The organism is Corynebacterium sp. (assembly GCF_043426755.1).
In the GTDB taxonomy this organism is placed as follows: Bacteria; Actinomycetota; Actinomycetes; order Mycobacteriales; family Mycobacteriaceae; genus Corynebacterium.
In genome coordinates, this window is the sequence record NZ_JBHWRP010000040.1 from 1 (window position 1) to 57671 (window position 57671).

Consider the following 57671-nt stretch of genomic DNA (forward strand, 5'->3'; position numbering starts at 1 on the left):
GTTGAACACGCCGATGCCGTCGTTGTAGAAGGTGTACTTCGCGCCACCCACGCCGGCTGCGGTGCCCTGGGAGCTGCCCAGCATTGGCTCGAGCGCGGCCCAAGATTTCGCAAGATCGTCGTTGCCGGTGAACTGCAAGACGGTGCCAATGTATGGGGTGATCTTGTCCAGCGTCAGGCCAGGCAGCAGTTCGATCTCACCGACCGTCGACACGCCACCGGGCAGCGCGCCGTTAGCCGCAGCTACGACGAGCACCGCGGACGCGATGGTGCCCACGGTGGCAGCGATCGCATTCGGGTCGCCGTTGAGCAAGTCGCTGATGGAGCTGGTGGCGACATTGGTGTTGTTGCCGCCGTTGTTGACGTTAGTGTTCGTGTTGCCCTCGGTTGTGGTGGAGTCGTTGCCGGAGTCAGGGGTGCTTGGCGTTGTTGGCGTAGTTGGCGTTGACGTGGCTGGGGTCTCCGCGGTGCCGTTCATGATGGAGTCATACTTCTGCTTCGCAATGTTGCGAATCGTGCCCATCTGGTTATACAGGTATCCGCCCGGGCATGTGTTGTGGTGGAAGTCTCGGTGCGCGTTAATGTTCGGGAACATTGCGCCCTGGCCATTGGAGTACTTCGAGCCGCGGAAGCTGCCGGACATGGTCAGCCACGAGCGACCAGTCGGGTCTTGGTTTTCCTGTGCTAAGCGCCAGCCCGCCATCTCACCAACGGCTTGAAGCGCGGCCTGCGAAGGGTACGCCGTTTCGTAGTTACCCAGGACGGAAATGCCCCAGGTGTTGTAGTTGAAGCCACCGACGTGAGCGCCCATCACGTCGCGGTCCAAGCCACCGTAGCGACCTTCGTAAATATTGCCGTACTTATCGACGAGGGCGTTGTAGCCTACATCGCCCCAGCCCAAGGTGGCACCGTGGTAATTCTGGATACCGCGCACAATGCCGGGAGCCTGGGCTTCGGAGTAGTTGTTTGAACCGGCGGTGTGGTGCACCGTGACGGTCTTGACCGGGGAGACGATGGTCGGGTTGCGCTGCAGGTCAGTGCGGGCACCCCAGCCTGCGCGGCTGACTACCTTTGGCATGCCGTCATAGCTGGCAGGAGCAATGTCCTGGTTCATGCCCGTGCCGCCATCGATCATGACAACCTCAAAATCATCAGCCTGGTTTGCGACACCAGCAGAATCAGCCACCGGCTGGATCTCGCCGTGGTTGGTGTTCAGGGTAGGTTCCTCGGCGGGTTCTTCAGAAGTCTCTTCTGTAGTCTCTTCGGTGCCGACGAGGTCCACGTTGGTCATGTTGACCTGGACGCGTTTGGTTGGCTCGATATAAATCAGCTCAGTGCCGTTTTTGGTTGAGCCCTCAACTTCGTACATGTGGTCCAAGTCGTACCACTCCGACCACTCGCCGTTTTCGCGCTCTGCACGGACGAAGGCGGCAGTATCGGTTTCGCCTTCCCAGGTCAGGGCAAACATGGAGAATGGGACGTCGCTGGTGAACTCCTTCACGGTGCGCTGAGTTTCAGGGTCTTCACCCTGGGTCGGCACTGCAGGATCATCGACGACGACGGATTCGCCCTCTGCGAGCGACTCCGTCATGTTCACAACTTCGGTGTCAGCGCCGCCAATGGATTGGGTTTTCATCACGTAATTACCGCCGAACACGGCAGTGATAGCCAGTGCGGCGGTAGTAAGGACGGCCAACACGGGGTTGGTCGCTGACGTGGACTTGGACAGTCTGCGTCGTTGAATCACGGTAAAGCTCCTGGAAAATTGTTACTGGTGTTATTGCAATAGACCAAAATGAATTGTAAGGCACGAAAGTGAATAATGATAGCCCTGTGGCAAAATTAGTGCTTTGTTGGCACCCTCGTGGCTGTGTTGGCCGGTGAAAGAGGCTTTGATTCGCTAGCCTTAAGGCATGACTTATGACCTTATTGTTGTTGGATCAGGTTTCTTTGGGCTCACAGTGGCTGAGCAGACTGCTAGCGAGTTGGGGAAGCGCGTGTTGGTCGTCGAAAAGCGATCGCACCTGGGCGGAAACGCATACTCTGAGGCGGAGCCGACCACCGGCATCGAGGTGCATAAGTATGGTGCGCACCTGTTCCACACCTCGAATGATCGCGTGTGGGAGTACGTGAACCGGTTTACCGATTTCACCGACTACCAGCACCGCGTGTTCGCCATGCACGATGGTTCCGCCTACCAGTTCCCGATGGGCTTGGGCCTGATCAACCAGTTCTTTGGTAAGTACTATTCGCCGGATGAGGCCCGTCAGCTGATCAAGGATCAGACCGAGGGGATGGACCCGGCCGATGCGAAGAACCTGGAGGAGCGCGGTATTGCCTTGATCGGTAAGCCGCTGTATGAGGCGTTCGTGAAGCACTACACGGCGAAGCAGTGGCAGACCGATCCGACGGAGCTGCCGGCGTCCATCATTTCGCGTTTGCCGGTGCGGTACACCTTCAATAACCGGTACTTCAACGACAAGTATGAGGGCCTGCCGGTGGATGGGTACACGGCGTGGCTGGAGAACATGGTCGCCAGCGACTTGATCGACGTGAAGCTTGATACCGACTGGTTTGAGGTGCGCGATGAGGTGCGTGCGGCGTCGCCTGACGCGCCGGTCGTGTACACGGGGCCGTTGGATCGCTACTTCGATTATGCGGAGGGGCACTTGGGGTGGCGCACGCTGGACTTTGAGATGGAGGTCTTGGAGGATACCGGCGATTTCCAGGGCACCCCGGTGATGAATTACAACGATGCCGATGTGCCGTACACCCGTATCCACGAGTTCCGCCATTTCCACCCGGAGCGCGATTACCCGACCGATAAGACGGTGATCGTGAAGGAGTACTCTCGCTTCGCCGAGGGCGACGATGAGGTGTACTACCCGATCAACACCCCGGAGGACCGGGAGAAGTTGCTCGCTTATCGACGATTGGCTGCGGCGGAGTCTGCTGAGAACAAGGTGTTGTTCGGTGGTCGTTTGGGCACGTACCAGTACTTGGATATGCACATGGCTATCGGTGCGGCGTTGAGCTTGTTTGATAATCATCTGCGTCCACACTTTGAGGGTGGCGAGCCGATCAACCAGGAGCGCGGCCACTAGAACGGTGGCATCTCCGGCCACGCAGTTGCTCTGGGCTTCCTTGTGGGGCCCGGCTTACTGCGTCGCCTTTGTGCTCTTTCGGCAAAGGTTCGTGTCCACTTCTTCGCTTTCGGGGAGAGGGGGCCTTCGGCCTCGTCGACGAGGTAGGTGCCGTCGTTGAACAGCCAGTAGACATCGCCGGTAAATGGGTCGAGGATATAGCGAATCTCCCCATCAGTCTTCCTGTTGTGGTGGTAGCGACAAAGGCAGATCATGTTTGCTGCCGTGGTCGGGCCACCATCGTCATAATTGACGCAATGGTCTTTGTCGGTGCGCGCCGCGGGCCTGTTGCATCCGGGCCAGCGGCAGGTGCCGTCTCTGCCTTCGAGGTAGGCCTTGATGCGGTTGGTGGCGGTGTAGGATTCCGTGGTTTCGGTTGCTGCCGGGTCGATGTCGCGCGTGGTGGCGGCCTCTTCTTTGGCGGTGCGGCTGTCGCGAGGGCCGAAGAAGCCGTGGGTGGAGGTCCAGACAGGGGCGTCCTCGATATCGCCCGCGGTGTACACGTTGAGCGTGACGGATACATCGGTGCCGTTGAGGAGGATGTCCGCGTGGGCGTCGGCAAGCGACAGATTGTGTTTCTTGGCGTGGGCGCGGATCACTGCATCAATCTTGCAGGTGGTGAAAGCATCCCAGGTGGTGGAGACGGTGTGGTTGCCGTCGTCGTGCTCGTCGATAGTAAAGCGTGGGTTGTGTGGGTCCTCTTCGGCGGTGTCGTCCTCGGTGCCGTCGGGGTCCTCGTCCAGGTCCTCGTTGATTTGGCGGAGGAAGTCTTTGAGCCGGTTGACCACCTGCCGGGTGCCGGGCATGGCTTGGTTGGGTTTGGTGGGTGTGAGGTAGTTCGTGAGGAAAGAATCGACGGCTGATTGCTTTTCCTCGTCGTCCCAAAATGTCTTGCACGAGAGTGTCTGACTGATGGCGCGCAGCATGTGGATGCTGACGTGGCCGAGCCGCTCAATGAGCGAGTTTAGCAGCGGTAGATGTCCGAGCGTTTCGATACCGTGCATGTTGTTGGTGATCATCTGCTCGGTGTATCCAAGTTCGGCCGTTAACTTTGCTGCGTAGACGGACCAGTCGCAGACCTGTATTTCTGGCAGGGCCTTGCTGTATATGTCCCGCCAGAAGTCCAGTTCTAGCTCACGCAAAGCTGCGGCTTGCTTGGCGGCTGGCGTGTCCGCGCAGGTTGAATAGAAGGCGGTCGGCGGAATTTTCGTTGTTTGCATTGACTGCTACACCCCCTGATGTAGTCCCCGATATGTATAGACTCCATCCTAGCGAATCGTACATACGTGCGAAATAGGATGTGAAAAACATCACACGGAGCGAGTTCTTCGTCGTTAAGCACTGCTTGCATACTAACTACCGCCAAAGGTAAAGTTAACGGCAGGTTAACAACCGGGAAACTTAAACTTTCCCGCCAACGAAAGGCAATGAATATGACTGCCACTGTCGCCGACCGCTTCCGCATCATTCGCGAGGACCTGCACCGCCGTTTCGGCGCCTCGGTGAGCGCGCGTGAGATTGATCGCGTGATCGATGAGGTGATCGACGAGCATAGTGCTCCCGCTGCGGTTGAAGATTTCGTGCCGCTGCTGGTCGAGCGCGAGGCCCGTTCCCGCCTGCTGAAGATGGGGACGAAGCGCCCTGAGGTCCTGTTTGCCTCGCGGAATAACTCGGCCCGCGCGCAGCTGGCCTACGCGTACCTGCGCCACCTGGCCGGGGATGACGTCTACGCGCGCAATGTCGGGATTGGTGGGCAGGAGCCTGTCGATCCGCTGGTCGTGCAGGTGCTGGAGGAGCGGGGAATCCCGTCTGACATGCTCTATGTCTGCGACGATATCGCACGGACTGCCCACCGCGCGGACGTTATCGTGCTGCTGGGTATCGACGACGTGCCAGGCCTGCCCGGGAAGCGTTACGAGCGCTGGTCTGTGACCCACCCGCGCACGATCGATGAAGCGCGCGTTGTTGCGGACCAGATCGAGGGCGAGGTACGCAGGCTTCTGGTGGAGCTGGAAGCTTAGCGACGAGCGCCTCAATGAACCTCAAGTTAACCCAAAAGTTAACGCAAGGTTAACCCAAAGATCACATTAAAGCGGCCCCCATCTCTACAGGTGGGGGCCATTTTTCGCTCTTTTTGCAGCGTTTCTGCAGGTCAATACTTGACATAGACCAACTAACTCGTTAAAGTTAACGGCAGGTTAACAAATGAACGGCCGGTAAACACGAAAGGAATTGAACTATGAGCATCAAATCGTTCGTCGAGCTCCTCACTGGAAGCACCGCCACCAAACACGCGGACAATGGCCTCACCGCCACAGAAATCCAGCAGGAGCAACAACGCGAGGCAGAGCGCCTCAACAACTGGGCAATGATGGCAGCCAGCCTGCACCGCAACTAGCGGAAGCCCACACACACCAGAAAAACAACACATGGCAACAAACACTCAATGAAAGGAGGATGCCATGACCGTTATTAACAATATCCGTAAAGACCTCTACGCCCGCTTCGCCTACTCGATCGACACCGAAGTCATCGACCAGGTGCTGGACGCGGCCTTGGAAGAGCACGCAGAACGCGCAATTGTGCAGGACTTCGTCCCAGTGCTCGCAGCTCGTGACGCATACGACGAGCTAACTCTCTATGCGGCCCCGGCCCTGCACATTGAGTTCGCCAACCGTTCGAACCGCACCGTCGCACAGGCGGCGGCAGCAATCGCACGCGAGATTACCGGTCGTCGTGTCACCGCAACCGTCGCACCCGCCCACCCAGAGAACTCCCTCGATGAAAAGGTCGAGTGGGTCATGGATGAGCGTGGCCTGAACCGCCCGGTCGACGAGCGCGAGCACCGCACCGTCCGCACCCCGGACCTGGTAATCTACCTCGGCGCTGATGAGGCGCATGACCGCGCTGGCCGCCAGGCAGACACCATCGCTGTTCCTGAGACCGACGGCATGACCGTCGACCAGGTGCGCGACATGATCGACACCCTGTCCGATCAGCTCGCCGCGATCCTGTGTGAGAGGAACATCGCGACCGACAGCGCAGCGCTGCCGGCATAACTCTCGAACTGCACTCAACCCTGGCTTTATGCCGGGGTTGTCTGCATTTCAGGGAGCTTTCCGACGAAACTCTTGGGCTTACGCGCGCCAACATGCCGCACGGGGTGGCTGAAGCACTACTCTTGAGGGATAGAGAGTGCCCCGACACCGAAAGTGAGAATCGTGAAAGCTGTGGATGTTCTCCAGCGTGTGCTGCTGCCCCGCAAGGGTGAGCCGCACGACGTGCGCATGCTCTACCTTGTCGAAGCCGAGCAAAACAAGGAACGCCTGAGCTGGTCTAACCGCCACCAGGTGAAGATCCCCGCCGGCGCCGAGGTTTCTTTCCAGGCATACTTCAACGCCTTCCCGGCTTCCTACTGGCGCCGCTGGTCCCAGCTGGACGAGGTCATCCTGGCAATGGATGTCACCGGCGCAGCCACGATCTCGGTCTACCGCTCCAAAGAGGACGGCACCCGCATCGCGGTGACCAACGTCAGCGCAGGCACCGAGAACGATGACAAGCGCATCGAAATCCCGCTGGCGTTGAAAAACTTCGAAGACGGCGGCTGGCTCTGGTTCGACATCACCGCAGAAGAAGACGACGTGATCGTCGACAATGCTGCGTGGTGCGCGGGCGTAGAGCCCCAGGCGCAGATCATGCCCGATGGCAGCACTGTCGGCCCCTTCGCCAAGGAAGTCGCCGTGGGCATCCCCACCTTCAACCGCCCGCGCGACGCCGTCAACGCCCTGCACGCCCTTGCGGAGGACGAAGAGGTGCTGGCAGCGATCACGCACGTGATCATGCCCGACCAGGGCGATCAGCACCCAGCAGATGAGCCCGACTTCGAAGAGGCCAAGGCTGCTCTGGGCGACCGCTTGACCATCCACTCTCAAGGCAACCTCGGCGGGTCCGGCGGCTACTCGCGCATCATGTATGAGGCAACGGCGACGGACTCGCCCTACATCCTGTACATGGACGACGACATCGCCATTGAGCCCGATTCCATTCTGCGCGCCGTCCAGGCAGCGCGCTACGCGAAGAGCCCGATCCTCGTCGGCGGGCAAATGCTGAACCTGCAGGACCGCTCCCAGCTGCGCACCACCGGTGAGGCCGTCAACGGCCACGACTTCATGTGGGGAGCCGCGCCGCACGCGGTCTACGACCACGACTTCGCGAAGTATCCGCTAGGGTACATCGGCACGGAAGAACAGCAGCGCGACCCCAAGTTCAAGGACTCCCGCGCCCTGCACCGCCGCGTTGATGTGGATTACAACGGCTGGTGGATGAACCTCTTCCCACGCGTCGTTGCAGAACACCTCGGCCTGCCACTTCCGCTATTCATCAAGTGGGATGACACCGAGTACGCCCTGCGCGCCAAGGCCGCCGGCTTTCCGACGGTCACCTGGCCCGGCGTCGCCATCTGGCATATGGCCTGGGCAGACAAGGACGATGCGATCGATTGGCAGGCCTATTTCCACCTGCGCAACCGCCTCATCGTGGCGGCGATGTACCACGAAGGCGACTTCACGGGCATCGAGCGCTCCATCCTGAAATCCTCCATGAAGCACCTGATGTGCATGGAGTACTCCACAATGGCCATCCAGATCGAAGCGCTGAAGGACGTGCTGGCAGGCCCGGACCAACTCTTCGACATCCTTGAATCCTCCCTGCCACGCATCCAGAAGGTGCGCCAGCAGTACGACGACGCCAAGATCATCGAGTCCGCAGCCGAACTTCCGGCACCGACGGGCGCGCCGGGCGTGCCGACGAGGAATATTGGCGGCCGCCTCGCTAAAATCAAGAAGATTCCGTGGCTGCTCAAGACCGTGAAGCACCTGACCACGGAGGAAAACCGCGACAACTGGGATGCCCCGCAGCTCAACCTCACCGCAGAGGAAGCGCGCTGGTTCACCCTCTCGCGCGTGGACTCGGCCACCGTCTCCACCGCTGGCGGCACCGGCGTTGCATTCCGCAAGCGCGATAAGGAGCTGGCGAATGATCTGCTGCGCCAGACCCGCGAACTTTTGTCCGAAATCAAGAACAACTGGGATGACCTGAAGCAGCAGTACCGTACCGCGAAGCCGGAACTGGTCGCCCGCGAGAACTGGATGAAGATTTTCGATGAGCAAGCGTGAAGCTGACGTACTTGTAGCCATTCAGAACGCGCTTTACGACGTCCCCGGTGTGAAGCCGTCGGCACGCGCGCTGTCACTGTTCGGCGAGCACAGCCTGGGGTGGATGGGCTTAAGCGCGGCAGGGGCCATCGTCGATAAGCGAAAAAGGCGTCAGTGGATTGCCCTGGGCGCTGGTGCTTTTTCCTCGCACGCGGCGTCGGTGGTGCTGAAGCGGATCGTGCGCCGGACCCGTCCGCATGACCCGCGGATCAAGATCGGTGTGTCTACACCATCGAAGTTGTCGTTCCCTTCGTCGCACTCGACGTCCACGACGGCCGTGATGGTGGGGCTGGCTGAGATCACTGGATCGAAGGTCCCCTATCTTGGAATTCCCATCATCATGATCTCCCGTATGGTCTTAGGCGTGCACTATCCGACGGATACTATCGCCGGTGCTGCGCTTGGCGCCGCGTGTGCGAAGGCCGCGATGGAGATAGAGAGGAAGACTGCGTGAGCGAATACCAGCCTGAACAGCCCGAACCTTTTCTGAAGCCCGAACCACACACCACGGGCGTGGATGTCAACGTCGAGCGCAAGGCACCGAAGAACCTGCCCGACGCCATGATTAAGGCGCTGCGCCCAAAGCAGTGGGTGAAAAACGTCCTCGTCGTCGCGGCCCCGCTGGCGGCCGGCCTCGAGGCATTCACCGCGCGCACCATCGGAGACGTGGCCATCGCGTTCATCGCGTTCTGCCTCGCAGCGTCGTCGATTTACTTGATCAATGATGCCCGCGATGTCGACAGCGACCGCGAGCACCCGACGAAGCGGTACCGTCCGATCGCCTCGGGCATGCTGCCGATCAACTTGGCCTACGTGATGGCGGTGGTGCTCATCCTGGCGGCTATCGGGGTGTCCCTGCTGGCTACCTCCGGGGTTGCGCTGGCCGTGGTCGTCGGCGTGTACATTGCGCTGCAGCTGGGCTACTGCTTCGGCTGGAAGCATATTCCAGTGATCGATATCGCGCTTGTTTCGTCTGGCTTCATGCTGCGCGCGATGGCCGGTGGTGTCGCTGCCGGCATCGAGCTATCGCAGTGGTTCCTGCTGGTTGCAGCTTTCGGCTCGCTGTTCATGGCCTCCGGTAAGCGCTACGCAGAGCTGTTGCTATCGGAGCGTACCGGTGCGAAGATCCGCAAGGCGCTGGAGGGCTACACACCGACCTACCTACGGTTTGTGTGGACCCTAGCCGCGACGGCCGTGGTGATGAGCTACTCCCTCTGGGCTTTCGAGCTCTCCAACGCGACCGAGGGCGGCGGCTCCATCTGGTACCAGATCTCCCTGGTTCCGTTCGTGATCGCGATCTTGCGTTACGCCGCTGACGTCGACCGCGGCCACGGTGGCGCACCGGATGAGATCGCGCTACAGGACCGCGTGCTCCAAATTCTTGCGATCGCATGGCTCGCCTGCATTGTCATGGCAGTGTATGTAATGCCAAATATTCTGTAGTGTAATATTTTCCGCATGACAAAATACGCCCGCATTTCCGTGATTGTGTCCGCAATCCTTGCGGGCGTTTTCGCGTTTTATGGTGGTTGGACGCGGCGCTGGATGGCCGATGACGGCCTCATCGTTTTACGCACAGTTCGCAATCTTTTGGCCGGTAATGGTCCCGTGTTTAACGTCGGGGAACGTGTCGAGGCGAACACGTCCACCTTGTGGCAGTACCTGATCACGGCCGTTGCGTGGGCGACGCCCGCACGGCTGGAAGACATCGCCATGTGGTTGGCACTTGGCTTAACGACGATCGCAGCTGTCGTTGCTGTGGTCGCCACGTCCCGATTTTGGGGTGGGGTAGTTGCCCCACTGGGTGTGCTGATTTACTTTGCGCTGCCACCCGCGCGTGACTTTGCCACCTCCGGTTTGGAGTGGGGGCTGTCGCTGGCATGGATTGCCACGTGGTGGGCCCTTCTGGTGCATTGGTCGAAACCCAATGCTCATCGATACATGCCTCCGGTGGGCTACTGGTTAGCATTCTGGTGTGGACTGAGCTGGCTGGTGCGCCCTGAGCTGGCGCTTTATGGCGGAGTGACGGGCATTGTGCTGCTGGTCGCTGCCAGAACGTGGAAGCAGCGCGCGGGAATCCTCGCCGCGGCCCTGCCGGTGCCGGCGGCCTACCAGATCTTCCGCATGGGCTACTACGGTCTGATCACCCCGCATACAGCGGTGGCGAAATCAGCGAGCGATTCGCACTGGAACGCTGGGCTGCACTACGCTTGGGACCTCCTGGCGCCCTATGCGCTGTACTTGCCGCTGATCGCAGTGATGGTGCTGTTGGTGTGGTTGGGTAAAAGGGTGCGCGACCGGCAACGCACCGTACTGCTGCTGGTGGCAGGTGTCGCTGCCGTGCACATCATTTATGTGCTGAAAGTGGGCGGTGACTTCATGCACGGGCGCATGTGGCTACTGCCTCTCTTCGCCCTGCTGCTGCCAGCGATGGTGGTGCCACTGAACAAGGTCACTGGCGCTGTCACCCTTGCCGTGGCGGTGTGGGCGACCGCGGTCGTCGTACGCGCTCAGCCTGAGGACTGGAATGTGTACGCATCGGGAGAGTTTGCGATTGTTGATGAACGCGATTTCTGGTCCGATACCACCCGTATTGAGCCTGGAACCGCGCCTCTCGATGCAGAAGATTTCTTGACGGTGTTGGGCCCAGGCTGGGAAGAGAAGCTGAGTGAAGCCGAGGAAGAGAATGCGGCGCAGCTGATTCAGGTCGTCGACGTGTACTCGTGGACGACGTTGCCGCGCACTGATGCGGAGACAGACCTCCAAGCTCATCCAACAACATTGTATTTGACAAATCTGGGCATGACCAGTATGAACACCGATCTGGATGTGCGCGTATTGGACACTGTGGGCTTAGCGACACCACTGGCAGCCCGCATGCCACGCGACCCGAACGGCCGGATCGGCCACGACAAACACCTACCTACCGAGTGGCAGGTGGCGGATACTGCGACCGACCTGGATGAGCTTCCGGACTGGATCGATGAGCAAGAGACGCGCCAGGCGCGTGCGGCGTTGCGCACCCCAGAGATTGCGGAGCTGTTAGCCTCCTCGCGCGAGCCCATGAGCTGGGAGCGGTTCTGGAAGAATGTGAAATATTCCGTGACCGGTGGCAGGACGTTGGAGCTTGATGACGATCCGGCGACGTACCTAGACGATGAAACACTTGAGAAAATTGAGAACGGCGAAGACCCCGGATTGGAGGGGCCTCAGATTTCCTGGTTGGACCACTAGGAATCGAATTGGTAACGTGCAGATAACGCTTTACTTTTAAGGCTTCCGTACGTACGAGGAGAGCAATGTCCACACTATCTATGGTTCGTCGTCGCATCGTCGCCCTGATCACGGCGATTGCTACTGCAGCAGCCCTGCTGGTTGTTGGAACCGGCACCGCCCAAGCTGCGCCACGCGATTGGCTGCGCCCTGATGCTACCGGCCACTGTGAGTGGGACCCCGTAGGCTTCTGGGTGCAGCGCTGCGATGTCTGGTCGCCTGCCAGCGGCTACAACATTACGGTCCAGATCCAGCCTGCGATCCGCGGTGGCAACGCGGGCTTCTACCTGCTCGATGGCCTGCGCGCTACCAACCACACCAGCGCGTGGCTCAACGATGTCAATGCGGCCCAGTCTTACAAGGACTCCAACATCACTTTGGTGATGCCGGTTGGCGGTACCGCGTCCTTCTACGCAGACTGGGACGCGCCGGCTACCTATGACTTCAACAATCCGGTGCGCTACAAGTGGGAAACCTTCCTGACACAGGAGCTGCCGGGCTACCTGCAGCAGCACTTCGGTGTTTCTCCTTCCAACAACTCCATTGCGGGGCTGTCGATGGGTGGCACTGCTGCGATGAACCTGGCCGGGAAGCACCCGAACCAGTTCCGTCAAGCCTTGTCCTACTCCGGCTACCTGACCACCACGCTGCCTGGCGCGCAGACGATGCTGCGCCTCGCGCTGCTGGATGCGGGCGGTTTCAACATCAACGCAATGTATGGTTCGCTGATCTCGCCGCGCCGTTTTGAGAACGACCCGTTCCACAACATGGATGGCCTGTACGGCACTGACGTCTACGTCTCCGCCGCTGGCGGTGTACCCAGCCCAGCGGACGCAAATATCCGCCCGGAGCACATCGCTTCCGGCGCTGCCCTGGAGTTGATCTCGAACCTCTCTACCCGCTTGTGGGCTACGAAGGCTCAGGCTCAAGGCATTAACGTCACCCAGAGCTACCCAGCTACCGGTCTGCATAACTGGAACCAGTTCGGTTACCAGCTCGAGTACACCAAGCCACGTGTGCTCAACGTCATGAACGCGTGGTAAACAGCTCTTTTTGTGGCTGATTAAAAGAGAGAATTAGTACCTGTAAGGTGTGTCGCTTGAAGAAAGTCTCAAGTTGAACTTAAACTTGAGGTCGACTGCGGTCGTGTAACATTCGCGATCGCTTTACCGACAACTCAACTAGATAATGCAACACAGCCGCAGGCGCTACGGAACCATCCGACAAACGCACGCCCGGGGGAGGGGAACCCCCGAGAAGCGTTGGTACGTGGACACCGGTGGCACGCTGTTGCCCCTTCGACACACTTTGAGGACAATTCTTATGCGCTATTCTGTTTCCCGTTCCCCGCGTGTGGCCCGTGTTGCCAAGGCGGTTGCCCTGCCGACTGTCCTTGCAATGGGCCTTTCCGTGGCACCAGCTCATGCTCAGGAGGGGCTGTCCAGCAGCCCGGCTGACTTGGGTGCTGTTATCGGCTCCTCGGGTATGTCCGATGGCATTCGCCCGTCTGATCCGCCACAGCGCACCCCGATCGATACTGAGTACAAGCCCCAGATCGAAGGCCTGCCAGCAGGCGTTGAGGTCGACCGCATTGAGTGGTTGACTAACCGCCGCGTCGCCGTCTGGGTGAAGTCCGCAGCGATGCCGGAGGAACTCATCCAGGTGCAGATCTTGCTGGCCCGTGACTGGCACTCGAATCCGGGTGCGAAGTTCCCAGAGGTATGGGCACTCGACGGCCTGCGTGCGCGTGACGACGAATCCGGCTGGACCATCGAAACCAATATCGAGCAGTTTTACGCTGACAAGAACGTCAACGTGATCCTGCCGGTGGGTGGCGAATCCTCTTTCTACTCTGATTGGCAGCAGCCGGACAATGGCAAGCACTATATGTGGGAGACCTTCCTCACCAAGGAACTAGTGCCGATCCTGAACAACGAATTCCGCTCCAACCAGAAGCGCGCGGTCGTCGGCCTGTCCATGGGTGGCACCGCCGCGATCAACCTGGCAGAGCGCAACCCGCACCTCTTTGATTTCGTCGGTTCCTTCTCTGGCTACTTGGATACCACCACCCCTGGCATGCCGCAGGCAATCCAGGCAGCACAGCTGGATGGCGGTGGCTACGATTCCACGAAGATGTGGGGCCCAATCGGCTCCCAGGACTGGATCGACCATGATCCGAAGCTGGGTACTGAAGCGCTCAAGGATAAGACCGTTTACGTCTCTGCAGGTAACGGCAAGGATGACTTTGGCCAGCCAGACTCTGTAGCAAAGGGTGCCGCCAACCCAGCAGGTGTGGGCCTGGAGGTCATTTCACGTATGACCACCGCTACCTTCGTCGACTATGCGAAGAAGAGCGGCGTGGATCCGATCGTCAAGTACCGCCCTTCGGGTGTGCACTCCTGGGAGTACTGGCAGTTCGAGATGACTGAGGCGTGGCCTTACATTGCCAACGCTCTGGCCATTCCAGAATCTGACCGTGGCGCGCAGTGCCAGCCAATTGGCGCAATTGCTCAGGCCACCGCGTCTGGCATCATTGGCTCGTGCGTGAACAATGAATACGATGTCGCTGACGGCAAGGCGCAGGACTTCCGTTCCGGCACCGCGTTCTGGTCCCCAGAGACCGGCGCGCAGCCACTGTTCGGTGCCATCCTGGCGAAGTACAACGAACTGGGTGGCGCAGCTGGCTGGCTCGGCTTCCCGAAGACGGGTGAGATCGGCACTCCAGACGGTAAGGGTCGTTACGTCCACTTCGAGAATGGTTCCATCTACTGGACCCATGAGACCGGCGCCTGGGCAATCCCTGGCGATATGTTCGTCGCCTGGGGCCAGAACAACTATGAGAACGGTAACTTGGGCTACCCAACCGGCGAAGCGGTGAAGATCGGCGAGGGCTACGTCCAGCCATTCCAGCACGGTTTCCTCACCCGCAACCCGGATGACTCCCACAACATGGTTTACGGTGCAATCGCTACCAAATACGGTGAGATGAACACCGCGCGTTCGAACCTGGGCTTCCCAACGTCCAATGAGATCGCCATCCGCGGCGGCGCGTTCCAGCAGTTTGAGAAGGGGAACATCTACTGGTCGCCGAAGACTGGCGCGCACGTCATCTACTACGGCGAGATCTTCGACCAGTGGGGCAAGTCCGGCTGGGAGCAGGGCCCACTGGGGTACCCGACCTCTGATATGAAGGAGATCCCAGCCGGCGGCCTGACCATCGATTTCGAGAACGGTACCATCAGCCAGATCAATGGCGCGGTCCGCGAAGAGAGGAAGTAGCCCGTGCGTCGAATCGCATTGAGCGCCATCGCACTGTCCGCAGGCCTGGGCCTAGCGGCGTGTGGCGGGGCCACCGTCGACAGCGAGGACGTCACTGAGTCATCCAGCCCTGCGCCGGTGGCGACATCCCCGTCGCAAACATCGACCAAGGACACGACTACCGAGGAGACGACTCCGGTCGCGCCGCCAGCAGACGACCAACCCGAGGACCTAGGGGCCCGCGAGATCGAGGAGATTCCTACCACCGAAGCGCCGTACATAGCGGAGGAGCAGGATTTTCTCGATGAAATTGCAGGTTCGGACATTAATGTCGAGAACGTTGAATCCCAATTGATTGGTACCGCCCACACGATCTGTGGGGGAGAATCAATCACCCGTGACGCGGTGGCCGGTCAGCTCATTGAGCAAGGCCGCACCGACCTTGACCATCAGGAAGTAACCAAGCTTCTCGACGACGCCGCGCACGCCAACCTCTGTTAAAGGAGCATGCGCACGATGCGTAAATCCGTGACCGTCGCCGCCGTGGTCATCGTCTTGGCCCTCGTTGGGTTGGGAACCTACCAGTTCTTTTCGACGAATGACCAGCAGCCGTTGCCGCCGGAGCAACCAGGGGAACCTGGCCCCGCTCAACAGGCGGAGCCGCAGCAGCCTGACTGGTGCCCCGCCGTAGAGTTCATCTCTGCGCCGGGGACCTGGGAATCGTCGGCAAGCGATGATCCGATGAACCCACAGGCGAACCCGCACAGCTTCATGCTGTCGATCACGCAGCCACTGCAGGCGGCGTACACGCCCGATCACGTGAAGGTGTGGACGCTGCCGTACACGGCGCAGTTCAAGAACGTCCAGGCCCAAGATGAGATGAGTTACGACGAGTCTCGTGACGAGGGAACGTCGAAGCTGGATGGGGAACTGCGGTACATGAATGAGACGTGCCCCGGCACGAAATATATCCTTGCTGGTTTCTCGCAGGGCGCGGTTATTGTCGGTGACCTCGCCACGCAAATCGGCCAGGGGCACGGGGCGGTGCCGGCGGAGAAGGTCCTCGGGGCCATCATGATCGCGGATGGTCGTCGGGAAAATGGTGTGGGTGTCAACCCAGGCATCGAGCTAGGTGGCGTGGGCGCAGAGATCGCGCTGGAGCCCGTGGAGCGGTTAATTCAGCCCATCGTGCCCGGCGCCAGCATGCGCGGACCCCGTGTCGGGGGGTTCGGCGCTCTGCATGATCGCGCGTTCCAAATCTGCGCGCCGAATGATTCCATCTGTGACGCGCCCTATGACGTGGGGAATGCTTTAGGCAGGGCGGAAGCGCTCATCAACGCCAACGGCTTGCACGCCCAGTACGCCACAAATCCGAATGTTATTCCGGGCACCACTGCGAACCAGTGGGTGGTCGATTGGGCACACCAGGCGATTAATGACTAGCGTCGATGTAACATTTGGTTTCCGAAACTAAGATAAACAACATAACTAACTGACTGGCCCCCGAAGACACAAAGGACTCCCATGGATCTTTCCAAGCTGATCGCACAGTTCTACAGCGAAGACGGCTCGATTGCACTCGCGCCACAACTCACCCTGGCCGGTATGGCCGAGATGATGTACATGGGTGACCTGCAACTCGGCGGGGGCGAACGCCACTGCATGCGCTTCTGGGACTATTCCGAGAACCGCGAAGGTACCCCGGTGGATTACAACCGCACGGAGATCAATACCCGCATCAAGGCGGTCGCGGCGCGCCTGCAGCAGGTGGGCAAGATGGGCGACCGCGCGGCCATCCTCGCAGGTAACTCGCCTGAATATATCTTCGGTTTCTTGGGCGCGCTCTATGCCGGCCAGGTTCCGGTGCCGCTCTATGACCCGGAGGAGCCAGGCCACGGCGATCACCTCAAGGCTGTGCTTGGCGATGCCGGAGCGAAGACCGTGCTGACCAACACCCGTTCCGCCGGCACGGTGCGCGAGTACTTCGCCGAGCTGCCGTCGCGGGAACGCCCGCGCGTGGTGGCCGTCGATACGCTCCCAGACAGCCTTGCGCAGTCCTACGTCAACCCTTCGGCGACTCCTGAGGGCCAAATGGCGGCGATGACGCAGACCGTCATGCCGATCGATTCCACCGCGTTCCTCCAGTACACCTCGGGATCCACCCGTAACCCAGCCGGCGTGGAGCTGACCAACCGCTCCATCCTGACCAACGTCCTGCAGATCTACGCTGGTGCGAACCTAAAGATGCCACTGCGCTTGAGCGCGTGGCTACCGCTGCACCACGACATGGGCATCATCTTGACCCTCTTCGTCACCATGCTCGGCCTGGAATTTGAACTGATGAGCCCGCGCGACTTCGTGCAGCAGCCGAAGCGCTGGGTCGATCAGCTGAACAAGCGGGAGGGCGACGAGGACAAGCACATCTACACCGTCGTTCCGAACTTCGCCCTTGAGCTGGCCGCGCGCTACGGCAAGCCGGCAGAAGGCGAAGAGCTAGACCTGTCCCGCCTGGACGGCATCATCATCGGTTCCGAACCAGTCATGGAAGGTGCTGTGAATGCCTTCATCTCCGCGTTCGAAGGCTATGGGCTGGACACGCAGGTGCTGCGCCCGTCGTACGGCTTGGCTGAGGCATCACTGATGCTGTCGACCCCGCAGACCGGCGAACGCCCACTGTTCACCCGCTTCGACCGCGACGAGCTCGCCGCCGGCAAGGCCGTACCAGCCGAGGATGGCGTGCCTTTCGCGTCAAACGGTCAGCCGGTGAGCAACCTGTACTTCACCATCGTGGACCCGGAAACACGCGCCGAGGTTGCCGACGGCGTGGTCGGCGAACTCTGGGCACACGGCGACAACATGGCCGTGGGCTACCTGAACCGCGAAGAAGAAACCGCAGAGACCTTCAAGAACACGTTGGGGGAGCGCCTGGCAGAGGGATCGCGTGTCGACGGCGCACCAGACACCGGCTGGATGGCCACCGGCGACTTGGGCGTGCTGTATGAGGGACACCTCTACATCACCGGCCGCCTGAAGGACCTCGTCGTCATCGCTGGTCGCAACCACTACCCACAGGACATCGAGGCCACGGTCGCCGAAGCATCCGAGCACGTGCGCCCAGACTCTGTGGCTGCTTTCGCGGTGCCAGGGGATGACGTCGAAAAGCTCGTGCTCTTCGTTGAGCGTGCCGACGACGCCTCCGCCGACGGAGATGCTGCCGCAGAAGAGGCGATCCGCGAGGCCGTGACCAACGTGCATGGTGTGGCGCCGCACGAGATCCAGTTCTTCGCACCGCGTGAGATCGCGCGTTCGTCCGCGGGCAAGATTGCGCGCCGTGTGAACCAAAAGAATTACCTAGAGCAGTAACCGGCCACGCCCTACAAGGCGGGGATGGTGTGCCTTTAGTAACGAAGTGAGACAATGGGGCGATAGACTTTTAGTTTCCGTACATAACCGCAGCGGAAGGAAAAGGAAGCGCTCCATGACTCAACAGGAACTGTCCGACTGGATACTCAACTGGGTGTCCGAGGCAACGGACGTGCCCGTGGCAGAACTCGACGTAAACAAGCCACTCGAATCTTTCGGCTTGGCCTCACGCGACGCGGTCGTTCTGTCTGGTGAGTTAGAGAACCTGTTGGGGCGCCAGCTGGATCCCACCATCGCGTACGAATTTCCCACCATCGCCACTCTGGCAGATCGCTTGATCAATGGGCCAGCCGAGGATGAGGCGCGTCCGGTGGCGCGAGAATATCGTCGTACCGCCGCGGAATCGCCGCAGGCCCGCGATATCGCTATCGTCGGGCGCGCCGGCCGCTTCCCGCAGGCCGAGAACGTCGACGAATTCTGGGCGATGCTGGCCGAAAGCCGCACCGCTACTGGCCCGCTGCCCGAGGGACGTTGGTCCGAATACTCCAACGATGAGGTGATGAGCCGCAAGATCGAGGAGCAGAACACCAACGGCGGTTATTTCGAGGACATCGCCAGCTTCGACAATGAATTCTTTGGGCTCAGCCCCGTCGAGGCGGAGAACATGGACCCGCAGCAGCGCATCGTGTTGGAGCTGACGTGGCAGGCGCTGGAAGATGCGCACATTCCGGCGAACCAGCTGCGCGGCGAATCCGTGGGCGTGTTCTTGGGCTCCTCCAGCAACGATTACGGCATGTTGGTCACCGCCGATCCCGCTGAGGCACACCCTTACGCGCTGACCGGTACCTCGAGCGCGATCATCCCGAACCGCGTGTCTTATGCCTTTGATTTCCGCGGCCCGTCCGTCAACGTGGACACCGCCTGCTCCTCCTCCTTGGTGGCAGTGCATCACGCCGTGCGCGCCCTGCGCGATGGTGAGGCCGACGTGGCCGTGGCCGGCGGCGTGAACATCCTGGCCAGCCCATTTGTCTCCACCGCTTTTAGCGAGTTGGGCGTGATCAGCCCGACCGGCGGCATCCACGCATTTTCCGACGACGCCGACGGCTTCGTCAGGTCGGACGCTGCGGGCATCGTCGTTTTGAAACGCGTCGAGGATGCACTTGCCGACGACGACAACATCCTGGCCGTGATCAAAGGCTCCGCCACGAATTCTGACGGCCACTCCAACGGGCTGACCGCCCCCAACCCCGAAGCGCAGGTAGACGTGCTGCGCCGCGCCTACGCGGATGCCGGCATCGATCCGACCAGCGTCGACTATGTCGAGGCACACGGCACCGGCACCATCCTGGGGGACCCGATTGAGGCCACCGCCCTTGGCGAAGTCCTCGGCGCAGGCCGCGAGGCAAAGCACCCCACCTTGCTGGGGTCCGCCAAGTCCAATATTGGCCACTCCGAATCCGCCGCAGGCGCGGTGGCCCTGATCAAGGTGATCGAGGCGCTGGGCCACGACATCATTCCGCCCAGTGTGAACTTCAGCGCTCCCAACCGCTACATCGACTTTGACGCAGAGCACCTCGAAGTAGTGGAAGACTCCCGCGAGTGGCCGAAGTATTCTGGCCGCCGCATCGCTGGTGTGTCCGGCTTCGGCTTCGGCGGCACCAACGCCCACCTTGTAGTCACCGACTTCGATGCTGCCGACTACGAAGTTGAGGAAGCTTCAAGCACCGAGCCCGAGCTGGTGAATCCAGAGAACCCCACCGCCGCCGCGTTGCCGGTCAGCGGTTTGTTGCCGTCTCGTCGTAAAGCGGCCGCGGCAGCACTAGCCGACTTCCTGGAGGGCCGCGCGGACGAAGACCTCGTCCCCGTCGCCCGCTCCCTGGCCCGCCGCAACCACGGTCGCTCGCGCGCGGTCGTGCAGGCCTCCACCATCGAGGACGCCGTCAAGCGCCTGCGCCAGGTCGCCGGCGGCAAGGTCTCCGTGGGCATCGCCGCCGCCGACAGCCCCGCGACCACGGGCCCCGTGTTCGTTTACTCCGGTTTCGGCTCCCAGCACCGCAAGATGGTCAAGCAGCTGGTCGATGTTTCTCCATTTTTCCGCTCCAGAATGGAGGAATTGGACAGATTCATCGACTTCGAGGCTGGCTGGTCGATGTTGGACATCGTGCGTGACGACGAACAAACCTACGACACCAACACTGCACAGGTGACCATCACCGCTATCCAAATCACAGTCACCGATCTGTTGGCGAAGTTGGGCATCACGCCCGCCGCCGTCGCCGGTATGAGCATGGGCGAGATCGCCGCAGCCTATGCAGCCGGCGGCATCAGCGATGCAGACGCCATGCGAATTGCCTGCCACCGCGCCCGACTCATGGGAGAGGGCGAAGAAATGACGGCCGACACCCCACAAGAAGGTGCGATGGCCGTGGTGGAACTGACCCGCGAGGCGTTGCAGGACTTCGTCGATAAGCATGAGGAAGCAGCAGGAATCGAACCTGCTGTGTACGCAGGTCCGGGCATGACCACTGTCGGTGGGCCCGTCGCCGCCGTGGACTACCTGGTGGCCGTGCTGGAGGAGGACGGCAAGTTCGCCCGCAAGATGCGCGTGCGCGGTGCCGGGCACACCTCTGCGCTGGACCCGATCATGGGCGAGCTCGGGTTTGAGATCGCTGGGGTGGAAGCCCAGCCGCTGCGCATCCCGCTGTTTAGCTCCGTGGAACGGGGTCGCGTGTTCGAGCCCGGCGAAGTGGTGCACACCGACGAGTACTTCCTGACCATGACGCGCCAGCCGGTCTACTTCCAGGATGCCATCGAGAAGGCCTTCGACGCCGGCCACATGACGCTAGTGGAAATCTGCCCCAACCCGGTGGCGATCATGGGCATGATGAACACCGCTTTCGCTTCCGGAAAGCCAGACGCGCAGCTGCTGTACACGATGAAGCGTAAGGTCGACGAGGTCGAATCCCTGGTGGACCTGGCAGCAAAGCTGTACGTGCAGGGCCAAGATGTTGACTTCAGCGCCATCTATGGCAGCGGCGATGTCATCTCCGCGCCCTTCACCCAGTTCAAGCAGATCCAGCACTGGACCAAGGCGCGCCCCAACTCCGGCGGGGCGAGCACGCTGCCCGGCGTGCGGGTGGTACTACCCGACGGCAAGACCGCCTTCGGTGCCCAAGCCGACCAAGTCTTCAGCCCCCACCAGCTCATCGAGGCGGCTGCCGAAGCGGTCGCGCCGGGCTCGCGCGTGGTAGCCACGGAGGAACGTGGCTCCCTGCCGGCCTCTGGTGATGTGACCACGCTGGTCGAGTCCACCCTGGGCGGAGTCAGCATCAAGGTTTTCGCCGCCGACGCGATCGTGGCCGAAGGCTTTGCGACGACACTGGCCCTGGATGCCCCGCAGTCTGTGCCGGGTGTCGCAGAGATTAGCCCCAGCACCGACACCGCCGCGGTAGAGGTGGATGAAGATATCGAGCAGATCCGTTGGGACGCCAACTCCGGCGAATCTGTGGAAGACCGACTGCGCGCCATCGTCAGTGAATCCATGGGCTACGACGTCGACGACCTGCCACTCGAGCTGCCACTCATCGACCTCGGACTCGACTCCCTGATGGGTATGCGCATCAAAAACCGTGTGGAAAATGACTTCCAAATCCCACCACTGAACGTCCAAGCACTACGCGATGCCTCCGTGGCCGACGTGATCACCATGGTTGAGGAAGCGGTGGCGGGGGAGGAGTCCTCGGGACCTCGGACTCCTGAAGAAAAGAACGAGACTCCGACAGAGAAGGAGACTCCGGAGAAGAAGGAATCTGCGCAGGGCGTCGGCGTGGCGCCACGTGACGCGTCGGAACGCATGGTCTTCGGTGCCTGGGCCAAGTACACCGGCGCCGCCGCAGCTGGCGTGACCAGCGAACTTCCGGAGATCAGCGAGGAAGAGGCCACCAATATCGCCTCCCACCTCACCGAGCGTTCCGGCACCGAGATCACCGCCGCCAACGTGCGCGAGGCAGCCACCCTGGAACCCCTTGCCAACATGGTCCGCGAAGGGCTCGAGACAGAGGTTGAAGGTAATATCCGCGTGCTGCGCGAGGAAGGTGACGGCCCAGCCGTATTCATGTTCCACCCAGCCGGCGCCACCACCGTGGTCTATGAGCCACTGACGCGCCGCCTGAACAATGTGCCCGTTTACGGTGTGGAGCGCCTCGAAGGCTCACTGGAGGAGCGTGCCGCCGCCTACCTTGATGACGTCGTGCGCTACGCCAATGGCGGCAAGATTGTCCTGGGCGGATGGTCCTTTGGGGGTGCACTTGCGTTCGAGGTGGCCAGCCAGCTGCGCGACCGCGAAGACGCCCCAGAGATCGAATACATCGCCCTGTTGGACACCACCCAGCCACGCGAACCTGTCCCAGACACCATGGAGGAGACGAAGGCCCGTTGGCAGCGCTACGCGGATTTCGCCAAAGACACCTACGGCCTTGAATTCGAGGTTCCGTTCGACCTGCTCGAAACCGCCGGCGAAGAAGCGCTGATGGGAATGCTCGAGCACGTCCTGGCCACCACCGACGCCTCCGAGCACGGCCTGGCCGCCGGCGTTCTGGAGCACCAGCGCGCAAGCTTCGTCGACAACCAGATCCTGGGCAAGATCGACTTCACCCGCTGGGCAGACGTTGACGTGCCAGTGCTATTGTTCCGCTCCGAGCGCATGCACGACGGCGCCATCACTTTGGAGCCGCGTTACGCAGACATCGCCGAGGACGGCAACTGGGGTCAGATCGTCGACGATCTCACCATCGTCCAGTGCCCAGGCGACCACCTGGCGATGCCGGACGAGCCGGTAATCGGTATCGTCGGCAAGCATATGAATGAGTGGATTGAGAGGTTAAGTTAGTGTCCACCAACATGACCACCGAGGAAAAGCTCGCTGACCTGCGCGCCCGCCTGGAAAAGGCGAAGGACCCCGGTTCGGAGCGCGCGCGAAAGAAGCGTGACGACGAAGGCCGCTCCACCCCGCGCCAGCGCATCGACGCGCTTCTCGACGAGGGCTCCTTCGTGGAGATCGGCGCACTTGGTCGCACCCCTGGTGACAAGGATGCTGTCTACTCGGACGGTGTTGTCACTGGTTATGGGCGGATCGACGGCCGTCCCGTGGCCATCTACGCCCACGATAAGACGGTGTACGGCGGGTCGGTGGGCGTGACCTTCGGCCGCAAGGTCGTGGAGGTCATGGAGTTCGCCATCAAGATCGGCTGCCCGATCATTGGTATCCAGGATTCCGGTGGTGCCCGTATCCAGGACGCGGTGACGTCCCTGGCCATGTACTCGGAGATCGCGCGCCGACAGCTGCCGCAGTCGGGCCGCGCCCCGCAGATCTCTATCATGCTGGGAAAGTCCGCCGGTGGCGCAGTCTACGCGCCGGTGACCACTGACTTCGTGGTCGCGGTGGAGGACCAGGCCGAAATGTACGTGACTGGCCCCGCCGTGATCAAGGAGGTCACCGGCGAGGATGTCACCTCTGCGGAGCTGGGTGGCGCGCGCCAGCAGGAGCTCAACGGCAATATCCAGGCCGTCCTGCCCACCGAGGAGGACGCCTTCGACTACGTGCGAGACCTGCTGGGCCACCTGCCCACCTCCACATTCGACGAGGCTCCCGTGGCGTGGGCACCTGCCGACGAGGAGCTTGACGACGAGCACCTCGATTCCTTCATGCCGGATGACACCAACGCCGGTTACGACATGATGGACCTCCTCCCCGAGCTCACCGACGATGGTGATCTATTGGAGATCCAGGAAAACTTCGCGCCGAACCTGATCTGTGCTTTCGGTCGTATCGATGGCCGCACCGTGGGCTTCGTGGCGAATAACCCGATGCACTTCGCGGGCTGCATTGATGCCGACGCCGCCGATAAGGGCGCGCGTTTCATCCGCACCTGCGACGCGTACAACATTCCGTTGGTGTTCGTCGTCGATACGCCCGGTTATCTGCCGGGAGTGGAGCAGGAGAAGGTCGGCCTGATCCACCGCGGGGCGAAGCTGGCGTTTTCCCTGGTGGAGGCGACGGTACCGAAGGTCACCCTGATCGTGCGCAAAGCTTATGGCGGCGCGTACGCGGTGATGGGCTCGAAGAACTTGTCGGGCGACATCAACTTGGCGTGGCCGACCGCGCAGATCGCGGTCATGGGTTCGGCGGCGGCCGTGGTGATGATCCAGGGCAAGCAGCTCGCCCAGATCGAGGACGAGAACCAGCGCGCCTACATGAAGAAGGTCTTCATGGATTTCTATGACGAAAACATGACCTCGCCGTATGTTGCCGCCGAGCGTGGCTATATTGACCATATGATCCAGCCGTCTGAGACACGCATTGCTTTACGACGAGCACTGCGTCAGCTGCGTACTAAGGACGAGGTGGATCTGCCCAAGAAGCACACTATTTCCCCGCTCTAGGGGTGCGGGGTATGATCTGCGAAGAATCGTCAAAAAGACACTAGAAGAAGGAAGAAATTATGTTGAGCAGTGCCGTTGATATCGCATTGGACATCGTAGGCTACCTGGCGTGGTTGGTCGCCAGCTTGGGTGCTGGCGACCCACTCTACAACCTGGGTCTGATCTTCTAGACCCTACTGGCGGGCAGCGGACTTGCGGCCAAACAGGCCGGCAATGCCGCGCCAGCCCAGCATGAGCAGCGCGCTCATGACGGTGGCCACGATCACGAAGGACCAGTGGGGGATCGCCTGATTGCGCACGCCCCAAATGGCCAGGCCCACCACCACGGTGATCAGCCAGACCCATACGCCGCGGCCACCACGGCCCTCGCGCACAATGATCCAGCCCATCACCACACCGACCACGAATGGCCAGAGAGTGGACAGAAAGCCCATGAAGTTGAAGGGCATGTCCTCGGATTGATGTGCCATGCGGGCCAAAAGGGCGAACACGGCGATGGCGACAAGGTCAATAGCAATGGCGGTGGATTTCTTCACGCCGATAACCTTAGCACCCTGCCCTTTCTCACAAACCGATATAGTCCTCGCTACATAGTGCGTATAGCTTATTGAAAACCACATGGTTACGCGCACTATGGGCAGAGGACTATATCGGTTTGCGTTATTCGGCCGCCGCTTCGGAGCGTCCCAGCATGAATCCCTTGCCCGCGTACTTCACCAAGAAGACGATCCAACCAATGACCGTGATCAGGGCGAAAGAGATGAGGCGGTAAATCACGGTGGCGGCGGTGGCGTCGACAAGCGTCATCCCGGAGGCGACCAGTGCGCCAGCGGTCAGCGCCTCCACGGTGCCCACACCGCCGGGGGTAATTTGTGCGGTGCCGGCCAGCTTCGCCATCACATAGCCCATGGCCACGCCCATGACGGTGGTTTGATTCGGCTCGGCTGTAAAACCGGGCGCCACGTCCACCACGGACCACACTGCAAAGTACAAGGTCAGAGCGTCAAGCAGCCGATTGAGCAGCGAGTAGGCGGAAGCGCCGGCAAAGGAGCGACCGCTCATTTCTACGGTGGCGAGCTGGTCGACAACTTTTTCAGTACTGGGGCGGATCTTCGTCGGCAAGTAAGCGGCCCACCTTCGCAAGACCGCAGGGTTGCGTGTGGCCCAGTACACTGCGACGATCACCAAAATCGTCACCGCCAGCGTGAGCAGCAAGGTGAGCAGATTCAGGTCGGCGCCTAGGAAAAGGACGGCGGCGATGCCGATCAGTACCAACCACATCGTCGAAATGACGGAGCTGACCACCAGAAACCATCCGCATAGCGCGACCGTGGCACCCCAGGATCTTTGCACGCGGTAGGTCAGCCACGCCGAAAAGGCCGGACCGCCGGGTAGGGAGGTGGACCATGCGTTGGACACGAGGGTGACAGACGTGGTTTCTTGGATGGAAATGTTGAGGCCGCTGCCGGAATTCATCAACAGGCGCATGACTTCGGCCATGGCCACTAGTGCTGCGACCGCGGTAATTACGGCGCAGACAAGTGGCAGGGGTTGCGCCTCCAGCAGGGTGTAGAATGCTTCGCCGAGGAAAGGAAGATCATCGCGAAACGCAACGAGCAAAATGATCAGCACCACCAGCGGTGCTAACCATGTGATCCATTTCTTCAGCGTCGTGTTCACTTGTTGCGCTCAATGCGTTTCATCAGCTCCGAAAACGGGATCAGTTCGGAGTTTTCGTCGGCGCTGACGCCACTGCGGGCGTGGGTCGAAGCGATGACGGCATCTTCCATTTTTGGTTCATCGCTTATCGACGAAGGCTGTCGTCGTTGGGTGCTGTGGCCCTCGGAATCGTCGCCGATCTTCTGGTAGATCTTCTTCACCCAGCGTGGTGCCCACCAGTTGTCCTCGCGCAACTCATGCATGACGGCGGGGACAAGTAGGAGGCGGATCAGGGTGGCGTCGAGGGCAAGGGAGAAGATCATGCCGAAGGAGATGTACTTCATCATCACGATCTCCGAGAGTGCGAAGGCTGCGGCCACAACGATCATGATCAGTGCCGCGGCGGTGATGATACCGCCGGTGTGCGCGGTGCCGTACTTGATGGCGTTGTCGGTAGTCGCCCCCTTGGCGCGGGCCTCAACCATGCGCGAGACGAGGAACACCTCATAGTCGGTGGAGAGGCCGTAGAGGATGGCGATGATCAGGACGAGCACCGGGCTCATCAGCGGACCTGGGGTGAAGTTGAACAGGCTTGAACCGAGGCCGTTGACGAACATGAGGGTGAGGAAGCCGATGGTGGCACCCAGCCCCAGCACGTTCATGATCACCGCCTTGATCGGTAAGATCACGGAGCCGAACAGCACCGTCATCAGGATCAGGGTGGCCAGCACCATGTACAGGAACATCCATGGCAGCTTCTCGGTGAGGGCCTCGATGGACTCCACCTCCATGGCCGGGGTACCGGAAACGTAGAGGTCGACCCCTTCTGGTGCGTCGATGGCCCGGAGTTGATCGATGACGTAGCTGCCGTTGTCGCGGTCGGCTAGGCCGGCGGAGAGCACGGTGGTGCCGTCGACGGTTTGGGTGGCCGGCGACATGGGGGCCGCCAAGCCATCGACTTCGCGGGTCTGCAGGACAACGTCCACCAGCTGCTCGTTGGTGGCGCCCGTGACGACGAGTTTCACCGGATCGGTGCGGAACTGCGGGAACTCTTCGTTGAAGGTGTCTTGTGTCTGGCGGACCTGGTTCGTCGGAGGAAGGTAGGCCTCATTGATGCCGCCAAGCTTAATGCCGGCGATCGGCAGTGTAAGCAGGATCAGGCCACCTGCAACGACAACGATGACCTTCCTGGAGTTGCGCATCGCCCAGGAGGGGAGCTTGAACCAGATCGTGTCTTCGAGGCGGCGCGCGGTGCGTGAGGTGCGGCGCACCGACCACTTATCGATATTGTGGCCCAGCATGCCGAATAGCGCGGGCAGCACTGCCACGGAGATCAGTGCGGCGAGGGCCACGGCAGCGATCGCACCGTAGGACACGGACTTTAAGAAGGCCTGCGGGAACATGAACAGACCTGACAAAGCCACGCCCACCATCAGCGCGGAGAAGAACACCGTCTTGCCCGCGGTGGCGGTGGTGATGGCGACGGCCTCGCGCACCTCGGTGCCCTTGTCCAGTTCTTCGCGGAAGCGGGAAACCATGAACAAGCCATAGTCGATGGCAAGGCCCAGGCCGAGCAGCGTGATCACGGACTGGGAGAAGATGTTGACCTGGAAGAAGGCGGCGATGATGGACAAGATCGCCAGACCACCGATGATGGACAAGATGCCCACGATCAGCGGCATCGCCGCGGCAACCACACCACCGAAGACGAACAACAAGATCACGGCCACGGCGACAACGCCGAGGATCTCGGCGCGGGCAATGTCGTCGGCCATGCCATCGTCAAGTGCATCGGCCACGGCCGTGGCACCAGCAACTTCAACGGTGGCATCGCCAGGCAGCTCGACGGACTTCGCGGCCTCTTCCAGCACGCGATAATCCTTCAGCGTTTGCTCACCGTCGCCTTCCAAACCGATGGCGGCGAAGGCGTAGCGGCCATCGTCGGTAATCTGCTGCTGGTTAGGGGAGGCGAAATAGCTTTGCACGTGGGCGATCTGCTCGTCGTACGTGCGCTCCAGCTCTACGATGGCGGCGTTGGCGGCGTTGAAGACTTCGGGATCGGTCACCCGGTTGCCCTCGCCGGCGTCCACCATCAGGATCACGTCGCCGGAGTTGTCGCGCCCAAAGGTCTCCTGCTCGATGACCGCGGCGGTCGTCGAGTCAGCGCCTGGGTCCTCCCAACCTTCCTGGCTCATGCGCTGGTCCAGCTTGGTGCCGAACAGGAAGTGCAGGAGCAGGATGATCACGACGACGACCAGCGGAATGACCTTGCGAAACCGGAAAGCGAAGTGGCCCCACCTATAAAACAAATGTGCCTCCGTTACTGGCGAGTGTTGTTGAGCAACGCTGTCAGCGGACGGAATGGCTGCAACCATGCGCCGTCATCTGGCAACTGATCCAGGTTAATCCGTGGCAAAGGCTCACGAAAAACACCGGGAATGTCTTCCAAGTCTACGAAGTTGATGGATTCGGAGGCGACAGCCCATGAGGCGTGTTCGTGGAATCCCAGCACAGTCACAGGGAGGCCCTCGTCGACAAGCGTGTCGATGGTCTCCATAAAGTTCTGCCCATCGGCGCTAGCGATGACCACGCCCTTGAGCACGCCCTCTTCGTGGCGGCGTTTGATGTGGGCGATCATGTCTGGGTCCACGTCGGAGTCTTCGTCGGACTTCGGCTTCGCGAACACTGCGAAACCGACGTTGCGCAGGGCCTCCACCCAGGGCCGCACAACGTCGGCGCCGCCTGGGGTGACGTTGGTGAACACGGTGGCTTCGGGTTCGATGTGGCGCTCGGCGGTTTCATTGAGCACCGCCGCGCGTTCGATCAGCCAGCGGCCGACCGCGTCGAAGCGTGGGCGGTAGGCGGCTGTCGGGCGGCCACCAAGGATCGCGCCGAGCCCCATGTCCAGGTTCGGGGCGTCCCAGACCAGCAGCAATGAGTCTGGCCCAGGGGCGGCGCCGGGGGTGTAGGGGTGGGTAATTTCGTGTAAATCAGTCATATTAACGCCCTCGTTTCTGCCAGAGGTATTCGTTGATCACATGGTCTTTATCCAGGCCCTTGCCTTCGAACTTCGTGATCACTTGACGGTCGGTGAGAATAGGGCAATCGTCCCACGGCCAGCCCTTGTACTCAAGCAGTGGTTCGACATCCACCAGTTCGTTGATCCACTCGGCGTAGTCAGCGTGGTCGGTGGCCACGTGCAGCACGCCGCCGGGTTTCAAATGCTTGGCGATCAGGTTCAGCGGACCAGATTGGATAATGCGGCGCTTGTTGTGGCGCGCTTTCGGCCAGGGATCGGGGAAGAAGATGCGCACCCCATCGAGCGACTCTTCGGGGAACATGCGGGCCAGCACCTCGATGCCGTCGCCGCGGATCATACGAATATTGTCGATCTCCTCACGCACCACAGACCCCAGCAGTTTCGCCAGGCCAGGCTTGTACAGTTCAACGGCAATGATGTTGGTATCGGCCTCCAGCGGCGCCATGGCTGCGGTGGAGGTCCCGGTGCCGGAACCGATTTCGACGATGGTGGGGTGCCCGGTACGGCCGAACCATTCGTCCACGTCCACCTTCTCGTCGGCAAGCATCGTGCCAAGGCGTGGCCAGTGCTCGTCGAAAAGTGCTTCTTGGTTGTCGGTGAGCGTGCCGCGGCGGAAGCTGACTGAGCCGAGGCGCGGGTAGTCCAGACCGTCGTTGAAATCGGTCTGCAGTGGCCGGCCTGCAGGCAGCTCGGCGGTACCTTCGCGGGGGGTTTGGGAAGGAGGGATATCAGAACTATTCGTCACACTGCCATTGTCCACGTGACGTGCATGAATACCAAACTTCCGCGCGCCGGTTTCGGCCCGGTGGGAGGGTAGCTGTGGAGCACCTTCGCGCTTGCCGACGAGCGGCCCACCCCTTTTCGGGTGGATTGTATGGGTGAAACTTCAGGTGAGTGGATCTCCGGTTGGCTAACTTTGGGGGTGGCTTTCTTTGTCGCTGTATGCCATGGTGTGGGGTTGGGTATCAGCCTTCTGGCTGCATAGATCTTTCTTATTGTGCGGGCTAGGGTGCTATTTTTATCCCGTCGATGGCGCGTTGTGGGGAATCTGTGAATGGTTGCGAATGGTGATCTTTACGATCTTCACTTACCCCTGTTAAGGGGTAGACATTTACGGCTGGAAAGTGCTGCAGGTCACTGATGGCGGCGTTTATGAGGGGGTTTTGCCAAGGGACTCCCTGCCCAGCAGATGGTGTTATGTCAATCAAACCACCTGCTCGGACCGTGTTCGATAGTCTGGAAGTGCAAACTCCCCCGCTTCTAGGAAACATGTGTCAGGAGATTAGATGACCAACACAATCAAAGGCCTTGTTGGCGAATTGCCAACCGATAACCAGCAGCTGATCGACTGGATCAACGAGGCTGTTGAGATGTTCCAGCCTGACGACGTCGTCTTCGTCGACGGTTCCGATGAAGAGTGGGACCGTATGGCAAACGAGCTCGTCGACAAGGGCACCTTGATCCGCCTGAATGAGGAGAAGCGCCCCAACAGCTTCTTGGCTCGCTCGAACCCTTCTGACGTGGCTCGCGTCGAGTCCCGTACCTTTATTTGCACCGAAAACGAAGCCGATGCAGGCCCAACCAACAACTGGGCTCCTCCCACGGCAATGAAGGAGGAGATGACCGAAGCTTTCACCGGCGCCATGAAGGGCCGCCGCATGTACGTCGTCCCCTTCTGCATGGGCCCAATCAACGACCCAGACCCGAAGCTTGGTGTCCAGCTGACCGACTCCGCCTACGTGGTGATGAACATGCGCATCATGACGCGCATGGGCCAGGACGCACTGGACAAGATCGGCACCAACGGTGACTTCGTGCCATGCTTGCACTCCGTTGGCGCGCCACTGGAGCCGGGCGAGGAAGACGTTGCATGGCCATGCAACGACACCAAGTACATCACCCACTTCCCAGAAACCAAGGAAATCTGGTCCTACGGTTCGGGCTACGGCGGCAACGCAATCCTGGCGAAGAAGTGCTACGCGCTACGTATCGCCTCCAAGATGGCCCAGGAGGAAGGCTGGATGGCAGAGCACATGCTCATCCTGAAGCTGACCAGCCCAGAAGGCAAGGTGTACCACATCACCGGCGCGTTCCCATCTGCATGTGGCAAGACCAACCTGGCGATGATCACCCCAACGATTCCTGGCTGGAAGGCCGAGGTTGTGGGCGACGATATCGCATGGCTGCACCTGCGTGAGGACGGCCTCTACGCCGTGAACCCAGAAAACGGTTTCTTCGGCGTGGCACCAGGCACCTCCTACGATTCCAACCCGATTGCCATGCGCTCCATGGAGCCAGGCAACATCCTGTTCACCAACGTCGCACTGACCGACGATGGCGACGTGTGGTGGGAAGGCATCGACGGCGAAACGCCAGATCACCTCATCGACTGGAAGGGTAACGACTGGACGCCTGATTCCAACGAGAAGGCGGCGCACCCGAACTCCCGTTACACCATCCCAATCGCACAGTGCCCAACCGCGGCGCCAGAGTACGACGACTGGAAGGGTGTGAAGGTTGACGCGATCCTGTTCGGTGGCCGTCGCCCAGACACTGTTCCACTGGTCACCGAAGCTCGTGACTGGCAGCACGCCACCATGATCGGCACCACCTTGTCCTCCGGCCAGACCGCAGCGTCTGCTGAGGCAAAGGTTGGCTCCCTGCGTCACGACCCATTCGCGATGCTGCCGTTCATCGGCTACAACGTTGGCGACTACATCCAGAACTGGATCGACATGGGTGAGCGCGGCGGCGACAAGCTGCCAAAGGTCTTCCTAGTCAACTGGTTCCGCCGCGGCGACGATGGTCGCTTCCTGTGGCCAGGCTTCGGCGAGAACTCCCGCGTTCTGAAGTGGGTCACGCAGCGTGTCGACGGTACCGTCGACGCCGAGGAAACCTTGGTGGGCTACACCGCCCGTGCAGAGGACCTCGACTTAGAGGGCTTGGACACCCCACTAGAGGATGTCAAGGAAGCACTGGCAGTCAACCCAGGCGAGTGGGCCGCCAACGTGGAGGACAACGAGGAGTATATTGCCTCCCTGGGCAGCCGCGTTCCGCAGGAAGTCCACGACGAGTTCAATGCTCTCAAGGAGCGAATCTCGAAGGCTCAAGGAAAGTAGTACACTGACCTAGTCCCACGCATCTGACCCCGGCTCCGCCATGATGGTGAGCCGGGGTTTTGCGCGTCTTTTTATGCTGAAAATAACATGAGTAACGTCCAGCTATTTGCCATAAAGCATGCTCGTAGGGCTTTTCAAGAAGTCTTGCTGTAGGATAACCTATATAAACGTTAAGGCTATGTAGTTGATTTTGTGCTCCGTTAATCAATCCAGAAAGGTGGCCCCGGCAATGTGTCAGGTACCGATGACCGATCCCGCTTCGCGCGAGGACGATGTCGCCGGGCAGACACGCCCACCACGCGACCCAGACAGCCGCCGGCTGGTTGTAATCTTAGGCTGGTTAACTGTGGCCATGGTCGTCTTATGTATCGTGCTCTGGCTGGTAGTGAGCAATCTTGTCGAGGTCATCTACTCCGGCGCCCTCTAACCTCTAACAAGGCCACAAACGAAGGTCAGGCGCGCAGAACGACGACCAAATTCGACACCCCGAACTCCCGTAGGACAGGCACGCGCACCATCCACCACGCCCACCACGGGTGGTAGCGGGGAAAAGCGGCCACCAACTGGCCACCCGTCGTCTCGCGCGCCCATTGCAGGCCCTCCGCGCAGGAGACATCAAATAAACTTTCCCCGAACACGTTCTTCGGCGGGTGCCCATGTTTCTTCTCGTAGCACCGGCGAGCAAAGTCCCCGCCCACGTAGTGCTGCCACAGGCCAGTTTCATGCCCTCCGAAAGGCCCCAGCCACACCGTATAACTCACGAAGGCCAGCCCTCCCGGCCGCGTCACCCGCAGCATCTCCTCGGCCATCCCCCACGGGTCGGGGGTGTGTTCCACCACGTTGGAGGAGTAGGTGATGTCAAAGCAGTCATCAGCAAAGGGGAGATGGGAGCCGTCGGCACGCACCGAACCGAACCCACTTAAGCCCGCGGCAGCCATTTCCCCAGCGTCCGGCTCCACGCCCACGTACCATGCGCCGCGGCTGGCGAATTCAGAAGCAAAGTAGCCCGGCCCGCCACCCACATCCAGTACGCGGGATCCGTCCAGTGCGGGCCCGGAAAGATCGCTGGTCAGCGCGTCGATAAGCGATGCCGTGTCCTGCGCCAGTCCCGAGTAAAAGAGGTCAGGCCGCGGCTGCTCGTGGCGGAAAGAACGCAGCAGCCCGACCGAGCGGGAAAGGGTGGCGAAGCGGCGGGTACGCGAAAGGGTCACAACCATCCAAGGTAGCATCGAAGATCTGATGAAGATCTTGTTGATGTGCTGGCGCGACACCACCCACCCGCAGGGCGGCGGTTCCGAACGCTACCTGGAGCGCGTTGGCGCATACCTTGCGCAGCGCGGACATGAGGTGATCTACCACTCCGCCAGCCACACGGACGCGCCACACAAATCGCAGCGCGAAGGCATCACTTTTCGTCGCCGCGGCGGGAAATATACCGTCTACCTGGCCGGCCTGTGGGCGATCTGGCGACACCGGCCGGACGTGATCGTCGATACGCAAAATGGCATCCCGTTTTTTGCCCGGCTTTTCACCAACGTGCCGACGATCCTTCTTACCCATCACTGCCACCGCAATCAGTGGCCGGTGGCAGGCCCCGTGATCGCGAAGTTGGGCTGGTTTTTGGAATCCCGGCTGGCCCCGCGCGTCTATCGTGGTGCGCCGTACGTGACGGTGTCGGAGGCCTCCGCCAATGACCTGATCGAGCTGGGCGTGCGGGCGGGCGACATCACGATCATCGAAAATGGAGTGGACCCCGTGCCGGACACGTTGCCGGTGCTTGTCGACGACGGCCTGACCCACATTGTCACCCTGTCCCGTTTGGTGCCGCACAAGCACATCGAAGACGCCATGGACGCCGTGGCCACGATGGACGGCGTGGTGCTGGACGTGATCGGTTCCGGTTGGTGGGAGGAAGAGCTGCGGGACTATGCGCGACCGCTCGGCGACAAGGTAGTCTTCCACGGGCAGGTCACCGAGGACTATAAGCACGCCCTGCTGGCGCGCGCGGCCGTGCACCTGATGCCCAGCGCGAAAGAGGGCTGGGGCCTGGCGGTGATTGAAGCAGCCCAGCACGGGGTGCCGTCGGTGGGCTACCGTGATGCAGGTGGCCTGCGCGATTCGATCCGCGACGAGGTGACAGGGGTGCTCGTCGATACGCGAGGCGAACTAATTGCCGCCACACGCGAGCTGATCGAGGACTCCGCGCGACGCCACGAGCTGGGTGAGAACGCGCGGGCCTGGGCGGCTACGTTCTCCTGGGAGACTACGGGCGCGCGCTTCGCCGAGTTGGTCGAAGGCTTAGAGCCAACAGGGGAGTAGCGGCCCACACGGCCAACAGTGCAAGGCCCAGCCAGGGGGTCGGCGGCGCGGGGGCATCGGTGCGCTCCACGTGGCCATCGGGGTAGACGATGAGGTTGGGTTCGATCGGGGATTCAGCAGGCTTATCGACGAGCACCCCATCCACGGTGAGCTCCCCCGATTCGATGACGTTGAAAGCCTTGGTGGCGGGATCGACCACGGGGATCCCGTCGCCGCGAGCGATGAGGGTGGGGCGGTCGACGAACTTGACGAAGCCGGTGGTCTCAGCCTCGGGGATCTCGATGGCCACGGGGCGCAGGACTGACAGCTCGGCGGGCGCGTCGGGGGTCTGCAGCAGGCACAGCGCCAGGGCTGCGCCGGCGAGTATGCGCGGCAGCAGCCCGGCGGCGGCAACATAGGCGGGGATGGCCAGGATTAGCCACTTCTGGCTATCGCGCAGCAGCCCGCCGCCGGGAATGGTTTCCACCACCCAGCCCAGCAGCTGCGGGGCCAGCCATCCCGTCAGCGCCACGGCGAAACCTGCAGCCGCTAACCACAGCAAGGGGCGTGGCACGCGGCGCGCGGCACACAGCAGGAGCAGGAAGAGCAGGACCCCGGCGATCGCGAAGCCGGAGCTGCGAGACCCCGGCACCGCGTCCGCGTTCCAAATCCCGCCCAAGCCGACGATGGCACCGAGTGTGCCCACGTGTTCCTCCGCGCGCGGGGCAAAAGCCTCCACAGCGGCGCGCGAAGAGGTCCCACCACCTGCATGAAGCAAGCCCGTGACGGCCCATGGCGCACACGTCAGCACGCCCGCTACCAACACCTGCCAGCGGCGATGCGTTGCTAACGCTGTCACCACGGCCGCCAGCGCACCAGTGGGCGTCAACGAGCAGACCCACACCACTACGATGAGCCACCCCGTGCGGGACGAAAGACCCAACCAGGCCACCACAGGCAACAGCCAGGCAGCCACCACCAGCGACCACTGCCCCTGTAAGAGGCGCTCCACCACAAAAGGGTTCGCCACGGACATGGTCATGGCGGCGGCGCTGCGCAGTAGGGAAGGGGGATCGTCGGAAAGCGAGGCAAGGCGAACCGCGCCGAAAGCACCGGCGGCAGCTGAAGTGACCATGAGCGCGCGCACAAACCACGTGGCGGGGATGAACTGGCCGACAATAGCCAGTACCGTATCCTGCGGGGCGTTGCGGCCTGGCAGCGTGCCCAAGCCCAAGGACGCGTGGGTGAGCAAAGGGTGGTCGAGCACCACCATGTCGCGCATCGCGAACTCGCCCGGGCCGGCGAAAAGGGCCCACGTCATCGCGCCCACCAGCAACGTGGCCCAGGCGGACAGGATAACTGTGCCTAGAGTGCCGCTAGTGCTGGTCTTAGGCCTGTGCTTCATCAATGTTCAGTGTGGCACGGTGGCGGCGCCGACGCACTAACAACCACGCCAACACTACGAGGGCGGCGATCGTCGTCACGTTCGCTACCAGCGAGACCGCCTGCAGAGCGCGGATGCGCGCCATCTTCGGGGTGGCCACATCAAGCTGGGCTTGCTGCGTCGCCTCGTCGAAAGTGAAGTCAGCGCTGAACACGGTGCGAATCGGGTTGCGCAGGTCATCCTCTGCCATAGTGCGGGCCTGCAGATTGTTCTCCGCGAAGAAAATGTCCACCTCCGCGTGATGGTCCAACACGGTGCCCGTCTTCGGCTCCACGAAAAATGTGCGAGTGGCCTCGTAGAAAGGCTGCAGACGTACCTGCTGGCCCTCGGCGTATTGGAAGCGCTCCATCTCTTCGGGGGAGAAGAACTGCTCGGCTGGCCCCTCGGTGACGGCCTTCAAACCTTCCACCGTGGCGTTGTCGAGGCCCAGCGCCAGCTGAAATTGTTCGGCCGGGCTCAAGCGAGCAATCGCTTCCAGATCCTCATCGCTGACTGAGTCTGAGTGGGCACCCAGGATTGCCTCAATCAAGCTACTCGGGGGCACCTCCGCGTGAAACTCATAGGCGCGCACCCCGTTGATCTCAACCGGATCAACATAATCGAGCGGCACAACATCCCACACAATTGGGTCGGCGTACAGGTAGGAACGGCGCTCCGTTTCAAACGGGAAGAAATATTGCAGCCCCTCCAGCGTGTGCGGTGGCACCTCCACGCCGGATTTCATCGGAGGGATGGTGAAAAGTTTCGTCGCCACAGGCTCGGTGACGGGGTAGCCGGAGTCACGATTCAGACGGTGGTGGTCCTCCACCTCGGCGTAGGGCCAGCCGCCGATGATGACGCGCATCAGCGAATCCACATTCGTCTCCATGAACTTATCTGTAGACGCAGTGGTGATAGCTTGGGTGAGCTCGGCCGAGCCCTCGAGGTGGCTACACCCCGGAGTGGGGAGATCAACGCAATTTGCGCTGGAATACTCGGCGGGGTTCTTACCCGGTTCCACCAGGGACCAGAGGTTGAGCACCATCGCATCTTCGGAGACGAAGCGGGCGTCTGTCTGCGCGCCGTTGGGCAGCAGCTTCATCAGGAATACGGCGATGGGCGGCATAACGTTGCCAATGAGGATCCCGACGACCACGACAACGGCAGCAATGGTGATTCCTCGCTTGTTGCGTGCTTGGTTAAAATCAGCCATCGTCGTGTCAGACCTTTCCACTAAGCTTGTCAAGGACTCATTATGACAGGTGCATATACAAAATCGAAGCGCCGACACCTCCCAGAGCTTGCAGGCCTGCGGGCTGTGGCGGCGCTGGGCATCGTCGTCACGCACGTCGCGTTCCAAACCGGCACCGACTCAGCCCTGTTCGCCCGATTCGACTACTTCGTCTCGGTCTTTTTCGCCCTGTCTGCATTTCTGCTGGCGCGGGGGCGCAGGGGCCCGCAGTACTACTTCACCAAACGTGTCGCACGTATCACCCCAGCCTACCTGGTGTGTGTTGCGGTGGTGCTGCTCGCTCTCCCAGAACTTGCCGACGTCACCTGGGGCCAGGCAGTGGCCAACCTCTTGATGATCCAGATCTACGTGCCGGACGGACTTATCCCCGGGCTGACCCAACTCTGGTCGCTGTGCGTGGAAGTGGCCTTCTACCTGGTACTTCCCGCCTACCTCGCGTTGGGTCGGCGGGGGCGAGCCACAGCATTAATCGTCGGCACGTGTCTGGCGCTGGCCTGGCCGTGGCTGCCTTTCGTGCGCGACTCCATCGACGCGTGGGGCGTGAACCTGCAGATCTGGCCGATCTCGTATGTGCCCTGGTTCGCGGTGGGGTTGATCTGCGCGGAAGTAGAACCACGCGTATCGACGAGGGTCCAACGCTTGCTGCGCCCGCGGTGGGTGTACTGGGTTCTCGCGCTGGTGGTAGCGTGGTTCGCCGGCCTCGAGGCCGTGGGACCGATGGGCCTGGAGCACCCCAGCCCCGCCGAGTTCAATGTGCGTGTGATGTTGGGCACACTGTTCTGCGCGCTGGTGCTGGTGCCCTATGCGTTGGCGCCCACAGAGAACGGGGTGTTGGCCAGCCCGGTGATGCAAGCGCTGGGACGGTGGTCCTATTCCATTTTCCTGTGGCACGTCGCGGTGCTCGCCGTGGTCTTTCCACTGTTGGGCATCCCGGTGTTCAGCGGCGGCTTCTTCCCCGTATTGGCGGCCACCGTGGCGATCAGTATCGCCGTGTCCTATATCTCCTTTGAGCTGGTGGAAGTCCCCGGTGCCCGCTTGGTGCGCGCCACTAGGGCAACTAGGACTACCGCGCCAGCAACGGCCACTGCGGTCGAATCCCCGGCGTAGCCAGTACTCGGCCACGGCGCGCGTGCCAGCCACAGACCCATCATGGCTGCCGCGCCGCCGGCGAGCACCCAGCGCGGAATCGCAGTGAAGCGGACAATCGCCCACGCGAGCAGCGCGCCGATCGCGCCGGGCAGGCCCCCGACCAGCACGGCGGCGGCCACAGGCAAGAGGCGTGGAGCTTCCCCGGTGGGCGCCCAGGCCGGTGCCGGCGTGATGCGTCGGGTGGCGACTGTGCAGACCACAAGCGTCACGATGCCCAGCAGGCCGCCCGCGATCAGGCTGAGGCGGTAGGCGGATTGGCCGGCGAAGCTGAAAGTGACCTCTCCTTCCACCCCGGCAGGAACGACGAAGGAGGTGAGCCCTGCGTCGATGCGTTCGGGGTGGAGTTCCTGCCCGCCGACGTGCGCGCGCAGACCTTCGTTGAAGCTGCGGGTGGTCAGGATGCGTTGCGGCTGGTCGGAAGCGGTGACCGTGGTGTCGAAGGGCTGCCACGCGGCCGTCGGCGGATCCCCGCGCTCCAGTGTGAGTACCTCTTCGCGGGAGGTGAGGGTGTGGAACCCGGCATCCAGCTCGACGGGCCCGGCCCGGTAGTCGGTGCCGTCGATGGTGGCGGGCCCAGACAGCTGCCACGTATCGGCCTGGTGGGTGGTGAAGCCGCGCTGCAGCGTGGAGGTCTCCGGCATGAGTCGCTGGAAGAGGAAGACCTGCGCATCCGGGGAGGTATCGGGCACGGTGACTAGGCGCTCCACTCCCGTGTCCAGCTCCGCGATCCCCACCGGCTCGGTCAGCTCGATGCGTACCGTATCGCCCGGCACGCTCACGGTGCGCGGGGAGAAGCCGGAGACGGAGATCTCGCGGTCAAAGTCTCCGCTGATCACGCGCAGGGTGGTGGTCGTGGTGGAGGTGATGGTCACCTCGCCCTCGGCGACTGTTGATTCGATCCAGCCCTCATCGCCCAACTGCGGCCACCAGGCGGTGCGCGTGGTGCCATCGAAAGCTGCGGTGAGCGACTTGGAGGCATCCGCCCCACCGAAGGAGGAAGCATCGGCAGCAGAGGAGGACGCGCTCGCACTGCCACCCGTTTCCGTCACCCCCACCCGCGGGCCCGCAGAGGGATAGTCGGGCACCCGGTTGCGGATATCCTGGCCTTCCCCAAGGTCACGCAGGTGGGCAGACACCGCCCCGTCGAGGGTGCCATAGTTCCGCACCGCCAACGCTGGAGTATCAGTGACAATCTGGGCGCCCTCGTCGACAAGCGTGCGCGGGCTGTACCCGTAAATGCTGTCCAGCAGCGCCAAGGATTCGCCCCCGCCGGCCACGGTCACGGGGGCATCGTCGGTGATCATCATGTCGCGGTCGGCCTCGAGCAGGTACACGTCGACCTCGCCGAAAGTGTGCGGGGTGCCGGGCAGCTCCAGTTCCGCCTCGCGTTCTTGGCTCGAATCCAGGTCATGGCGCACCAGCACCGCCCCGATCCCCATCGCGCGCAGGGCCTCGTCGGCACGCTCCGGATCCTGGTCGATGGCGGTCCGCACACCGTCGAGCCCGCGGATCGCCTCCGGATCCACAAGCGGGATCGCATCGCGCACCGCAAAAGGAGTATCCGACAGCGCCTGGATCGGCTCATCGCGCGTCCACCCCCAGTCCTGCCGGGCAAAAGACGCCGAAGGCAGCACAAGCGTGCGCGTATTCGGGGCATGCTTATCGACGAAGGAAGCCGCCTCATACCAGTACTGTGGTACTTCCTCCCACGTGCCCTGGTGGGCGAGCCGACCCGACCACGCCGGCGCGGTGGCAGCCACGACGATCAACCCAACCGCTGTCAGCGCCGGGCCCTTCACCCGCAGCTGGCGGGCATGGGACAGCACATACCCCACCCCGAGGACCAGGGGCAGGCGCACCAGCGGGTCCAGCTTGTGGACGTTGCGGAAAGGGGCCAGAGGGTCGTCGAGAAGCGACTGCCACCAACCGCCTAATGGACCCTGGCCCAAGCCAAGCAGCAGCACGCCGAGAGCGAAAAGCGTGACTAGGTAGCCGCGCCAAGGCATGTGGCGGGCTGACAAACCAGCCAGGCCCACGGCCGCCACCGCCATCGTGGCCAGCACGAACATCGGTTCTGAAATGAGCAGGTAGCCGGCGGTGCGCTCGGTGTCGACAAACGGTGCCCAGCTGGTGGTGCCGCGCAGGATCTCGGCGAAATTCAGCCAGTAGGTGGTGGTGAAGGAGGACTCGATGAAGTCCGTGAACGGGGGCGAGTAGCGCCCCAGCACCAGCAGCGGACCAATCCACCACGCGGACACCGCGGCACAGCCGGCCAGCCAGATCGCAAGGGCGCGCCACTGGCGGCGGTACACCAGCAGCAACCCCGCAGGGATGCATGCCATCAACGTGGCGGTGGCGTTGACCGCGCCCATCAACGCCACGGGGATGACGGCGGCGGCGCACCTGCGGGTGTTCTCGCAAGCTCGAACACCCGAACTTGTGAGGGCACGGATTAGAGGGATAAGCGTCCACGGCACTAGCGCGACTGGCCAGGCCTCGGAAGAGATCGCCGTCAGGGTGGTCAGGATCCGCGGGCTTAAGGCATAGAGTACGGCAGGGGTGATCGTCGATACGCGACCCTGCAGGCCAATGCGGCGGGCCAGGATGAGCGTGCCGGAATACGCCACCCCCATGACGATGGCCCACCACAGGCGTTGGGCGACCCAATCGGGAAGCGGGTCGGTGAGCAGGAAGAACAGCCCCTGCGGGAAGAGGTAGCCGTAGGCTTGGTTCTGGATCTGGCCTAGAGTGAACTCGTCGGTATAGGCGCTGGTCGCTCCCGCCAGAAAACCCGCCGGATCCAAGGCGAGGTCAAGCTTGGTGTCGGCGGCGGTACGGCCAGGATCCTGCAAAAAAGCCAGGACGGTCAGCAAGACCCAGCCAACAACGTGCGGCATAGGAAGCTAGGAGCGCGAACCGTATTCCGGCCCGCCAAGCACAGCCTGATCCGCCGGAACGGCATTGCCCTCCGGAACCGTGGACTGGCCCGAGAAACTAGCGATACCCAACACACCCACCACGCCAAGCGCAACGCCAACCACGGCGCTGGCGATCACGGGGCCGGCGGTGCGACGCGGAAGAGAAGCGGTGGAAGTACTCATGCACCCCACCCTAGCAGGTGATTAATCCTCATCGGAGGAAGACGGCACCACAAAAACAGGGCAGTTGGCCACCTGCAACACGTTGGAAGCGGTCGAGTTGGAGAACCAGCTTTTCACACCCGAAATCCCGCGGGTGCCAGACACGATCACATCCACGCCCAACTCATCAGCAGCATCCACGATGGCCTGGGCAATATTGCCCGTGTGCTCCACGATGTGTGCCTGCACGCTCAACCCCAGGGACTCGGCCAGTTCGATGCCTTCCTCACAGACGTTGCGGGCGTGCTCATAGGCGGTGTCGTCCTCGCCCGTATACGCCGGCTGGTGGGAACCCGTCATGGAGGCGGCCCGCGCATTCGTGCGCGTCATCGGCTCCCACGCGGTGATGATCTCGACAGCATTGGCGTTGAGCAGCGCGGCGGCCTGGCGCAGCGCGTGAGCAGCGATGCTGGTGCCGTCATAGGCGATGAGCATGCGACGTGCTGGTGCAGAAGAGCTGTTCATGGTCCTCGATCATAACCTCCACTAACTTTTCTGTCGCAGAAACCACTAGGCTGGGTGCTTTAGTGACTCAGTTACCTAGTGACACCGACACCGGAGAGGAGCCAGTCGTGCGACATCGCCACGCTGCCAGAGGTACCGTCGCCGCCGTGCTCGTAGCCAGCCTGGTTGGCCTAGTGGGTTGTGGCACCGAGCAGCCCCCAGTGGAGGAGCCCACCCCGGTGACCACGCTGGAATCGTCGTCAAGCACCAGCTCAAGCCCCAGCTCAAGCTCTAGCCCCACCACGCCGCCGCCCCCGCCAGAACCGGCTGACCCTCGTGCGCGCGTGCCGAAGGACCTGCACGCGAAGGCCGCCAGTCTGCTGGTGGTCGGGGTGACCGATTTCGATTCCGCGCTGCGCGCCCTGAACCTTGGGGTGGGCGGGGTGATCATCCCCAGCTGGGCAGACCCCGCAATCTTTACTGAAGAAGGCCGTAATATTCATGCGCTGCGGGAGATCGCCGACCGGCCGTTCACCGTGGCCATCGACTTTGAAGGCGGGCGTGTGCAACGCCACACCAACGTCTTCGGCGAATTTCCGCCGCCGCGCGTCATGGCGCAGATGACCCCGCCGGAGGTCCGTGGCATGGCCTATGACATCGGCACCCGCCTGCGCGCGCAGGGGGTCACGGTGGATTATGCGCCGCTTCTCGACGTCGACATCGCCGGCCTGGAGATCGTCGGCGACCGCTCCTTCTCCCACGACCCGCAGATCGCCGCCGACTATGGAATCGCTTTCGCCCAGGGGCTGATCGACGCCGGCGTGACCCCCACCTTCAAACACTTCCCCGGCCACGGCCAAGCCAGCGCCGATACCCACCTGGATACAGCGGTAACCCCGCCCCTGGACGCACTGATGGATGTGGACCTGAAGCCCTATACCCAGGCCATTCCCGCCGTGCCCCAGGCCTCCGTCATGATGGGGCACATGATCGTGCCGGGGCTCGGTGATGACCAGACGCCCGCCACCATCAACCCCGCCGCCTATGAGCTTCTGCGCAGCGGCAACTACCCCGGAGGGGTGCCCTTCAACGGCGTTGCCGTCACCGACGATTTATCCGGCATGGTGGCTATCACCTCGCGCATGAGCACCGCCGAAGCCGTCGTGGCCACTATCGCAGCGGGCGCCGACCAAGCCTTATGGTCCTCCGGGGACAACATAGGAGAAGCCATTGGGGGACTTGTCGCGGCAGTGGATAGCGGGGAGGTCCCCATGTCGCGTATCGACGAGGCGGCCGTCCGCGTGCAGCAACAATATATTGACACGGGGCAATAAAGTCTGCCCCGGCTAGCAGTCGAGCGCATCAGCGCGTTAACCTAGTATTTGTGAGTGCAACTAGTTCATCAGCTTCGAAAAACCGGGCCGGCAAAATCACCATTGGAGTGATCGTCGGCCTGCTTGCCGTGCTCGGGGCCCTCTACGTGGCCGACCTGGTGATGAACCAAGACAACGTGCCGCGTGGCACTGCTGTCGGCGGCGTAGACATCGGCGGCATGAGCCACGAGGAAGCCGTGAGCACCCTCGAGCAGGAACTTGGCGACGAAGCCAATGCCCCTGTGACCGTGCGCGCAGCAGAGCTGAGCTCCGAAATCATCCCCGCCGCCGCCGGGTTGGACATTGACTGGGATGCCACCGTGGCGCAGGCGGGCGAGGAATCGAAGAACCCCTTCACGCGCCTGCGCGGGCTCTTCGTCACCAAGGAAGTAGACGTTGTACCCACCGTCGATGAGGCCGCGCTGACCCCCGAACTAGACCGCGTGGAGCAGGACCTCAACGCTGAACCCGTCGACGGCGCGCTGCACATCAACGGGGGCAACGTGGAGATCGAGGACCCCGTCCTTGGCCAAACCGTCGACCGCGAGGAACTGCATCAGCGCGTGACCACCGGGTGGCTCAACCCCGACGGCGTGGAAGTCGAACCAGCTGAGGTGCAGCCGGCCATCGACAGTGAGATGCTCGAGGCCGCGGCCAAAGGCCCAGCCGCTCAAGCCACCTCCGGCCCGCTCAGCCTCACCGGGCGTGACGATGTCACCGCTGAGATCTCCGTGGAGCGCATCGGCGAAGTCGTGGCCTTCCCGAACGTGGAAGGCCGCATCGAGCCCGAGGTGAACACAGAGGCAGCCCAAGCAATTTTCGAGGAACAACTGGCCCCCACCGAGGTGAAGACGGTCAACGCCTCCTATAACTCCGATGGCTCCGTCAACCCACACTCCGACGGTGTGCAGATTGACTGGGAAGACACAATGGCAGACTTCTCCAACCGCGTCATCGGCGAGGCCGACCGCGCCTGGGACGCCACCTATGAGGATGCGCCTGCGACCTTCACCACCGAGATGGCAGAGTCCGCGACCTATGATGAAGTCGTCGGAGAGTTCACCACCTCCGGCTACTCCGAAGCCTCCGGCCACAACATCGCCCTGACCGCACAGATGGTCAACGGGGTTGTCGTCGGACCAGGCGAAACTTTCTCACTCAACGGCTTCACCGGTCCCCGCGGCGCTGCCCAAGGATTTGTGGAAAGTGGCATCATCATCGATGGTCGCGCGGGTAAGGCCGTGGGCGGTGGCATCTCCCAGTTCGCCACCACCTTGTATAACGCCAGCTACTTCGCGGGCATGACCGATATCACCCACACCCCGCACTCGTACTACATCTCCCGCTACCCAGCCGGCCGCGAGGCCACCATCTACGAGGGCGCCATCGACCTGGCGTTCCGCAACGATTCCAAACACCCCGTGCGCATCGAAACCTCCGCCGGCGGCGGCAGCGTGACCGTGCGCCTCATGGGCGTAAAGACCGTCGAGGTTGAATCCATCAACGGCGGCCGCTGGGCACAGACCAGCCCCCAGCCGCGCACGGTGACCGGACCTGGCTGCAGCCCGTCGGGTGGCGCGCCGGGCTTTACGACGAGCGACACCCGCATCATCCGGGACCTCGCCGGCAATGAGATCTCGCGCGAAACACAAACCACGGTGTACGATCCGCAGCCGATCGTGCGCTGCGGCTAGTTAGAGCCAGCCGTCCGGACCCTGCGAGCCTGCCGGGTATTCCTCCATGGGGGCGGTGCCCTGAGTAAAGGCCTCAAGGACTGGTTCCATGATACGCCAGGCGCGCTGCGGGGCGCCCTTGTCCACGCCGACAGAATCATCCTCGTTTAGGATCCCGCGGGCGACGCGACCGTAGGGGGTCAGCTCGGAGTAATCGGCCGCCGCGGTTAGAACCACGTTTGTGGTTTCGCCGGCGCGCCCGTGGTCCGGGACGGGGACCTCCAGGGCGAGGGCGTCCTCGAAAGGCACGATCAGGCGGGCCGGGTCAGCGTCCTGGTCAGGGTTGGAGTCTAGGTCGCGGTAGGTAATTTCGAACTCCTGGCGCGGGTTGCCGATGGCTTTGCCGGAACGCAGCGTAAAGATCGTATCGCGCCACTGCTCAGTGTTCACGCGCACCTGGAACTGGGCCAGCGTCTCAGTTTCATTGTCTGGGTCCACCCCTTCTTCGTCCACGTAGGAGGGCACGCGTTCGCCGTCGATCTCTCCTGCCGTGTAGCGGGCGCGGCGGGCGGAACCATCCACGAACTCCATCGCGTCCAGGATCTCATTGGCGGGGCCACCACCAGCCAGAACGCGGGCCAACGACTGCAGAAGGTGGGACTGCAGCATATCTACTGCCGCACCGGTGGACTCGTAGAAATCGGCGCGCCCCTCTAGGGTGAGGTCCTCGTCGAAAAGCACCGTGATCGACTCGATCGATTGACTATTCCAGCTGTTCGCAATCAGTGCTGTGGTGCGCAGCAACCCGACCAGATTAATCACCGGGGTTTCGTGGAGGAAGTGGTCGATGCGCACGATCTGGTCCTCGGGCAGCAAGTCGGCTAGGGCGGCGTCGAGATCATCGGCTTCGGAAGCGCTGGTGCCAAAAGGTTTCTCGATGGCCAAGATGGTGTCCTTGGGCAGATCGACATCGGCAAGTGCGTCGACTGCTTCCTTGATCACCGCGGGTGCCAGGGCGAAATAGAGGACCAGGCGGGTATCGGCGGCGGCAGAAACGATTGTGTTCAGCGTTGCGGGATCCGTGGCATCGCCTGCAATGAAAGAAGCCGAGTCAATCAGGCGATCGTCGTTAAGCGCGGTCCCTGCCGTGCTTAACGACTCGCCTACGAACGCAGGATAGTCAACGTCCTCCCTGCCTACGCCGAGAAGGCGGACGCCATCGTGATCATATTGTTCGAGGTACTGGGCAATTCCGGGGATTAGAAGGCGGCCGGCCAAATCGCCCGCGCCACCCAAGATGCAAAAAGTAGTGTTCATAGCACCAACCGTAGGCAGGAATCGATTACTGCGTGCGAAAGGCCAAATTTCCCTAAAGTGGGTGACATGGCTTCAACTCCGCTGGAACAGTACGCGCTCTTGTCCGACACCAACACCGCAGCCCTGGTCAGCCGGGGCGGCTCAGTCGACTGGTTATGTATGCCACGCTTCGACTCGCAGGCCATGTTCGCCCGATTACTCGGCGATACCGATAACGGGCACTGGACCATCACGGTCTCCGGCGGGAAAGTCACCGACTGGGCCTACCGCGAAGATACCTTCATCCTGGAAACCACGTGGGAATCGGACACCGGAACCGCCCGGGTCACCGACTTCATGCCGGTAGGCACCGGCGGGGTCTTCTTCCAGAACGCTGACCTGCTGCGGCGCGTCGAATGCCTCTCCGGCGAAGTGGACGTGAACGTGGCCATTAGGACGCGCTTCCACTACGGCCAGGCCGTGCCCTTCGTGCGTTACGCGGACGTGGACGGCGACGGGGTAGAGGAAATGCTGGCCGTTGCAGGCCCCGACGCCGTATATATCCGCGGGCCGCGCCTGGAACACGATGAGGAACACGGGCACCACGTCAACAGCTTCCACCTGAGCGAAGGCGAGACCCTGCAGTGGGTGATGCTGTGGGCGCCGTCCTATGAGGACAAGCCGGAATCCCCCGACTACTCCCAGGCGCTGGAATCCACCACGAAGTTCTGGCAGGACTGGATCGGCGGGCTTGAGACGGTGGGCAAGTATTCCGACGACGTGCGCCGCTCCCTGCTTGTGCTGCGCGCGCTGACGGACTCGGTGACCGGCGGCATCGTCGCAGCCCCCACCACCTCCTTGCCCGAAGAGTTCGGCGGCGAGCGCAACTGGGACTACCGCTACGTGTGGCTGCGCGATTCCGCCCTGACCATCGAGGTGCTGGTCCAATCCGGTTTCCACGACCGCGCAGGGGAGTGGCGCGACTGGCTGCTGCGCGCCATCGCCGGCGATACCAGCCAGCTGCGCATCATGTACGGGCTGCGCGGCGAAAGGCACCTGCCGGAGCTTGAGCTGGGCCACCTCAGCGGCTACGAGGACTCTCGGCCGGTTCGCATCGGCAACGGCGCGTCTGAACAGTACCAAGCCGACGTGGTGGGTGAAGTGATGATCGCGCTGGAAATGCTGCGCGACGCCGGCATCGAAGAAGACGAATTCACCTGGAAGCTGCAAAAAGCACTCCTGGAGTACCAGGAGGACAACTTCGACACACCCGACTACGGCATCTGGGAAATGCGCAGCGAACCAGGCATGTTCACCCACGGCCGCGCCATGATGTGGGCCGCCTTCGACCGCGGCATCAAGGCCGTGGAAGAGCATGGATTCGACGGGCCTGTTGACCGGTGGCGCGAGCTACGCGACAAGCTTTGCGACGAAGTCATGACCCGTGGCTATAACGAAGAACTTGGATTCTTCACCCAGCGCTACGACAACACCGAGGTCGATGCCTCCCTGCTGCAGCTAGCCCAGATCGGATTCGTGGACTACACCGACCCGAAAATGTTGGGCACCGTTGAGCGCATTGAGCAGGAGCTTATCGACGACGCCGGGTTCCTTCATCGCTACGTCACCGGCACCGGCTCGGATGGCTTGGAAGGCTCTGAATACCCCTTCCTGATGTGCTCTTTCTGGCTAATCGAACAGTACGCCAAATCGGGCAGGGTAGAGGACGCCGTGGAGAAAATGGACCGCGTCCTCGCAGTAGGCAGCCCCCTTGGCCTGTTTGCCGAAGAATACTCCCCCGAACACGGCCGCCTGGCAGGAAATTATCCCCAGGCGTTCTCACACCTGGGGTTGGTACGCGCGGCGCACGCAGTCAGTCAACTCGCAGGCAGTCAGCTCGTAAACTCGCTGACTGGCGAGTAGGGCCTAGAGGCTGATGCCGTTGGCCGCGAACCACGGCACTGGGTCCACCGCACCGTTGCCCGACGGGTGGTACTCAAAGTGCAGGTGGGAACCGGTGGAAAAACCACGGTTACCCATACCCGCGATCTGCTGACCCGCTGCAACGCGCTGACCGGCGGAAACGTTCAGCGTCTCCATGTGGCCATAAATAGTCATCGAGCCGTCGTCGTGCTGAATGCGGATCCACTGGCCGTAGCCCTGCGCTGGGCCCGAATCGATGACCGTGCCGGCCATGGCCGCCAAGATCGGGGTGCCCACCGCATTCGCGATGTCGACGCCAGAGTGCATCGTTCCCCAGCGTGGACCAAAGCCTGAGGTGAACACGCCTTGAGCAGGCTTGACAACAGCGGCGCCGGTGATGAAATCAGTCATGATTCCGGCTGCTTCCAAGCGGGCCTTCTCAGCTTCCGCAGCCGCGGCCTGCTCGGCGGCAGCCGCCTCTGCAGCAAGACGATCCGCCTCTGCCTGAGCCTCAGCGGCGCGTTGATTGGTGTAATCCACAGCCTTGCCAAGCTGGCCGTCCAGATCGTGTGCCGGCTTGTACTCGCTAATCGTCAGGATCTGAGGCGTGGTTTCTTCGCCGGTCGCGTCTACCGCAGTATCTTCTGTGTCGTTGACCAAGTCAACGTCAGTGTCTGCCTTCTCGTTCAGCGTGGCAGCGGCAGCGGCGCCAATGCCGGCCGACGACACCGTGGATGCGACTGCAGCAACAAGTGCGACGCGACCCTTAGTGCGGGAGGGGGTAACCTTGCGGTGCTTGCCTCCGGCGGTAGGTCGAGTGTTCAGACGCATGGAGCCTTCTCTCTTCGGGGTTCTTCTCAAAGTGTCACGCGGTCCCACAGGGATCGAATTAAGACTTTACTTAAAAAATGATAAGAGTGTAAATCTCGTAATCAAATTGTTATCTTGTTGGAGACTGTAGTCACCGACCAGACAAGGTGCAAGCCGTCGACAATGTCAGGAATCGGTCGCGTCCTACTGTCTATGCGTAATCGCTCAACATGTAAATGACCTGCGTGTTTGATGGGATTGCAATTTACTTTCGCTGCAAAAATATGCGGAGTAACTGAAAGGACTACGCGCGATCTTAAATGTTTTCGACAGTCAAGCGTATAACCGCTGGATATGGCTGTATCCGCTGAAGTGGGGTTTGGCAGTGTTAATCTGAGCTCATGCGCATACACGTGGAAAATCTGGGGCCGGTAAAACGGGCTTCCTGGGATTTGCGGAAACTGAATGTTCTTGCCGGGCCGAACAGTTCCGGCAAAACCTATCTTGCTCATGCTGTGTATGCAGCGCTGAAAGCAACAGCTTGGCCTAACAGCGTTAGTTTTATCTCCCCCGTTGATGATTCTGTCACTCAGGCGATGACAGAAGAACTTTCAGCAGTGGGTAGGTCGTCAGTCAAGCTTTCTGAGCTTGCTGATTTTTTCGATCTTTCATTTAAAGCAGCTCTCGAGGCTGGCCTACGGGGCATGTATCGTGGAATTAGCGGAGAGTCAATCAGGCTTGTGCCTGAAGAAGGGGAGCTTCTCGGGATCGCTCTTCAACGGATAAGGAGTGGACCGTATATCCCGGGGATTAATTTCGGTAACTTCAGCCTGAACCTCCAGACCAACGATGCGGATGATCCGGACATCACTCTGACGAAACAATCTAATCGTCTGGATACAGAACAGCCCGGAAATGACGGTTCGGCGGAGGCGGAGGAGTACATGTGCGGGCGTGTGCAGCAATTTCTTGGTCTTCTCGCGCCGTGGCCGTCGCAGATGCCGTACGTCCTGACCTCTGAGCGGGTTGGGTTGTACACGTTTCAGTCGGACATTGATTACGGTCGCTCTGAAATGGTGGAGAAGTTCCGAGTCACCAACGGTGGTAGCGCTGCCGAGCTTTCAACCACTCCTTGGCCGTCAGCTGTGGAGGATAATCTCGATCAATTCCGACGCTTACAAGATAAGAACCACCGTGCTTTTATGAAACCAGTGCCTGAAGCAGGAAAAATGATCGACTTGATTCATCTCATGTCCGGTGGGCAATTCCATTTCGAGGACGGCAGTTATACTTTTGCGCCTAAGGACAGTGATGTACACCTACCGATGTCGTCCACTTCGAGTACAGCTAGGTCTCTTTTTGAGCTAGCCGAGTTTGTCACCTGGCACGCGCAACCTGGAGCGTGGATTGTGATTGATGAACCCGAACTAAACCTCCACCCTGATAACCAAGTTCTCATGGCCCGGTTGCTTGCTCACTTGGTAGACGCTGAAGTAAGTGTTTTCTTGACTACTCACAGTGACTATCTCCTTCGAGAGTTGTCTATTCTTACTGTGCTGAATTCGAAGGAGGAATGGCCTGAGGAGTACCAGGGCGCAGCTAGTTTAAACCCCGACGACATTCGAGTGGGGTATACGGAATTGCAGAATGGTGTTTCATCTCTGAAAGCAGCTGAGGTCTCGCCCCTCAAAGGCATTCACACTCCTTTCTTTGACGGGACTATTGCTCGTCAAAATAGGCTTTTCGATGAGGTCGTGTGGGGTGGCTAAAGTCGAGCGCTTCGCTAAGCGCATAGTCGAGGTGATCCAGCCGGTTGATGTGGTATTGGCGGAGGCTTCAGACCGATCCCCAGATCCCCAGAGCAGTACCGCATTCGCTTAAGCGAAATGGATGACAAAAAGGGGGAACGTTTCGTCCGGTTTACCGACGTACCAGAGTCCTTGATTGCGGTGAAGCTGGATTCGTTTGATTTAAACAGGGCCTTCGTTCAAACCGAAGGGGGAAAGCCCTATGGTCGGCGGTGCGATTATCTGTTAGTTGATCCCATTAATCATCTCCTAACGTTTATCGAGCTTAAGTTAGGAACGACGGGTGGCCACGCAAAAGACGTTGTGCTTCAGCTTAAAGGCGGTCGTGCGGTCGCTGATTACATGGCGTCGTTGATGCGGCATTTTGATGGCGTAGATATTGATCTGTCGGGAGTAGAAACGCGGTTTTTATGGATCACTTTTCAGCAATCAAATTCGGATCAATTCAAACGTGGCTCCCAGTTCAAAGCAGACGATGTGGATAATCCACGCAAGCTATCACAGGGCAGGAACGGGTCTATCAACTATCGAACAGTAATTCTCTAGGTTTATGGTGACTGCTGGTGGTCACGCGGATAACCCCAAGTCGCTCGTCGGCAAGGGGCGCTCTTCAGGCAGGATATGTAAAAGCCGGCCTGCGAACGCAAACGCAAGCCGGCTTAGAAAATCGGTAACGCAGTTACCCTACTCCCACGGGAACACGAGCGTGTCCGGGTACTGCTCAGGCTGGTTGTAGGCGTATGGGAAGAAGCCCACGTGGCCGTAGAACAGTGTCAGGCCAAGCACGATCCACATCATGCCGAAGAACCAGATCAGCACGGTGAAGATGCGGTTGACCTTCTTGCTGGTCACCGCGAAAGGCGACAGCAGCGCAACCACGCCGGTGCCCACGTACATGGAGAACACCATCAGCGGTTCGATCAGCTGGCCTTCAAGTAGTCGGGCAACCGGTTCAATGGCTGGCGGGCGCCACTGGCCGAAGTGCAGGCCAGCGATGCCGAACAGGATCAGGCCGAAGCCGCCAACGGCAGCGACGTACAGCAGTGGACGAAGCGTGCCGACGAGATCAAGCGCGCGCAGGCCCTGGTCGGCTTTTTCCTCAGCGCGGATGATTGCGATACCCGCGATGAAGGTGAGGATGCCGTAGAACGCAGCTGGCTCACCGAAGGTGACGTTATCGACGGCACAGCAGAACGCGCCCTCGATCTGCTCGAGCGGCCACGTCAGGGTCATGTGCATGCCGGTAATGCCCAGGAATGCGCCGAGGAAGACGAATGCCCAGCCAAAACCGGAGATGGAACGACCGGTGCGGGTCGCAGCGGACTGCATGAAGATGGGAACCAGGATCATGATAATGCCCACGATCAGGCCCATAGTGGTGTTGTAAGTAATGCCTTGCATCAACATGGTTGTGTTACTCCCTTTCCGCCAGCATCAGTTGGCGAAGGAACATCAACGCGGTGGCAAGGCCCATGGTCAACACCCACACGAGGGTGCCCACGTCCTGGCCGAATACGTCGCCGACGACCCAGAAGAAGATCATGCCGACGATGGTGCCAATAATGATGGCAGCCCACGTCAGCTTCACAAGTAGAGGAGACCACTTAGCGATGGTCTCCTCACTGAATTCGAAGGGTTCGAGCTGTCGTGGCTCGTATGCCACGGTCGGCTCCACCCGAGTGGATTGGTTAGTCATTGCACTCTTTCTCCAAATGAATGGTTACGCGAACCTTTCGCGATACCTGTGCCCAGCAACTAATAGTACGTCCATATTGTTTCCCTGTTAAATCGGGCACAATTATTTAGGGGATAACTGTGAATATCTCTGCCAACTTGAATGGCTCCGACCATGAAAGCATTCGGGAATGGCGTAATTCTTAAGGCTTGTCGTCGAGATGCTAGTTGCTCTTCGCACCCTTGCGTCGCTGCAGGAATCGGTCGAATCCCCACCACATGATGGGCATAAAGACCACGACAATAATCCAGTAAACGAGCCAAAAGCTTCCATCGAGTCCGGCGACTACCATTCCGGATAGAAGAAGGACGGTAGTGATGGCGCATGCGATGACACATTTTTTCAAATTCTCACGACTGTCACTTTCGGAGACTTTTCCTGATGATGTGCGCGAGAACCGACGGTCCATCGCGTTGATGATGTCACGCCCGAATACGATAGAAAATGCAATGTAGAACGCGGCGAAGCCATGCATAAATTGTGCTTGACCTGTCTCGCGGAGAGATACGTAAGAAAAACCTAGAAGTACTAGGTCAATCAACGGCGTTGCGATGAGGAACGCGATCCCGAGCTTGGGAAGTTTTAGACCGTACCGAATGGCGAACCCTAGGAACAGGCAGACCCAAAATGCAATTTCGGCTACGACGATAGCGGTGAGCATGGTTCGAATCCTTGATTTTGTGAGGGGCACTCCCGGACGTTTACGTCGTTGGCAGCGTTAATCAACGGTTGCCAAGGTAATAGCAATTTCATGGCGACGCCACAGCTCTAGGTGAAGATCTAGTGAAGATGTGTAAACCCTAAAACTAACGCCGTGGGGTTGAAGAAAGATAGCTCAAAGCAGCTGAAGGTTTAAGTACTTATGTGAATCGCCGTGGTGCGGCCTGCCCAGCCGGGCTGGCCCTACCAACAACTCAGAACACGACCCACGAAGAAGACCTCACCACCCTAGAACACTGTTCTAGGCCGGTGAGGCCGACTGATCACATGGAGCCGGCGACGATGTCCTGCGTCAGCACATAGTTGACACTCCTGTTCTCGGTCTTTAGCAGTGACACCTGACAGATCAGTCGCGACATACTTGACACTTCTGTGCCCGAGCACAAACCCGGTGATAGATGACAGATCAGTCGCGACATAGTTGACACTTTGCGGTGTGCCACCATAAACCATGAGCAAGAAAACAAACATCGTGATCATCGCCACGATCACAACCACACACAACCCCAGGATCAACTATCAAACAGATCATCGCGATTCGCCGCGAACTGTCCTCCAAAAGAGCCGATAACGGCCCGGACACCATCTCCTGGGCGCCCGAACAGCGGCCATGCCCTACCAGCCCAACATCATCGAGAACACAACCCCAAGCACGAAGAAGGCCCCACCACCCTAGAACACTGTTCTAGGCCGGTGAGGCCGACTGTCAACCATGTCGCGACGGATACTGTCAAGTATGTCCCGACTGATCACATGGAGCCGGCGACGAGAATCGAACTCGCACTCTCAGCTTGGGAAGCTGATGTTCTACCACTAAACTACGCCGGCAATGTAGGAGAGTTTAGCACTCGGCTCTGGCCACATGAAAATGGCCCTGCCGTAGACTGGACCGCGTGATTCTTTCTGACCATGACATTCGCGACGCCATCAGCTCCGCCGACCTCGGCATCGAGCCTTACGACGAGGCCTTGGTCCAACCCTCGAGCGTGGACGTGCGCTTGGACAAGTATTTCCGCGTGTTCAACAACTCGCGCTACACACACATCGACCCGAAGCGGGAGATGGAAGACCTGACCACGCTGGTGGAGGTGCCTGACGACGAGGCCTTCGTCTTGCACCCTGGCGAGTTCGTGCTGGGCGCCACATTTGAGAAGTTCACCCTCCCGGCACACCTGGCGGGGCGTTTGGAGGGGAAATCGTCGTTAGGCCGCCTGGGGTTGCTCACGCACTCGACGGCGGGCTTCATCGACCCCGGCTTTTCCGGCTACATCACCCTCGAGCTGTCGAATGTGGCCAACTTGCCGATCGTCCTATACCCCGGCATGAAGGTGGGGCAGCTGGCGCTGTTCCAGATGTCCTCGCCGGCGGAAGTGCCGTACGGGTCTGGGGCGCTGGGCTCGAAGTATCAGGGCCAGCGCGGCCCGACCCCCTCGAAATACTACCTGAACTTCCGCGACCAGTAGTGGCCCGTAGCTCGTCCTGCCAAACTGCACGAGGTGGGCAATAATGGCTGGCATGAAGATGACAGTCATTGGAACTGGATACTTAGGCGCCACCCACGCCGCATGCATGGCAGAACTGGGCCACGAGGTGCTTGGCGTGGACGTGGACCAGCACAAGATCGACGAACTGGCCGCCGGCCGCGTGCCTTTTTATGAGCCGGGCCTGCCGGAGGTCCTCGAACGCAACCTGTCCGCCGGGCGCCTTGACTTCACCACTGATTACGCGCGCGCCGCCGACTTCGCCAACGTCCACTTTCTGGGCGTGGGCACCCCGCAGCAGCGCGGATCTTACGCCGCGGATACCTCCTACGTCTTCGCCGTCATCGAATCCCTGGTTCCGCTGCTGAAGGGCGAGCACATCATCTTCGGCAAGTCCACCGTCCCCGTCGGCACCGCCGCCGCTTTGCAGGAGCGTGCCGACGAGCTCTCCGCCCCAGGCACGACCGTGGAAATCGCCTGGAATCCCGAATTTTTGCGCGAAGGCTATGCCGTCAAGGACACGATTGAGCCGGACCGCATCGTGTTGGGCATCCGGGAGGGATCGCGTGCCGACGAGGTCGCCCGCGAGATCTACGCCACCCCGTTAGCGAATGACACGCCTTTCTTGGTCACCGACCTTGCCACCGCTGAGCTGGTCAAGGTCTCCGCGAACGCGTTCTTGGCCACCAAGATCTCGTTTATCAACGCCGTCAGCGAGGTCTGCGAGGCCGCGGGCGCGGACGTGACCCAGCTGGCGGACGCCATCGGATATGATGACCGAATTGGCCGCAAATTTCTAGGCGCGGGCCTCGGTTTCGGCGGTGGTTGTCTGCCAAAAGATATCCGCGCCTTCATGGCCCGCGCCGGCGAGCTGGGCGCCGACCAGGCGTTGACCTTTCTGCGCGAGGTCGATGCCATTAATATGCGCCGCCGCGACCGCGTGGTGGAAATGTCCCGCGAAATCCTGGGCGGCTTGCTGGGGCACCGCATTACGGTGCTGGGCGCGGCGTTCAAGCCGAATTCGGACGACGTGCGCGATTCGCCAGCCCTTGCGGTAGCGGGACAGCTGTCGCTCGCGGGTGCCGCGGTGAAGGTCTATGACCCGCAGGCCATGGACAACGCCGCCAAAAACTTCCCTACCTTGGACTACGCCGAGAGCACCGAGGATGCGCTGGAGGGCGCTCAGCTGGTGATCCTGGCCACCGAGTGGGCTGAGTTCAAGGAGCTGGACCCGGTCCGCGCCCGTGAGCTGGTGGAGCACGCCCGCATCATCGACGGCCGGAACGTGCTGCCGGTGCAGGCGTGGCAGGACGCCGGCTGGCAGGTGTGGGCGCTGGGCCGTTCGCTGTAAGAATCAGGCAGCGGGGCTAAGATGGCTCACCATGAGCGTTGGACGTGCCTACGTGGCTTTTGATCTGGACCAAGTCCCCCACAGCGACATCCAGGATTTTCTGCACTGGTTCGACCTTGCCGCGGAGTTTGACGACGATTCCGGCGCCACCACCCCGCTGCTCACCCGCTGGTACGAAACGCTGCTGGCCCAGTACCAGCCCACGCCGGGCTGGGACGGTACGAAGTATTTCGTGGCCAGCGATTTCGTGTGGGCGCGCATCAACGCCCCGGAGGCGGAGGAGACCGCCCGCCAACTCGCCCGCGAACTGGGCGTCGGGTTTTATATCACCGGGGATTCCACCATTGAGGTAGAGCTTCCCGACGGCACAGTCATCGCCTAAGGTTCGCTTAACGACGAGCTGCCGGCCGCACCGTCCACGCGGCAATCAGGGTGGTTACTGGCACCGCCAACGTCAGGCCCAAGGCACCTACGGCGGAACGCAGTAGCTCGGTGGCGACAATATCGTTGGTGAGCACCTGCACCCATGACGCCTCCGACACCGTGACCAGCAACAACAATGGCAGTGCGGTGCCCACATAGGTCAGCACCAGGGTGTACACCATGGAGGCGATGTGGTCTTGGCCCACCCGCATCGCGGAGGTAAACAGGCGCCACGGGCTGAGGTCCTGATCCGCCTCCGCCAGCTCCGTGACCGTGGAGGCCTGGGAGATGGAGACGTCGTTCAGCCCACCCAACGTGCCGATGATGAAACCACACAGCATCAAACCGGTGATAGAGACATCGGGCAGGTAGAGCAAGATGGTGAGGTTGTCGTCGTCGCCAAGCCCGCGCAGACCGGTGGTCCTGATCGCTAAGTCTGCAAGCCAGGCAGCCAAGCCCAGCGCGATCAGCGTGCCCGCAAGCGTGGATGCGGACTTCCAGTTCAGCCCGTGCACCAAGGGAACGGTGATGAACATGATTGCCGCACCAGCGACCACCGCCAGCGGCACCGCGGACCCGCCGTGCAGCAGCGCGGGCAGCAAAAACACGACAATCACCAGCAGCGACACCGCAATGCCCACCAGCGCGCGCAGCCCCCGCCACCACGCGAAAGCGACGACCACCAGGGCCACCACCACGGCCCACGCGATCAACACGGGCGTGCGCTGATAGTCCGCAAATGAGTAGTGCTTCGAGCCGTCCGGCTGGGTCGACTCGATCATGCGGATCTTATCGCCCTCCTCAAACGTGGGATTACCCGGCACCGGGTGGCTCACCAACGCCGTCCGCTAGCCCTCATTCACA

45 protein-coding genes, 1 tRNA gene and 1 pseudogene (1 of these 47 running past the window's edge) are annotated in these 57671 nt (G+C 61.2%); 27 read left to right on the top strand and 20 right to left on the bottom strand.

Translation table 11 applies throughout. The features are described from left to right. On the bottom strand, nt 1–1746 hold a 1746-nt coding region (locus ACHFGA_RS03745; RefSeq protein ID WP_394281089.1), incomplete at its 3' end, for a peptidoglycan recognition protein. A 166-nt stretch (nt 1747–1912) separates the two neighbouring features. On the opposite strand from ACHFGA_RS03745, the gene glf reads away from it, so the two are divergent. Next, nucleotides 1913–3103: a UDP-galactopyranose mutase gene (gene glf / locus ACHFGA_RS03750; protein WP_394281090.1), complete on the top strand. Its 1191-nt coding sequence runs from the start codon at nt 1913–1915 to the stop codon at nt 3101–3103. Here glf and ACHFGA_RS03755 read toward each other — a convergent pair. Then, nucleotides 3100–4362, bottom strand: coding sequence for an HNH endonuclease signature motif containing protein (locus tag ACHFGA_RS03755; protein ID WP_394281091.1), 1263 nt, complete (start codon nt 4360–4362; stop codon nt 3100–3102). The two genes, glf and ACHFGA_RS03755, sit on opposite strands and share 4 nt — an antisense overlap. A 213-nt stretch (nt 4363–4575) precedes the next feature. Here ACHFGA_RS03755 and ACHFGA_RS03760 point away from each other — a divergent pair, with 213 nt between their 5' ends. The 14 genes from ACHFGA_RS03760 (at nt 4576) to ACHFGA_RS03825 (ending at nt 24690) form a co-directional block, all read left to right on the top strand. After that, nucleotides 4576–5163 carry a three-helix bundle dimerization domain-containing protein gene (locus ACHFGA_RS03760; protein WP_394281092.1) on the top strand — a complete coding sequence of 196 codons (588 nt, stop codon included), beginning with the start codon at nt 4576–4578 and terminating at the stop codon, nt 5161–5163. 218 nt (nt 5164–5381) lie between these two features. After that, nucleotides 5382–5540 carry a hypothetical protein gene (locus tag ACHFGA_RS03765; protein ID WP_394281093.1) on the top strand — a complete coding sequence of 53 codons (159 nt, stop codon included), beginning with the start codon at nt 5382–5384 and terminating at the stop codon, nt 5538–5540. Between the two features lie 64 nt (nt 5541–5604). Continuing rightward, on the top strand, nt 5605–6201 hold the full coding sequence (locus ACHFGA_RS03770) for a three-helix bundle dimerization domain-containing protein (RefSeq protein ID WP_394281094.1): 597 nt from the start codon (nt 5605–5607) through the stop codon (nt 6199–6201). A 162-nt stretch (nt 6202–6363) separates the two neighbouring features. After that, nucleotides 6364–8316 (top strand): glycosyltransferase, encoded by a 1953-nt coding sequence (locus tag ACHFGA_RS03775; protein WP_394281095.1) that lies wholly within the window; start codon nt 6364–6366, stop codon nt 8314–8316. Beyond that, a complete protein-coding gene (locus ACHFGA_RS03780; protein WP_394281096.1) occupies nt 8303–8809 on the top strand; it encodes a phosphatase PAP2 family protein in 507 nt (168 codons plus the stop codon). The genes ACHFGA_RS03775 and ACHFGA_RS03780 overlap by 14 nt, the downstream gene beginning before the upstream one ends. Continuing rightward, nucleotides 8806–9798, top strand: a complete 993-nt coding sequence (locus ACHFGA_RS03785) for a decaprenyl-phosphate phosphoribosyltransferase (RefSeq protein WP_394281097.1) — start codon at nt 8806–8808, stop codon at nt 9796–9798. The genes ACHFGA_RS03780 and ACHFGA_RS03785 overlap by 4 nt, the downstream gene beginning before the upstream one ends. A 15-nt stretch (nt 9799–9813) precedes the next feature. Further along, nucleotides 9814–11589, top strand: coding sequence for a hypothetical protein (locus ACHFGA_RS03790; RefSeq protein WP_394281098.1), 1776 nt, complete (start codon nt 9814–9816; stop codon nt 11587–11589). A 65-nt stretch (nt 11590–11654) separates the two neighbouring features. Continuing rightward, complete coding sequence (locus tag ACHFGA_RS03795) at nt 11655–12671, top strand: alpha/beta hydrolase (protein WP_394281099.1); 1017 nt, start codon at nt 11655–11657, stop codon at nt 12669–12671. Nucleotides 12672–12951: 280 nt separating this feature from the next. Then, nucleotides 12952–14907 (top strand): alpha/beta hydrolase-fold protein, encoded by a 1956-nt coding sequence (locus ACHFGA_RS03800; RefSeq protein ID WP_394281100.1) that lies wholly within the window; start codon nt 12952–12954, stop codon nt 14905–14907. A gap of 3 nt (nt 14908–14910) precedes the next feature. Then, the gene (locus ACHFGA_RS03805) at nt 14911–15387 is read left to right on the top strand and encodes a hypothetical protein (RefSeq protein WP_394281101.1); all 477 of its coding nucleotides are present in this window, start codon (nt 14911–14913) and stop codon (nt 15385–15387) included. A 15-nt stretch (nt 15388–15402) separates the two neighbouring features. Beyond that, nucleotides 15403–16329: a cutinase family protein gene (locus ACHFGA_RS03810; protein WP_394281102.1), complete on the top strand. Its 927-nt coding sequence runs from the start codon at nt 15403–15405 to the stop codon at nt 16327–16329. Between the two features lie 81 nt (nt 16330–16410). After that, complete coding sequence (locus ACHFGA_RS03815) at nt 16411–18249, top strand: FadD32-like long-chain-fatty-acid--AMP ligase (protein ID WP_394281103.1); 1839 nt, start codon at nt 16411–16413, stop codon at nt 18247–18249. 115 nt (nt 18250–18364) lie between these two features. After that, nucleotides 18365–23137, top strand: coding sequence for a polyketide synthase Pks13 (gene pks13 / locus ACHFGA_RS03820; protein ID WP_394281104.1), 4773 nt, complete (start codon nt 18365–18367; stop codon nt 23135–23137). Nucleotides 23138–23148: 11 nt separating this feature from the next. Then, complete coding sequence (locus tag ACHFGA_RS03825; protein WP_394281168.1) at nt 23149–24690, top strand: acyl-CoA carboxylase subunit beta; 1542 nt, start codon at nt 23149–23151, stop codon at nt 24688–24690. 173 nt (nt 24691–24863) lie between these two features. Here ACHFGA_RS03825 and ACHFGA_RS03830 read toward each other — a convergent pair whose 3' ends face one another. From ACHFGA_RS03830 to trmB, 5 genes are all read right to left on the bottom strand, one after another. After that, nucleotides 24864–25226 (bottom strand): DUF3054 domain-containing protein, encoded by a 363-nt coding sequence (locus ACHFGA_RS03830; RefSeq protein WP_394281105.1) that lies wholly within the window; start codon nt 25224–25226, stop codon nt 24864–24866. A 124-nt stretch (nt 25227–25350) separates the two neighbouring features. Continuing rightward, nucleotides 25351–26370 (bottom strand): YbhN family protein, encoded by a 1020-nt coding sequence (locus ACHFGA_RS03835; RefSeq protein ID WP_394281106.1) that lies wholly within the window; start codon nt 26368–26370, stop codon nt 25351–25353. After that, entirely contained in the window at nt 26367–28658 is a 2292-nt protein-coding gene (locus ACHFGA_RS03840) for an MMPL family transporter (RefSeq protein ID WP_394281169.1), read from the bottom strand. Before ACHFGA_RS03840 ends, ACHFGA_RS03835 begins: the two co-directional genes overlap by 4 nt. Before the next feature lie 11 nt (nt 28659–28669). Further along, nucleotides 28670–29347, bottom strand: coding sequence for an NYN domain-containing protein (locus tag ACHFGA_RS03845; protein WP_394281107.1), 678 nt, complete (start codon nt 29345–29347; stop codon nt 28670–28672). Nucleotide 29348: 1 nt separating this feature from the next. Further along, nucleotides 29349–30116 (bottom strand): tRNA (guanosine(46)-N7)-methyltransferase TrmB, encoded by a 768-nt coding sequence (gene trmB, locus ACHFGA_RS03850; protein ID WP_394281170.1) that lies wholly within the window; start codon nt 30114–30116, stop codon nt 29349–29351. Between the two features lie 559 nt (nt 30117–30675). On the opposite strand from trmB, the gene ACHFGA_RS03855 reads away from it, so the two are divergent. Both ACHFGA_RS03855 and ACHFGA_RS03860 read left to right on the top strand, forming a co-directional pair. Beyond that, nucleotides 30676–32508: a phosphoenolpyruvate carboxykinase (GTP) gene (locus tag ACHFGA_RS03855; RefSeq protein WP_394281108.1), complete on the top strand. Its 1833-nt coding sequence runs from the start codon at nt 30676–30678 to the stop codon at nt 32506–32508. Nucleotides 32509–32752: 244 nt separating this feature from the next. Continuing rightward, nucleotides 32753–32935, top strand: coding sequence for a hypothetical protein (locus ACHFGA_RS03860; protein WP_394281109.1), 183 nt, complete (start codon nt 32753–32755; stop codon nt 32933–32935). Between the two features lie 25 nt (nt 32936–32960). Here the strand turns inward: ACHFGA_RS03860 and ACHFGA_RS03865 are convergent, their stop codons facing one another. Further along, nucleotides 32961–33725 (bottom strand): class I SAM-dependent methyltransferase, encoded by a 765-nt coding sequence (locus ACHFGA_RS03865; RefSeq protein ID WP_394281110.1) that lies wholly within the window; start codon nt 33723–33725, stop codon nt 32961–32963. A gap of 22 nt (nt 33726–33747) precedes the next feature. On the opposite strand from ACHFGA_RS03865, the gene ACHFGA_RS03870 reads away from it, so the two are divergent. Next, the gene (locus tag ACHFGA_RS03870; protein ID WP_394281111.1) at nt 33748–34827 is read left to right on the top strand and encodes a glycosyltransferase family 4 protein; all 1080 of its coding nucleotides are present in this window, start codon (nt 33748–33750) and stop codon (nt 34825–34827) included. Here ACHFGA_RS03870 and ACHFGA_RS03875 read toward each other — a convergent pair. Together ACHFGA_RS03875 and ACHFGA_RS03880 are read right to left on the bottom strand one after the other, a co-directional pair. Next, nucleotides 34772–36211: a hypothetical protein gene (locus tag ACHFGA_RS03875; RefSeq protein ID WP_394281112.1), complete on the bottom strand. Its 1440-nt coding sequence runs from the start codon at nt 36209–36211 to the stop codon at nt 34772–34774. The genes ACHFGA_RS03870 and ACHFGA_RS03875 overlap by 56 nt on opposite strands. Next, complete coding sequence (locus ACHFGA_RS03880) at nt 36195–37442, bottom strand: porin PorA family protein (protein ID WP_394281113.1); 1248 nt, start codon at nt 37440–37442, stop codon at nt 36195–36197. Before ACHFGA_RS03880 ends, ACHFGA_RS03875 begins: the two co-directional genes overlap by 17 nt. Nucleotides 37443–37484: 42 nt before the next feature. Here ACHFGA_RS03880 and ACHFGA_RS03885 point away from each other — a divergent pair, with 42 nt between their 5' ends. Beyond that, on the top strand, nt 37485–38588 hold the full coding sequence (locus ACHFGA_RS03885) for an acyltransferase family protein (protein WP_394281114.1): 1104 nt from the start codon (nt 37485–37487) through the stop codon (nt 38586–38588). Here ACHFGA_RS03885 and ACHFGA_RS03890 read toward each other — a convergent pair. Genes ACHFGA_RS03890 through ACHFGA_RS03900 form a run of 3 tightly spaced genes read right to left on the bottom strand, consistent with a single transcriptional unit; the run spans nt 38477 to nt 42235 of the window. Further along, a complete protein-coding gene (locus tag ACHFGA_RS03890) occupies nt 38477–41527 on the bottom strand; it encodes an alpha-(1->3)-arabinofuranosyltransferase family protein (protein ID WP_394281115.1) in 3051 nt (1016 codons plus the stop codon). The genes ACHFGA_RS03885 and ACHFGA_RS03890 overlap by 112 nt on opposite strands. 6 nt (nt 41528–41533) lie before the next feature. Then, complete coding sequence (locus ACHFGA_RS03895; protein WP_394281116.1) at nt 41534–41731, bottom strand: DUF2613 domain-containing protein; 198 nt, start codon at nt 41729–41731, stop codon at nt 41534–41536. 21 nt (nt 41732–41752) lie between these two features. Next, nucleotides 41753–42235 (bottom strand): universal stress protein, encoded by a 483-nt coding sequence (locus ACHFGA_RS03900; protein WP_394281117.1) that lies wholly within the window; start codon nt 42233–42235, stop codon nt 41753–41755. 107 nt (nt 42236–42342) lie between these two features. Here ACHFGA_RS03900 and ACHFGA_RS03905 point away from each other — a divergent pair, with 107 nt between their 5' ends. Both ACHFGA_RS03905 and ACHFGA_RS03910 read left to right on the top strand, forming a co-directional pair. Continuing rightward, complete coding sequence (locus tag ACHFGA_RS03905; protein ID WP_394281118.1) at nt 42343–43548, top strand: glycoside hydrolase family 3 N-terminal domain-containing protein; 1206 nt, start codon at nt 42343–42345, stop codon at nt 43546–43548. Between the two features lie 107 nt (nt 43549–43655). Beyond that, nucleotides 43656–45281: a VanW family protein gene (locus tag ACHFGA_RS03910; protein WP_394281171.1), complete on the top strand. Its 1626-nt coding sequence runs from the start codon at nt 43656–43658 to the stop codon at nt 45279–45281. On the opposite strand, the gene ACHFGA_RS03915 is transcribed toward ACHFGA_RS03910, so the two are convergent. Beyond that, entirely contained in the window at nt 45282–46577 is a 1296-nt protein-coding gene (locus tag ACHFGA_RS03915; RefSeq protein ID WP_394281119.1) for a glucose-6-phosphate dehydrogenase, read from the bottom strand. A 66-nt stretch (nt 46578–46643) separates the two neighbouring features. On the opposite strand from ACHFGA_RS03915, the gene ACHFGA_RS03920 reads away from it, so the two are divergent. Continuing rightward, a complete protein-coding gene (locus ACHFGA_RS03920) occupies nt 46644–48479 on the top strand; it encodes a glycoside hydrolase family 15 protein (RefSeq protein ID WP_394281120.1) in 1836 nt (611 codons plus the stop codon). A 3-nt stretch (nt 48480–48482) separates the two neighbouring features. On the opposite strand, the gene ACHFGA_RS03925 is transcribed toward ACHFGA_RS03920, so the two are convergent. Beyond that, complete coding sequence (locus ACHFGA_RS03925; protein WP_394281121.1) at nt 48483–49310, bottom strand: M23 family metallopeptidase; 828 nt, start codon at nt 49308–49310, stop codon at nt 48483–48485. 380 nt (nt 49311–49690) lie between these two features. Here ACHFGA_RS03925 and ACHFGA_RS03930 point away from each other — a divergent pair, with 380 nt between their 5' ends. Further along, entirely contained in the window at nt 49691–51058 is a 1368-nt protein-coding gene (locus ACHFGA_RS03930; RefSeq protein ID WP_394281122.1) for an AAA family ATPase, read from the top strand. A 117-nt stretch (nt 51059–51175) separates the two neighbouring features. Then, on the top strand, nt 51176–51643 hold the full coding sequence (locus tag ACHFGA_RS03935) for a hypothetical protein (protein ID WP_394281123.1): 468 nt from the start codon (nt 51176–51178) through the stop codon (nt 51641–51643). A 138-nt stretch (nt 51644–51781) separates the two neighbouring features. On the opposite strand, the gene ACHFGA_RS03940 is transcribed toward ACHFGA_RS03935, so the two are convergent. The 4 genes from ACHFGA_RS03940 to ACHFGA_RS03955 all read right to left on the bottom strand — a co-directional run bounded on the left by ACHFGA_RS03940 (nt 51782) and on the right by ACHFGA_RS03955 (nt 54380). Continuing rightward, entirely contained in the window at nt 51782–52504 is a 723-nt protein-coding gene (locus tag ACHFGA_RS03940) for a DUF981 family protein (RefSeq protein ID WP_394281124.1), read from the bottom strand. 7 nt (nt 52505–52511) lie between these two features. Then, nucleotides 52512–52793 (bottom strand): hypothetical protein, encoded by a 282-nt coding sequence (locus ACHFGA_RS03945; protein ID WP_394281125.1) that lies wholly within the window; start codon nt 52791–52793, stop codon nt 52512–52514. Nucleotides 52794–52995: 202 nt separating this feature from the next. Further along, nucleotides 52996–53493, bottom strand: coding sequence for a hypothetical protein (locus ACHFGA_RS03950; protein WP_394281126.1), 498 nt, complete (start codon nt 53491–53493; stop codon nt 52996–52998). Between the two features lie 813 nt (nt 53494–54306). Further along, nucleotides 54307–54380 (bottom strand) — tRNA-Gly (locus tag ACHFGA_RS03955). Nucleotides 54381–54445: 65 nt separating this feature from the next. On the opposite strand from ACHFGA_RS03955, the gene dcd reads away from it, so the two are divergent. From dcd to ACHFGA_RS03970, 3 genes are read left to right on the top strand one after another with little or no spacing between them, the layout of a single operon-like run. Continuing rightward, the gene (gene dcd / locus ACHFGA_RS03960; protein ID WP_394281127.1) at nt 54446–55015 is read left to right on the top strand and encodes a dCTP deaminase; all 570 of its coding nucleotides are present in this window, start codon (nt 54446–54448) and stop codon (nt 55013–55015) included. A gap of 58 nt (nt 55016–55073) precedes the next feature. Further along, nucleotides 55074–56384 carry a UDP-glucose dehydrogenase family protein gene (locus ACHFGA_RS03965; RefSeq protein ID WP_394281172.1) on the top strand — a complete coding sequence of 437 codons (1311 nt, stop codon included), beginning with the start codon at nt 55074–55076 and terminating at the stop codon, nt 56382–56384. A 31-nt stretch (nt 56385–56415) separates the two neighbouring features. After that, on the top strand, nt 56416–56766 hold the full coding sequence (locus ACHFGA_RS03970; protein WP_394281128.1) for a hypothetical protein: 351 nt from the start codon (nt 56416–56418) through the stop codon (nt 56764–56766). A 7-nt stretch (nt 56767–56773) separates the two neighbouring features. Here ACHFGA_RS03970 and ACHFGA_RS03975 read toward each other — a convergent pair. Then, nucleotides 56774–57671: pseudogene (locus ACHFGA_RS03975) on the bottom strand (YibE/F family protein); it runs 323 nt beyond the window's last position.

Bases quoted from the DNA above. Each gene is read 5' to 3' on its own strand.
- glf (WP_394281090.1), top strand. From the start codon at position 1,913: ATGACTTATGACCTTATTGTTGTTGGATCAGGTTTCTTTGGGCTCACA.
- ACHFGA_RS03755 (WP_394281091.1), bottom strand. From the start codon at position 4,362: ATGCAAACAACGAAAATTCCGCCGACCGCCTTCTATTCAACCTGCGCG.
- ACHFGA_RS03760 (WP_394281092.1), top strand. From the start codon at position 4,576: ATGACTGCCACTGTCGCCGACCGCTTCCGCATCATTCGCGAGGACCTG.
- ACHFGA_RS03765 (WP_394281093.1), top strand. From the start codon at position 5,382: ATGAGCATCAAATCGTTCGTCGAGCTCCTCACTGGAAGCACCGCCACC.
- ACHFGA_RS03770 (WP_394281094.1), top strand. From the start codon at position 5,605: ATGACCGTTATTAACAATATCCGTAAAGACCTCTACGCCCGCTTCGCC.
- ACHFGA_RS03780 (WP_394281096.1), top strand. From the start codon at position 8,303: ATGAGCAAGCGTGAAGCTGACGTACTTGTAGCCATTCAGAACGCGCTT.
- ACHFGA_RS03790 (WP_394281098.1), top strand. From the start codon at position 9,814: ATGACAAAATACGCCCGCATTTCCGTGATTGTGTCCGCAATCCTTGCG.
- ACHFGA_RS03795 (WP_394281099.1), top strand. From the start codon at position 11,655: ATGTCCACACTATCTATGGTTCGTCGTCGCATCGTCGCCCTGATCACG.
- ACHFGA_RS03800 (WP_394281100.1), top strand. From the start codon at position 12,952: ATGCGCTATTCTGTTTCCCGTTCCCCGCGTGTGGCCCGTGTTGCCAAG.
- ACHFGA_RS03810 (WP_394281102.1), top strand. From the start codon at position 15,403: ATGCGTAAATCCGTGACCGTCGCCGCCGTGGTCATCGTCTTGGCCCTC.
- ACHFGA_RS03815 (WP_394281103.1), top strand. From the start codon at position 16,411: ATGGATCTTTCCAAGCTGATCGCACAGTTCTACAGCGAAGACGGCTCG.
- pks13 (WP_394281104.1), top strand. From the start codon at position 18,365: ATGACTCAACAGGAACTGTCCGACTGGATACTCAACTGGGTGTCCGAG.
- ACHFGA_RS03825 (WP_394281168.1), top strand. From the start codon at position 23,149: ATGACCACCGAGGAAAAGCTCGCTGACCTGCGCGCCCGCCTGGAAAAG.
- ACHFGA_RS03845 (WP_394281107.1), bottom strand. From the start codon at position 29,347: ATGACTGATTTACACGAAATTACCCACCCCTACACCCCCGGCGCCGCC.
- ACHFGA_RS03855 (WP_394281108.1), top strand. From the start codon at position 30,676: ATGACCAACACAATCAAAGGCCTTGTTGGCGAATTGCCAACCGATAAC.
- ACHFGA_RS03860 (WP_394281109.1), top strand. From the start codon at position 32,753: ATGACCGATCCCGCTTCGCGCGAGGACGATGTCGCCGGGCAGACACGC.
- ACHFGA_RS03865 (WP_394281110.1), bottom strand. From the start codon at position 33,725: ATGGTTGTGACCCTTTCGCGTACCCGCCGCTTCGCCACCCTTTCCCGC.
- ACHFGA_RS03870 (WP_394281111.1), top strand. From the start codon at position 33,748: ATGAAGATCTTGTTGATGTGCTGGCGCGACACCACCCACCCGCAGGGC.
- ACHFGA_RS03875 (WP_394281112.1), bottom strand. From the start codon at position 36,211: ATGAAGCACAGGCCTAAGACCAGCACTAGCGGCACTCTAGGCACAGTT.
- ACHFGA_RS03880 (WP_394281113.1), bottom strand. From the start codon at position 37,442: ATGGCTGATTTTAACCAAGCACGCAACAAGCGAGGAATCACCATTGCT.
- ACHFGA_RS03885 (WP_394281114.1), top strand. From the start codon at position 37,485: ATGACAGGTGCATATACAAAATCGAAGCGCCGACACCTCCCAGAGCTT.
- ACHFGA_RS03890 (WP_394281115.1), bottom strand. From the start codon at position 41,527: ATGCCGCACGTTGTTGGCTGGGTCTTGCTGACCGTCCTGGCTTTTTTG.
- ACHFGA_RS03895 (WP_394281116.1), bottom strand. From the start codon at position 41,731: ATGAGTACTTCCACCGCTTCTCTTCCGCGTCGCACCGCCGGCCCCGTG.
- ACHFGA_RS03900 (WP_394281117.1), bottom strand. From the start codon at position 42,235: ATGAACAGCTCTTCTGCACCAGCACGTCGCATGCTCATCGCCTATGAC.
- ACHFGA_RS03915 (WP_394281119.1), bottom strand. From the start codon at position 46,577: ATGAACACTACTTTTTGCATCTTGGGTGGCGCGGGCGATTTGGCCGGC.
- ACHFGA_RS03920 (WP_394281120.1), top strand. From the start codon at position 46,644: ATGGCTTCAACTCCGCTGGAACAGTACGCGCTCTTGTCCGACACCAAC.
- ACHFGA_RS03925 (WP_394281121.1), bottom strand. From the start codon at position 49,310: ATGCGTCTGAACACTCGACCTACCGCCGGAGGCAAGCACCGCAAGGTT.
- ACHFGA_RS03930 (WP_394281122.1), top strand. From the start codon at position 49,691: ATGCGCATACACGTGGAAAATCTGGGGCCGGTAAAACGGGCTTCCTGG.
- ACHFGA_RS03935 (WP_394281123.1), top strand. From the start codon at position 51,176: ATGGATGACAAAAAGGGGGAACGTTTCGTCCGGTTTACCGACGTACCA.
- ACHFGA_RS03940 (WP_394281124.1), bottom strand. From the start codon at position 52,504: ATGTTGATGCAAGGCATTACTTACAACACCACTATGGGCCTGATCGTG.
- ACHFGA_RS03945 (WP_394281125.1), bottom strand. From the start codon at position 52,793: ATGACTAACCAATCCACTCGGGTGGAGCCGACCGTGGCATACGAGCCA.
- ACHFGA_RS03950 (WP_394281126.1), bottom strand. From the start codon at position 53,493: ATGCTCACCGCTATCGTCGTAGCCGAAATTGCATTTTGGGTCTGCCTG.
- ACHFGA_RS03965 (WP_394281172.1), top strand. From the start codon at position 55,074: ATGACAGTCATTGGAACTGGATACTTAGGCGCCACCCACGCCGCATGC.
- ACHFGA_RS03970 (WP_394281128.1), top strand. From the start codon at position 56,416: ATGAGCGTTGGACGTGCCTACGTGGCTTTTGATCTGGACCAAGTCCCC.